Origin of the sequence: Gracilimonas amylolytica (assembly GCF_002911695.1) — a bacterium.
Taxonomy (GTDB): Bacteria; Bacteroidota; Rhodothermia; order Balneolales; family Balneolaceae; genus Gracilimonas; species Gracilimonas amylolytica.
This window is the reverse complement of sequence record NZ_PQBS01000011.1, coordinates 1-57,671: the sequence shown is the minus strand read 5'-3', so window position 1 is coordinate 57,671 and position 57,671 is coordinate 1. Positions and strand designations below refer to the sequence as shown.

At 43.2% G+C, this 57,671-nt stretch carries 51 protein-coding genes and 1 riboswitch (1 of these 52 running past the window's edge); of the genes, 22 read left to right on the top strand and 29 right to left on the bottom strand.

Annotated elements, in window-relative coordinates; all coding sequences use genetic code 11:
- The 8 genes from C3B73_RS04085 to C3B73_RS04050 all read right to left on the bottom strand — a co-directional run.
- A protein-coding gene (locus tag C3B73_RS04085; RefSeq protein ID WP_103664368.1) for a type I restriction enzyme HsdR N-terminal domain-containing protein crosses the window boundary here: on the bottom strand, positions 1-637 show its 5' portion. It extends 269 nt beyond the left edge of the window; the window shows 637 of its 906 coding nt (coding positions 1-637); its start codon is at positions 635-637; the stop codon falls past the left edge of the window.
- 96 nt (positions 638-733) lie between these two features.
- Positions 734-2,539, bottom strand: coding sequence for a membrane protein insertase YidC (yidC, locus tag C3B73_RS04080; protein WP_103664367.1), 1,806 nt, complete (start codon positions 2,537-2,539; stop codon positions 734-736).
- Positions 2,540-2,550: 11 nt separating this feature from the next.
- The gene (locus C3B73_RS04075) at positions 2,551-2,982 is read right to left on the bottom strand and encodes a ribonuclease P protein component (protein WP_103664366.1); all 432 of its coding nucleotides are present in this window, start codon (positions 2,980-2,982) and stop codon (positions 2,551-2,553) included.
- Positions 2,960-3,118, bottom strand: coding sequence for a 50S ribosomal protein L34 (gene rpmH / locus C3B73_RS04070; RefSeq protein ID WP_103664365.1), 159 nt, complete (start codon positions 3,116-3,118; stop codon positions 2,960-2,962). The genes C3B73_RS04075 and rpmH overlap by 23 nt, the downstream gene beginning before the upstream one ends.
- Before the next feature lie 152 nt (positions 3,119-3,270).
- Entirely contained in the window at positions 3,271-5,547 is a 2,277-nt protein-coding gene (locus C3B73_RS04065) for a TonB-dependent receptor (RefSeq protein ID WP_103664364.1), read from the bottom strand.
- A 12-nt stretch (positions 5,548-5,559) separates the two neighbouring features.
- Positions 5,560-6,297, bottom strand: a complete 738-nt coding sequence (locus tag C3B73_RS04060) for a hypothetical protein (RefSeq protein ID WP_157939420.1) — start codon at positions 6,295-6,297, stop codon at positions 5,560-5,562.
- 197 nt (positions 6,298-6,494) lie between these two features.
- Complete coding sequence (locus C3B73_RS04055) at positions 6,495-6,932, bottom strand: hypothetical protein (RefSeq protein WP_103664362.1); 438 nt, start codon at positions 6,930-6,932, stop codon at positions 6,495-6,497.
- A gap of 531 nt (positions 6,933-7,463) precedes the next feature.
- The gene (locus tag C3B73_RS04050) at positions 7,464-8,921 is read right to left on the bottom strand and encodes a glycine--tRNA ligase (protein WP_103664361.1); all 1,458 of its coding nucleotides are present in this window, start codon (positions 8,919-8,921) and stop codon (positions 7,464-7,466) included.
- A 250-nt stretch (positions 8,922-9,171) separates the two neighbouring features.
- Here C3B73_RS04050 and nth point away from each other — a divergent pair, with 250 nt between their 5' ends.
- Positions 9,172-9,876, top strand: coding sequence for an endonuclease III (nth, locus tag C3B73_RS04045; protein ID WP_103664360.1), 705 nt, complete (start codon positions 9,172-9,174; stop codon positions 9,874-9,876).
- 42 nt (positions 9,877-9,918) lie between these two features.
- Here nth and C3B73_RS04040 read toward each other — a convergent pair whose 3' ends face one another.
- Positions 9,919-10,479, bottom strand: coding sequence for a transposase (locus C3B73_RS04040; RefSeq protein WP_103664359.1), 561 nt, complete (start codon positions 10,477-10,479; stop codon positions 9,919-9,921).
- A gap of 123 nt (positions 10,480-10,602) precedes the next feature.
- Here C3B73_RS04040 and amrB point away from each other — a divergent pair, with 123 nt between their 5' ends.
- Both amrB and C3B73_RS04030 read left to right on the top strand, forming a co-directional pair.
- A complete protein-coding gene (gene amrB / locus C3B73_RS04035) occupies positions 10,603-11,859 on the top strand; it encodes an AmmeMemoRadiSam system protein B (RefSeq protein ID WP_103664358.1) in 1,257 nt (418 codons plus the stop codon).
- 72 nt (positions 11,860-11,931) lie between these two features.
- Positions 11,932-13,275, top strand: a complete 1,344-nt coding sequence (locus tag C3B73_RS04030) for a YfcC family protein (protein WP_103664357.1) — start codon at positions 11,932-11,934, stop codon at positions 13,273-13,275.
- Positions 13,276-13,324: 49 nt separating this feature from the next.
- Here the strand turns inward: C3B73_RS04030 and gldC are convergent, their stop codons facing one another.
- Positions 13,325-13,654, bottom strand: coding sequence for a gliding motility protein GldC (gene gldC / locus C3B73_RS04025; protein WP_103664356.1), 330 nt, complete (start codon positions 13,652-13,654; stop codon positions 13,325-13,327).
- A gap of 316 nt (positions 13,655-13,970) precedes the next feature.
- Between gldC and C3B73_RS04020 the strand changes: the two genes are divergently transcribed.
- Entirely contained in the window at positions 13,971-15,932 is a 1,962-nt protein-coding gene (locus C3B73_RS04020) for an ABC-F family ATP-binding cassette domain-containing protein (RefSeq protein ID WP_103664355.1), read from the top strand.
- 25 nt (positions 15,933-15,957) lie between these two features.
- Positions 15,958-16,497, top strand: coding sequence for a hypothetical protein (locus C3B73_RS04015; RefSeq protein ID WP_157939419.1), 540 nt, complete (start codon positions 15,958-15,960; stop codon positions 16,495-16,497).
- A 114-nt stretch (positions 16,498-16,611) separates the two neighbouring features.
- On the opposite strand, the gene C3B73_RS04010 is transcribed toward C3B73_RS04015, so the two are convergent.
- The gene (locus C3B73_RS04010; protein WP_103664353.1) at positions 16,612-17,034 is read right to left on the bottom strand and encodes a VOC family protein; all 423 of its coding nucleotides are present in this window, start codon (positions 17,032-17,034) and stop codon (positions 16,612-16,614) included.
- Between the two features lie 322 nt (positions 17,035-17,356).
- Here C3B73_RS04010 and C3B73_RS04005 point away from each other — a divergent pair, with 322 nt between their 5' ends.
- The 3 genes from C3B73_RS04005 to C3B73_RS03995 are packed head-to-tail and all read left to right on the top strand — an operon-like array spanning position 17,357 to position 20,136.
- Positions 17,357-18,283, top strand: a complete 927-nt coding sequence (locus C3B73_RS04005) for a bile acid:sodium symporter family protein (protein ID WP_103664352.1) — start codon at positions 17,357-17,359, stop codon at positions 18,281-18,283.
- Complete coding sequence (locus tag C3B73_RS04000; RefSeq protein ID WP_103664351.1) at positions 18,276-19,544, top strand: 1-acyl-sn-glycerol-3-phosphate acyltransferase; 1,269 nt, start codon at positions 18,276-18,278, stop codon at positions 19,542-19,544. Before C3B73_RS04005 ends, C3B73_RS04000 begins: the two co-directional genes overlap by 8 nt.
- A gap of 55 nt (positions 19,545-19,599) precedes the next feature.
- On the top strand, positions 19,600-20,136 hold the full coding sequence (locus tag C3B73_RS03995) for a superoxide dismutase family protein (protein ID WP_103664406.1): 537 nt from the start codon (positions 19,600-19,602) through the stop codon (positions 20,134-20,136).
- A gap of 13 nt (positions 20,137-20,149) precedes the next feature.
- Here the strand turns inward: C3B73_RS03995 and ptsP are convergent, their stop codons facing one another.
- Both ptsP and C3B73_RS03985 read right to left on the bottom strand, forming a co-directional pair.
- A complete protein-coding gene (gene ptsP, locus C3B73_RS03990) occupies positions 20,150-21,877 on the bottom strand; it encodes a phosphoenolpyruvate--protein phosphotransferase (RefSeq protein ID WP_103664350.1) in 1,728 nt (575 codons plus the stop codon).
- Positions 21,874-22,146, bottom strand: a complete 273-nt coding sequence (locus C3B73_RS03985; RefSeq protein WP_103664349.1) for an HPr family phosphocarrier protein — start codon at positions 22,144-22,146, stop codon at positions 21,874-21,876. Before C3B73_RS03985 ends, ptsP begins: the two co-directional genes overlap by 4 nt.
- Positions 22,147-22,333: 187 nt before the next feature.
- Between C3B73_RS03985 and gatC the strand changes: the two genes are divergently transcribed.
- The gene (gatC, locus tag C3B73_RS03980) at positions 22,334-22,621 is read left to right on the top strand and encodes an Asp-tRNA(Asn)/Glu-tRNA(Gln) amidotransferase subunit GatC (protein WP_103664348.1); all 288 of its coding nucleotides are present in this window, start codon (positions 22,334-22,336) and stop codon (positions 22,619-22,621) included.
- Between the two features lie 21 nt (positions 22,622-22,642).
- Entirely contained in the window at positions 22,643-25,099 is a 2,457-nt protein-coding gene (locus C3B73_RS03975) for a YfhO family protein (RefSeq protein ID WP_103664347.1), read from the top strand.
- Positions 25,100-25,106: 7 nt separating this feature from the next.
- Here the strand turns inward: C3B73_RS03975 and C3B73_RS03970 are convergent, their stop codons facing one another.
- The gene (locus C3B73_RS03970) at positions 25,107-25,937 is read right to left on the bottom strand and encodes a glycosyltransferase (RefSeq protein WP_103664346.1); all 831 of its coding nucleotides are present in this window, start codon (positions 25,935-25,937) and stop codon (positions 25,107-25,109) included.
- 45 nt (positions 25,938-25,982) lie between these two features.
- On the opposite strand from C3B73_RS03970, the gene C3B73_RS03965 reads away from it, so the two are divergent.
- On the top strand, positions 25,983-26,936 hold the full coding sequence (locus C3B73_RS03965; RefSeq protein WP_103664345.1) for a glycosyltransferase family 2 protein: 954 nt from the start codon (positions 25,983-25,985) through the stop codon (positions 26,934-26,936).
- 62 nt (positions 26,937-26,998) lie between these two features.
- On the opposite strand, the gene C3B73_RS03960 is transcribed toward C3B73_RS03965, so the two are convergent.
- Genes C3B73_RS03960 through C3B73_RS03950 form a run of 3 tightly spaced genes read right to left on the bottom strand, consistent with a single transcriptional unit; the run spans position 26,999 to position 30,530 of the window.
- On the bottom strand, positions 26,999-28,132 hold the full coding sequence (locus C3B73_RS03960) for a polysaccharide pyruvyl transferase family protein (protein ID WP_157939417.1): 1,134 nt from the start codon (positions 28,130-28,132) through the stop codon (positions 26,999-27,001).
- A 9-nt stretch (positions 28,133-28,141) separates the two neighbouring features.
- Positions 28,142-29,200 (bottom strand): nitroreductase family protein, encoded by a 1,059-nt coding sequence (locus tag C3B73_RS03955; protein WP_103664343.1) that lies wholly within the window; start codon positions 29,198-29,200, stop codon positions 28,142-28,144.
- Between the two features lies 1 nt (position 29,201).
- Positions 29,202-30,530 (bottom strand): flippase, encoded by a 1,329-nt coding sequence (locus tag C3B73_RS03950; protein ID WP_198597269.1) that lies wholly within the window; start codon positions 30,528-30,530, stop codon positions 29,202-29,204.
- A gap of 374 nt (positions 30,531-30,904) precedes the next feature.
- Between C3B73_RS03950 and hisS the strand changes: the two genes are divergently transcribed.
- The 4 genes from hisS (at position 30,905) to C3B73_RS03930 (ending at position 34,304) form a co-directional block, all read left to right on the top strand.
- Positions 30,905-32,161, top strand: coding sequence for a histidine--tRNA ligase (gene hisS, locus C3B73_RS03945; protein ID WP_103664342.1), 1,257 nt, complete (start codon positions 30,905-30,907; stop codon positions 32,159-32,161).
- A gap of 213 nt (positions 32,162-32,374) precedes the next feature.
- Complete coding sequence (locus C3B73_RS03940; RefSeq protein ID WP_103664341.1) at positions 32,375-33,220, top strand: ABC transporter ATP-binding protein; 846 nt, start codon at positions 32,375-32,377, stop codon at positions 33,218-33,220.
- Positions 33,217-33,945, top strand: a complete 729-nt coding sequence (locus C3B73_RS03935; protein ID WP_103664340.1) for a hypothetical protein — start codon at positions 33,217-33,219, stop codon at positions 33,943-33,945. The genes C3B73_RS03940 and C3B73_RS03935 overlap by 4 nt, the downstream gene beginning before the upstream one ends.
- Positions 33,945-34,304 (top strand): GntR family transcriptional regulator, encoded by a 360-nt coding sequence (locus C3B73_RS03930; RefSeq protein ID WP_103664339.1) that lies wholly within the window; start codon positions 33,945-33,947, stop codon positions 34,302-34,304. The genes C3B73_RS03935 and C3B73_RS03930 overlap by 1 nt, the downstream gene beginning before the upstream one ends.
- Positions 34,305-34,325: 21 nt before the next feature.
- Here C3B73_RS03930 and C3B73_RS03925 read toward each other — a convergent pair whose 3' ends face one another.
- The 3 genes from C3B73_RS03925 to C3B73_RS03915 form a co-directional block, all read right to left on the bottom strand.
- Positions 34,326-36,425, bottom strand: coding sequence for an amino acid permease (locus C3B73_RS03925; RefSeq protein WP_103664338.1), 2,100 nt, complete (start codon positions 36,423-36,425; stop codon positions 34,326-34,328).
- A 268-nt stretch (positions 36,426-36,693) separates the two neighbouring features.
- Entirely contained in the window at positions 36,694-39,171 is a 2,478-nt protein-coding gene (locus tag C3B73_RS03920) for a cation:proton antiporter domain-containing protein (protein ID WP_103664337.1), read from the bottom strand.
- Positions 39,172-39,232: 61 nt separating this feature from the next.
- Positions 39,233-39,895 (bottom strand): beta/alpha barrel domain-containing protein, encoded by a 663-nt coding sequence (locus tag C3B73_RS03915; protein WP_103664336.1) that lies wholly within the window; start codon positions 39,893-39,895, stop codon positions 39,233-39,235.
- A 57-nt stretch (positions 39,896-39,952) separates the two neighbouring features.
- Positions 39,953-40,084, bottom strand: a riboswitch (cyclic di-AMP (ydaO/yuaA leader).
- Positions 40,085-40,229: 145 nt separating this feature from the next.
- Here C3B73_RS03915 and lysA point away from each other — a divergent pair.
- Entirely contained in the window at positions 40,230-41,384 is a 1,155-nt protein-coding gene (gene lysA, locus C3B73_RS03910; RefSeq protein ID WP_103664335.1) for a diaminopimelate decarboxylase, read from the top strand.
- On the opposite strand, the gene C3B73_RS03905 is transcribed toward lysA, so the two are convergent.
- Genes C3B73_RS03905 through C3B73_RS03895 form a run of 3 tightly spaced genes read right to left on the bottom strand, consistent with a single transcriptional unit; the run spans position 41,381 to position 43,215 of the window.
- Positions 41,381-41,716: a type II toxin-antitoxin system PemK/MazF family toxin gene (locus C3B73_RS03905; protein ID WP_103664334.1), complete on the bottom strand. Its 336-nt coding sequence runs from the start codon at positions 41,714-41,716 to the stop codon at positions 41,381-41,383. The genes lysA and C3B73_RS03905 overlap by 4 nt on opposite strands.
- Positions 41,706-41,939, bottom strand: a complete 234-nt coding sequence (locus C3B73_RS03900) for a CopG family ribbon-helix-helix protein (RefSeq protein WP_232802984.1) — start codon at positions 41,937-41,939, stop codon at positions 41,706-41,708. The genes C3B73_RS03905 and C3B73_RS03900 overlap by 11 nt, the downstream gene beginning before the upstream one ends.
- Before the next feature lie 52 nt (positions 41,940-41,991).
- Positions 41,992-43,215, bottom strand: coding sequence for a BaiN/RdsA family NAD(P)/FAD-dependent oxidoreductase (locus tag C3B73_RS03895; RefSeq protein ID WP_103664332.1), 1,224 nt, complete (start codon positions 43,213-43,215; stop codon positions 41,992-41,994).
- Positions 43,216-43,446: 231 nt separating this feature from the next.
- Here C3B73_RS03895 and C3B73_RS03890 point away from each other — a divergent pair, with 231 nt between their 5' ends.
- Entirely contained in the window at positions 43,447-44,811 is a 1,365-nt protein-coding gene (locus C3B73_RS03890) for an aspartate kinase (protein WP_103664331.1), read from the top strand.
- On the opposite strand, the gene C3B73_RS03885 is transcribed toward C3B73_RS03890, so the two are convergent.
- Entirely contained in the window at positions 44,800-45,894 is a 1,095-nt protein-coding gene (locus tag C3B73_RS03885; protein WP_103664330.1) for a CNNM domain-containing protein, read from the bottom strand. The two genes, C3B73_RS03890 and C3B73_RS03885, sit on opposite strands and share 12 nt — an antisense overlap.
- Positions 45,895-45,950: 56 nt before the next feature.
- A complete protein-coding gene (locus C3B73_RS03880; protein WP_198597268.1) occupies positions 45,951-46,967 on the bottom strand; it encodes an RluA family pseudouridine synthase in 1,017 nt (338 codons plus the stop codon).
- 123 nt (positions 46,968-47,090) lie between these two features.
- On the opposite strand from C3B73_RS03880, the gene C3B73_RS03875 reads away from it, so the two are divergent.
- Complete coding sequence (locus tag C3B73_RS03875) at positions 47,091-47,441, top strand: four helix bundle protein (RefSeq protein WP_103664329.1); 351 nt, start codon at positions 47,091-47,093, stop codon at positions 47,439-47,441.
- Between the two features lie 34 nt (positions 47,442-47,475).
- On the top strand, positions 47,476-49,182 hold the full coding sequence (recN, locus tag C3B73_RS03870) for a DNA repair protein RecN (RefSeq protein ID WP_103664328.1): 1,707 nt from the start codon (positions 47,476-47,478) through the stop codon (positions 49,180-49,182).
- A 97-nt stretch (positions 49,183-49,279) separates the two neighbouring features.
- On the opposite strand, the gene C3B73_RS03865 is transcribed toward recN, so the two are convergent.
- From C3B73_RS03865 to lhgO, 3 genes are read right to left on the bottom strand one after another with little or no spacing between them, the layout of a single operon-like run.
- Positions 49,280-50,164 (bottom strand): hypothetical protein, encoded by an 885-nt coding sequence (locus C3B73_RS03865; RefSeq protein WP_103664327.1) that lies wholly within the window; start codon positions 50,162-50,164, stop codon positions 49,280-49,282.
- A gap of 2 nt (positions 50,165-50,166) precedes the next feature.
- Positions 50,167-53,022 (bottom strand): FAD-binding and (Fe-S)-binding domain-containing protein, encoded by a 2,856-nt coding sequence (locus tag C3B73_RS03860; protein WP_232802983.1) that lies wholly within the window; start codon positions 53,020-53,022, stop codon positions 50,167-50,169.
- Position 53,023: 1 nt separating this feature from the next.
- On the bottom strand, positions 53,024-54,232 hold the full coding sequence (lhgO, locus tag C3B73_RS03855) for an L-2-hydroxyglutarate oxidase (RefSeq protein WP_103664326.1): 1,209 nt from the start codon (positions 54,230-54,232) through the stop codon (positions 53,024-53,026).
- A gap of 156 nt (positions 54,233-54,388) precedes the next feature.
- Here lhgO and C3B73_RS03850 point away from each other — a divergent pair, with 156 nt between their 5' ends.
- Positions 54,389-54,916 carry a TlpA family protein disulfide reductase gene (locus C3B73_RS03850; RefSeq protein ID WP_103664325.1) on the top strand — a complete coding sequence of 176 codons (528 nt, stop codon included), beginning with the start codon at positions 54,389-54,391 and terminating at the stop codon, positions 54,914-54,916.
- Between the two features lie 5 nt (positions 54,917-54,921).
- Entirely contained in the window at positions 54,922-56,235 is a 1,314-nt protein-coding gene (gene ahcY, locus C3B73_RS03845; protein WP_103664324.1) for an adenosylhomocysteinase, read from the top strand.
- Between the two features lie 103 nt (positions 56,236-56,338).
- Here the strand turns inward: ahcY and C3B73_RS03840 are convergent, their stop codons facing one another.
- Positions 56,339-56,680 (bottom strand): STAS domain-containing protein, encoded by a 342-nt coding sequence (locus C3B73_RS03840; protein WP_103664323.1) that lies wholly within the window; start codon positions 56,678-56,680, stop codon positions 56,339-56,341.
- Positions 56,681-56,997: 317 nt separating this feature from the next.
- Here C3B73_RS03840 and C3B73_RS03835 point away from each other — a divergent pair, with 317 nt between their 5' ends.
- On the top strand, positions 56,998-57,651 hold the full coding sequence (locus C3B73_RS03835) for an IS1595 family transposase (RefSeq protein WP_103663931.1): 654 nt from the start codon (positions 56,998-57,000) through the stop codon (positions 57,649-57,651).
- Positions 57,652-57,671: the final 20 nt, after the last annotated feature.

The window sequence follows — 57,671 nt, the reverse complement described above, 5'->3', positions numbered from 1 at the left end:
AGATCCTGTAAAAATGATTCAGGGCATACGCCTCAGGATACCCCTCAAAATCCAGGTATTTGATGGGTTGAACCGGATCGCTGAATAATTCCTCGTTATATATTGTCAATATTTGCTTCGTCTCCTGATCCGTTTTCTCCCCAATGAACCCTCTACGCTCCCAATATTCCATATCCCTGGATGTTAGGTTATGTTGTTCGTAGGTGTCCGGCAACCAGGCCAATGTTTTAACGCCATCGGCTCCATTCTTAAACCAATGATCGACCAACCCATTACTGATCAAAAGATATCGAGCATTCACTTTCTCATTATATCGTGCGATCTGTATAGAAGCTTTTTCTGTCAGCTTCACACTCGGTGCTTTGCACTCGATCAGTAGCTCAGGTTTAAAATCCTGATCATAGTATATAAGATCTGTCCTGGATCGAGTTTTATCTGCCTGAAGTTTTACGGGACTCTCACATGAAATGCGTGATGATGAAAAGCCCAGATCTCCGGTTAGATATTCTACTAAAGCTAAACGAACCCGTTCCTCAGGAAGGTCAGCGAAGGTTTTTTTCTGAATAGGATTCCAAAGGCGTTTCTCGCCGCTTTTAAATCTATATTCAGGATATTTTCCGAGAGCTTTACTGAGCAATGACTATTGGTATTTTAGGGGGTTAGAGGAATAAGTAGATAAGGAATAAAGGTTTTAATTGTACCTATTTCCTTATCTGTTTATTCCCAGCTGCTATCAGGCTGCAGCTGCCTCTCCTTCTTTCTCACCGTGCAGTTTTCTTTTGATAAGAACCTGCTGAATGATCGACAGTACGTTGAAGATCAGGTAATACAAACTCAAACCGGCTGCAAAATTGTTGAAGATGAACAGAAGCATCACCGGGAATACATATTGAAGCATTTTCATTTGTCCGGCCATTGGGCTGCTTCCGCCACCGCCACTCATACCACCGGTCAGCTTACTTTGAACCATCATGGCTGCCGTCATCAGTAGTACAAATCCGGCAATTTGGTCGCCGAGGAAAGGGATCTCAAATGGCAGGCTCAAAATGTAATCAGGTGCTGAAAGGTCAGCCGCCCACAGGAATTCTTCCTGACGGATCAGAATGGAATTCTGGAAATATCTCCAAAGCGTGATCAGGATCGGGAACTGAAGCAGGTTAGGTAAACAACCGCCAAGCGGGTTTACTTTGTTTTTACGATACAGATCCATCGTTGCTTTTTGCTGCTTCTGCGGATTGTCTTTGTACTTCTCCTGTATCTCCTTCATCTGAGGCTGAAGCTCACTCATGGCAGCCATACTCTTATAACTCTTGTAAGTCAGCGGCGACAGTACCAGTTTAACGAGTGAAGCAAATACGATGATGATCACCCCAAAGTTCGAAATAAAACCATTCAGGAATTCGAAGAACGGGATAACCAGCCAGCGAACAAACGGATCAGAGAACCATCTGAGCCAGCTCCAACCCACATCAACCATATCATAGGCATGTTCATCAACCTGAACGATCTCACGATATTTCATAGGCCCTACATACAAACGGTAAGAAGCAGCACCCTCCTGATCCAGGTCAGAGCGAATAGATGATGTGTATCGGTGTTCCGTATTTTGATTATCTGCCTCACCGGTTACCTCTGCTGTCATCACAGCGGCATCAGTTGGGGTAAGTGGCTTAATAAGCTGAGTAAAAAATTTCGTTTTGGTAGCCACCCAGTCAATATTACCGTTTATGGTAGATTCTTCCCTGCCTGGTTCATCCAGCTTGAACTGTTCAAGTTCGCCACCGGCATAGGTGTAAGCAGAAGTGGCAAGGGCATCCTGAGTATGATCTTTTTCTGTAAATCTAAGGGGAGATGTCCAACCGAAATCAACACTTTGCCCGATCACATAATCCGTCAAACCAATAAACTGGATATCCACATCCACTTCATAACTGTTACCATTTAACAGATAGGTGAGTGCTAATTTTCTTCCTTCTCCCAGATCCATTTCGTAGCGAATCTCACGCTGTTCTCCTTCCCCAACGTTTATGGAATTTCCAGGGGTTACCTGTTCAAATAACAGGTTCTGTGTCTCAACGTTGTAATTTTCAGTGGAAAGGAACCCGATATTATAGGCTGAACGCAGGGTATCGGCGATCAACTGCACTGGGCGACCATCCCAGGTGTCATATTCTTTCAGGATAAATGAATTAGGTCCGGCTCCCCTGTTTGTGAAGGTTGCCGTGTAAAGCGGGGTACTAACTTTTATTTCAGATTCTTCCGTTACGGGACTTGTAGAAAATAAACCCTGTACCTGTTCAACCTCATCAGTTTCTTCACTGATAGAAGGCTCAGGGCGGGTTTGTCTCTCCTGCTCCTGTGTTGTTTCAGTCTCACCAACCGTATCTTGCATGGTTTGTTCTATCTGTGCAAGACTATCCTGAACAGCTTGTTCTCTGCGTTGCTGAGCTAGTTCTTCCTCGCTTGGCATGGTAAAATAGAACCACCCGAGCATAAGCAAGAAAATTAAAAAAAATCCGGTTGCTGTATTCTTATCCAAAAGTATAGGGTTTAGAATGTTGTATGAGTTGACAAGATCCGTTCACGGAGTTTTTCCAATCCGGAAATTACATCTTTCTGAACAGATTCGAAGGTGAGATCAGAGTGTCGGGCAAGAAAAGCGAATTTCAGCCGCAGTTCAGACAACTCCGGTAAGTCTCTAATGATGTATTGATTCAATCGGTAGGCTTCTCTCATAAAACGTTTTGCTCTGTTTCGTTCTACCGCATTACCGATCTTTTTTGGGGATATAAATCCGACATAGTAATGGTTGTCGGCGCCGGGGGAGACTGAATAACGAATACTCACCGCCGGGTTGGAGATGAATGAGGAACCGCTAAAGAGTTCCTCAAAATTTCGCCTGCCACTAAGAATTTGAGATTTAGGCAGCGTAAATCTGTGACCAGGAGAATATGTAACCTTACTTGGCTCCTTTTCTCTCATCACTTACAGTCAGCTTATGACGACCTTTCTTGCGACGACTCGCAATGGTCTTACGGCCATTCTTGCTTGACATTCTTTCGCGAAAACCGTGCTTGTTCTTGCGCTTCTTGTTACTTGGTTGGTACGTGCGTTTCATGAATCAGGATATTTTATGCGTTCAATTTCTTATCCGAAAAAGGCTATAAATATAAACAGAATCTCAGAAAAAACAGAACTATTATTTGTATTAAAACCCTATTCTTTAAAATACCTTACAAACTGTGCTCTATCTTCATATTTGTATGTTGGTTACATACGACTAAGCTTCACAGACAGATATGGGAATAATGGTGTTTGATCTACCCGCTGAAGTGTATTGATGTCGAGATTGTAGACATTTTTTCTGTTGTATGTGTTTATAACCCCCGTTTCAGTTTGTAATCCCCAGCTTCTGCCAACCATAAACTCTCTTCCAATTGAAAAATCCAACCGATGGTAATAGGGAAGTCGTTCTCCAAATGGCCGACTGTATAATGTGCGTGCCGTACCGGGATCAACTTCAGGATTTTCTCTTGGAACGTCAACGGCAAAGTCATACCCAAATATCTGCGTATAGGGTTTACCAGTGCCAAACTCCCATCGTACATTTGTCTCGAAACCAAAAAACTCATACCCGAGTACAGCATTTAATTTATGGCGTTGATCATGGGCAGGTGAAAATTCAAAGACCGGTTCCACGATCCAGGCACCCAGATCCCCGGAAGTTGCTTCATAACTTATGGTCGACCAGCCATACCCTACTGAACTAATGAATCCACCCCTTTGAACCTGAAAACGCCCATCAAACCCATATGCCAAACCCTTAGCATTAGCTGTTTCAATACTTATTCTTGCTTCAGGTGTCCATTTTGAAACAGGTACATTTTCATACGTTTTGGCATAAGCTTCAACATTTATCTGTATGGAATTTCCTAATCTCTGCTCGTAACTCATTATTCCGTGATAAGAATATGGAATTTTATCTGCCAGCTTAATGGGCTGAAGCACAGTAAACACAGCTCCAATATCCCTTTGATCACTTATGCCGGAAAACATTTGCACATACTTGCCGGCCGCAATACTGAGTTCCTGCTGCCCGGTACCATCGGGTTTCCATGCCATCCTGAGGCGGGGCTCTAATCCTCCTGCATGGTCCAAAGAAACCTGAGTTGATAATCCCGGTTGGACCTCAAATTTTTCGCTGACCTCCCAGTTTCCTGAAAAGTACAAATTCAGGATCGGGATGATCCGATTTACCGATCTGATTTCAGCAAATTTTTCACTCAGCAACACATCATAAAACCTGAAATTCACTCCAAACCCATAGTTGATAGAAACGTCACCAATCTGTTCTCTCAATCCCGCATTCAAATAAAACTGATCTAAACTTGAGTACCGTTCTTGTTCAATGTCAGATCGCTCTGAATTGTTATAACCGGAGTAACCCGCCCAAATCTCAATTGGATACTTCAACCCGGTATCGTACGCCAGGCATCTCGCACCGAAAACAGTATTGTTCCACTCACTGCGGATCTGTCGTGTTGGTACAACTTCTCCGCTGTCTTTTGTATATAATCCGGTTACGTTGCAGCTAATGTTATCAAGCTGTATTGTGTAACGTGCTATAAAATCACCGAAATTAAGGGGAACCTCCTCGTTGATAAGGGTTGGGGCTACACTTTCAATTGTTGATCGCCTGCCCATCACTAAAAATGACTGTCGGTCTCTTACAATCGGACCTTCAGCATGAAAGCTCATCAGATAAGGACTTATGGCACCGCTTGCGGCATACTGTCGCAAATTTCCAGGCCTGAGGCTGATATCTATCACCGCAGACATTGCATTGGATAATTCAGCACCATAACCACCGGCATAAACATCTGCGTTTTGAATGACCTCTTCTGAAAATGCAGAGAACAGATTTGAAACATGGAAGGGCTTAACTACGGGAAGGTTATCCACCAGAACAAGATTTTGATCCGGTCTTCCCCCTCTGATGTATAGATCTCCGCCACGATCCCCAGTGGTAACTATTCCCGGTTCAGTTTGCAGAAATGAAACCAGATCACCATCCACGCCCGGTGTTGGAATTCGCGCAATATCATCAAAACTAACCCTCTGCACGCCAGCTCTTCCCGTGGTAACCAAACGACCTCCGATCACAACTGCCTCATCTTTTAAAGTGGCTACCTCCGTCGTAAGCTCTATTCGAATCGTTCTTCTTTCGTTTGGTTCCAGAAAAAATTGTTCAGCATAATCGACAAATCCAACATAGGATATCTGAAGTTCTAACTCGGTATTCGGTGTGATGTCACGGATTTCGCAAAAACCGGTGGGATTGGTCACGCAATTGTAAAGCAGTTCATTCTCGTCTTCGGGGTGATAGATGAGGACATTGGCACCCACCATCGGGCTGCCGTCTTCTTCAGAAAGGACTACAATGCGGAGCAGGCCATCCTGGGCGGTGGCCTGGAAAAAACTTCCAAAGGCCAGCGTAATTACGCCAATGAAAAAGCTTAGATATTGAACCGGTACTGGTTTTTTCATGAGGAGTAAAGGTTAAAAACAATCCGGTGTACATACTTCTGAGGTATCCACCGGGATGGCAACGGTATCTGAATAGAGAGCTCCTAAGCGTTGCGTACTTCCAAAAATATCGAAGGAATCCACTAAGGTTTGCTCATAAAAACCAGGGCTGTAATGTTCATAACTAATGTATATTGCTCCTTTGAATAGATAATCCCAGCAATAACGAGTGGGGTTATTGGCGATAAAAGCGTCATTTACCTGTTCATGCGGAATAAAAGTAAACGTAATCTTTTGGGATGAAGAATCATTCTCTGGTTCTAAAACATGTGTACTGCTCCATCTCCATTCATAGTCTTCCCAAGTTACACTATCATCGTAATCCTCTCGGGGAAAACCTACACGTAAGGCAATGGTACTTCCTTTTACCGGTTCTAACTCAAAGTCGATGGGAATAAAACAATTTTGATTTAGGGGCGAAACTTGCGGTGTTGGTTTAGTAGGCGTTGTTATTGGGATCTGTACAGCGGCGCCATCCGAGCGTTCAACTACAAGGCGGTAATCGGTATCCGGCTGAAGCGGCTGGTCCAATACAAAATTATACTGGTAGATACCCTCGTATTCTTGTTGAATTCCTTCCAAAGTTTCTATCATACCGGTTTCTAAATTCTCAAAAAAAACGGTAGCATCAATAGTTTCGGTGGCTTCGGCGGTAAAGGGAGCGTTCAAATCCCGAATGCGGATGTAGTTTACATCTTTGTTCAGATCCATCGCACCGTACACTGAGTAGATGCCGGTGTCGGTGTCCAATGGTTCTACGGAATTGTCACAGGAGTATATTACAAGAATGGCTAATAAAATTTTATATTTTATAAAAAAATTTACCATGATTTAAAACTAAATATATTCAGAGTCAGTAGAATAAATCTTAGTGACTCTGAATTTAATTAATGAAAAATAAAATATAATTAAGGTTCTCTACATAAACCTGTCTCAAATACTTCTGAATTTGGTGTTGTAATAAAATCAATAGTGTTGCTTGTTTCTATTAATGTTTCATTTTCGTCTAAAGCAGAGACTCTGTATCGTATTCTACAGAAACCACCTGTTTGTTCAGTAACTTCGACATCTTGATCAATAAAATTAGTTGTCGATATAACTTCAAATGAATCATCATAATATCCAGTTGCAGATACTGGATATCTATTTACAACATACTCGTCAGCGTTTGGCACCGAGTTCCATGAAAGGTCAGGGCTTCCATTTGTTATTGATCCACTGAGTGTAAATGTAGATATTTTGATATTTGTCTCGCTGTTATATTCATTGTAGATAGAGGAACCAAGCGATACTAAAACAATGAATGTACTTAATAAAATAGGTGATAGTTTATTTAGTGTTTTCATTTTTTTGAATTTAGTTGTGGTTTAAATACACTGAATTGATATACCTCTCTCTTAATCTATAGAACTGAGGGTCTCGATTATAATATGTTACATAAAAGCATATGTTTTTATTGAAAATTATACATCTGCACGTCCGCGTCCACAGTTAGGTGGCTCGTTATGTTAAGTGTTTTACTTATTCCGGTTTCTAAATTCTCATGGTTCAAAACTAAATTAAACTCAGGGCCAATACGACAAAACTTTCTAACTCTGAGTTTTTTTGGTGAAGGTGAAATTTATTTATCGATAGAATTAACTGTTGCAATTACTGTTTCGTTTTCATCTTTCTTGTATCTAACTAATATTAATTTACACTGATCATTTACCCCTCTTTTCAGTATAACCTATAAAAAAAGAATTTGCAGAATTTGAGATGAGATGGACAGTAAAAATAAATTCCATTTTGTTTGGTTAAATACCGCAAATTTTAAACTATAAAAAAAGGCAGACCGTGGTGGCCTGCCTTGAATACCTTTAAATAAAGCTCAAAAGCTACTCAGGCTTCCAGTTCTTCATTCCGTCCCTGATCACATTCGCGATCTTAGACACCGGAATTCTTTCCTGACTCATATCATCACGGTAGCGAATGGTCACCGTATCCTCCCCTTCTGATTCCACTCCGTCAAAGTCTACAGTCACGCAAAATGGAGTACCTGCTTCATCTAATCTACGGTATCGTTTACCGATTGATCCGGATTCATCATACATCACCGAAAATTCCTCTCGCAGATCGGCTTCAATTTTGTGTGCCAGATCCTGCAGCTTGTCTTTTTTGATGAGCGGGAAGATACCAACCTGGACGGGAGCCAGTTTCGGATTCATTTTCAGAACGGTACGGGTATCGCCATCTACTTCTTCCTCACGGTAGGCATCACAAAGAACCATCAGGGTAAGTCGATCAAGACCTACTGAAGTTTCGATCACATAAGGCACAAAACGTTCCTGATTCTTCTGATCATAGTAGTCCAGTTTTTTCCCGGAGAATTCAGCGTGCTGAGTCAGGTCAAAATCTGTTCGGTTGTGGATACCTTCCACTTCCTGCCAGCCGATGGGATATTTGTACTGAATATCGGCAGCAGCTCGTGCATAGTGAGCCAGTTTGTCCTCAGGATGTGGAGCCGTTCGTAAGTTCTCCTCACGGATCCCCATCATTTTATGCCACTCAAGACGTTTTTCCAGCCACTTCTCATACTCGGCTTCATCCGTTCCGGGCTTCACAAAATATTGCATTTCCATTTGCTCAAATTCCCGCATTCGGAATACAAACTGTCGAGCCACTACTTCATTACGAAAGGCTTTACCGGTTTGAGCGATCCCAAAAGGAACCTGAACACGAGCGGTATCAAGCACGTTCTTATAATTCACAAAAATACCCTGAGCCGTTTCAGGTCGCAAATAAACACCGTCTTCTTCGGTAGAAGTAGAGCCAAATTGTGTCTTGAACATCAGGTTGAACTGTCGCACTTCGGTCCAGTCAAAAGCACCGGATTCAGGGGCACGGATCTCATTTTCCATGATGATCTCATACAGATCTTCTGTCAGACTTTTACGTGAACCGCAGGTATCCAGCTTTTCCTGAATAGCGTTTGCTTCTTCATGCTTCTCATCTTTACGCAGCTTTTCAATATGCTGCTCGATGATCATATCCGCACGGTAGCGTTTTTTGGACTGCTTGTCATCGATCATCGGATCGTTAAATCCACCTACGTGACCACTGGCTTCCCATACTTTCGGATGCATGAAAATAGCCGCGTCGATCCCGACTATATTATCGTGGCGGCGGGTCATCTCTTTCCACCAGGCATCACGGATATTTCGTTTGAGCTCTACACCGAGGGGTCCGTAATCGTACACGGCACTAAGTCCGCCATAGATCTCTGATGATTGAAAGATGAAACCCCGCGCTTTAGCCAGCGATACAATTTTATCCAGATTGTCCAAATTCGACATGTGTGTGATTTTACAGTTTCAAAAATTCGTTGAGCGCCAAAGATACGGAAATGAATATTGAATATTCAGTGTATGCCCAGGTTAATCTGCCACAACTTCTCTTTAATTTTAAGTGAGGTAGTTTTACATGTTAAATGAGTGGTGAGTGGTTTAATATTTAAAATCGAACCATAAACCAATATGCGTATCTACTCACAAAATCATACCTTCAAACCTACTGATAACTGTTTCCTGCTAACTGATCACTGAAATGCCAAAAGACAAAAATAAACTCCCAAAGCTTCCAAGAAAAACCAAAGCCCAAAAAGAGCGGGCACTTGAGATCCTGAGTGAGCTTTATAAGTATTACCCCAACCCACATTGTGAGCTTGATCACCGAAACCCTTTTGAGCTTTTGATCGCTACTATTTTGAGTGCACAGTGCACGGATGTGAGAGTCAACAAAACCACTCCGGCTCTCTTCGAAACCTACCCCACCCCTGAGCTAATGAAGGATGCTCCCCTGGAGGAGTTGGAAGAATTGGTAAGATCCACCGGCTTTTATCGCAACAAAGCGAAATCTCTAAAAGAAACCTCCCAAATTTTGGTAGAGGAATTTGACGGGAAAGTCCCACAGAATATGAACGACCTGCTGAAACTTCGTGGAGCCGCCCGCAAAACCGCTAACGTGGTCCTGGGAAATGCATTTGGAATTAATGTAGGCGTAGTCGTAGATACGCACGTCAAGAGATTTTCAAATCGCTTCGGCCTCACCAAAGAAAAAAAGAACACCAATAAAATTGAAAAGGACCTGATGGCCTTATTCCCCCGCGAAAGCTGGACAGATCTGTCACACCTGATGATCCACCACGGACGTGGTCCCTGCAAAGCCCGGATTTCAGAAGCACCGGATCATCCTTTGTGCAAAAATTATGGCATTAATTGTGAATGCCAGAAAATGCGGGAAGATGAATGACCAGTTCACGTAGGGGAAATTCATGAATTACCCCTACGTGAACTAATGAAAATACTTATCCTTTTCCCATAATTTCGGATTCATTTCAATGTATTCCGTGATCTTATTTAAAGATCTTTGATCTCGAATGATATGTTCATGGTAATTTCGTTGCCAGCAATTTTTACCAATTGAACCTCTCCTACTATTAATCTCTCTTGATACATTCATTTTATACCACCCAATTATTTTAGGTAAATACATTAATCGTCTTTTTTTTCTGTAGGTCTCCTGGTCCATATAACCCAGCCGTAGGGGCAATTCATGAATTGCCCCTACGGCTGGGTTATGATTTTTCATTATCTGTATAATTCCGTGAACATGATTTGGCATTATTACATATGCCTTTATGCGAATGTAATCATAGTTTATTGGCATCCTCAACCAATACTTATTAGCTATTTTTCCAAATTCATTCAATACCATTCTACCATCGTCTATTTCACCAAAAATAGATTCCCTATTTATTGTGCATATTGTTACGAAATAATAGCCCGGCGATGAATAATCATAACATTGAAGACGAATTGATTTTCGGTTATTCTTTGGCTTATATGTTCCCATGATTTCTGGCTTAAGCTATATCTTTATACGTAGGGGGAATTCATGAATTACCCCTACGTATAAAGATTTCACCCCATTAGTTAGAGCCTCCAAAAATCAACTCCTTACAAATTATTTTCTACTGTGACTGATAAACCTGATTCCATTTTTTCATCTTACACCGATCCTATTCCGCCCATTCGGTTTGATGTGCAGATCATACCCATCAAACAAGACGGGGAGACCTTTCTCTATTTTCAGGATCAGTATGGATATGCACCGGATGATTTCGCTGTTCCGCATTCTGCACGGAATATATTTTCGTTGTTTGATGGTCAGCGCAGTATTGAAGACCTGATGGAATACACGGGCAATGGGGTTACCAAAGAACAGATCCTGGAGTATGTTCAATTCCTTGATGGGAATGCCCTGCTCCATTCACCTTACTTCAGAGAATTTGCGGAGAAAACCGAGTTAGATTATGAGAGATCGGATGTGCATGAATCCATCACAGCCGGTCTGGCCTACCCGGATGATGCTGAAGAGATGACCCATTTCCTGAATGAAGCGTTTGACAAATTACCGACCGCGGATCCGGTTCAAACCGCAAAAGCCCTTTATGCACCTCACATCGATATTCGGGTGGGCATGAACAGCTATGTCAAAGCTTTTTCAGCCATTAAAGACTTGAAACCAAAACGCGTGGTTATGCTGGCTACCTCGCATTATTCCGGTATGTATCCGGACGTTTATGAAGAGCGACCTTTCGTGATTTCCGGCAAAGATTTCAAAATGGTTAACGGCACGGTTAAGACCGATCGGGAAACTATTGAACAGATCTCAAACCTGATCAGCGGTGATGAAGAATCATTTGGGGTTACCTTCCGGGATCGTGCGCACCGGGTTGAACACAGTATTGAACAGCATCTGATCTTCCTCAAGCATCTGTGGGATCATGATTTTTCGATGATCCCAATCCTTGTTGGCGGACTGGATGAACTCTTTTATAAAGCTGATGGATTTCAGGGGCAACAGGTGGAGAACTTCACCGGGTTACTGGCTGATCTGTTTGCAGAAGATGATGACACCTTTTTCCTGATCAGTGGCGACCTGGCCCATGTAGGTAAAAAATTCGGGGATGATAAACCGGCTAAAGAGATGTTTGAAGACATCCGAAACTTTGATGACTCATTTCTAAGCCATGGGGCTTCCGGTTCACACCAACAATTACTGGATCTGATGAGTGAAAAATATGATCCTTATCGTATTTGCGGATATCCTCCCCTTTACGCCTTTCTTAAAATAAAACCTGAGCTAAAAGGTGACGTTCTGACCTACGATTTCTGGGATGAATCGGAACGGGAAAGCGGGGTGAGTTTTGGTTCTATTATATATCGCTGATCCGCAGCTCAAAATTCTAATTTAATTCACCAACTGAATATTAGATATTCTGAGCCAACCTACCTACGGACTATGAAAAAATTCAATTTTCCGCATCCTTTAACGATCCTGTTATTCTTTATCGGCCTTTCTGCCGTTCTGACTCACCTCATACCGGCAGGGAGTTACGACCGTGTGACCGACCCTGAGACCGGCCGTGAGGTTGTGGTCAGTAACAGCTACAAGCAGGTTGAGGCTGAACCGATCGGGGTCTTTGATGCCGTTATCAAGGTACCGGAAGGAATCATTTTTGGCGCTGACCTGGTGGTATTGATCCTCATTATTGGTGGGGCTTTCATCGTGGTAGATAAAACCGGAGCCTTTAATGATGGCATTTCGGCTTTGATCCGAAAGTTTGAACACGCCAAATCCCGCGTCATGATCCTGGTCGGAATCGTATTCGCAACCGCCGGGGCTTTGAATCATACCTTCGAGGAGATCATTGCGATGATCCCGTTCCTGGTTGCCATGGCCGGTCGGCTCGGCTATACCAAGATCTCTGCCATAGCGATCAGTGCCGGGTGTGCCTCTATCGGGGCTGCTTTCAGCCCGATCAATCCGTTTGGAGTCTTGATCGCTCAGAAGATCTCAGAAGTCACCCCTTTCAGCGGCTCATGGTTCAGGATCATCGTCCTGCTGATAGTCCTTACTTTCTGGATCTGGTGGGTGCTCCGTAATGGCAAGGATGAACATTCAGAATATGAGGTCAAAACTGGGGACGATTCATCTGAAAAACTACCAACCCGTTCTGCCATCATCCTTTATCTGATCCTTTTTACCTTCGCATTTATGGTGTATGGTATCATGACCTGGGACTGGGGCTACAATGAAATGTCGGCCCTATTTCTGGTAACCGGGTTTGCGGCGGGACTGATCGGACAGCTTGGCCTTAACGAAACATCCAAAGCCTATGCCTTTGGTATCAATGAGATGGCTTTTGCAGCCATTATTGTTGGGCTTGCCCGAAGTATTTACCTGGTGCTTCAGGATGGGATGATCATAGATACCATCGTTTATGGGTTATTCAATCCACTGCAGGACCTACCGGTTTATTTATCTGCCGTAGGAATGATGATCTCCCATCTTCTCATTCACATCCCTATACCAAGCAGCTCAGGTCACGCGGTGCTTACCATGCCACTTCTTACCCCTTTATCGGATCTTATTGGTATGTCTCGGCAAGTGATGATCCTGTGTTATCAGTACGGTGGTATTATCATGGATATGATCACGCCAACCAATGGAGCTTTACTGGCCATTCTAACAGCAGCCGGGGTTTCCTACAAAGACTGGCTTCTTTACTGCTGGAGGCCATTCGGCATCATTCTGGGCATCTCTCTAACTTCAATCACGATCGCCATTTTTATAGGACTATAGATGGGAAAGCAATTTACCTGCAATTTTACTTGCTGGATGTTCGAGCCCTTTACTCTTTGATCTCCATCTTCTCGGCAAAGTAGTGGCAGAAATCACGCATGTCGCCGGCAATGCGTTCGTCATCGATGGAACTTTCAAGGGTATTCGCCATGGTAACCAGCGTTTGATGGAAGAAGATCTTCATTTCGTCAACGGTCATGTCGCGTGTCCACAGATCCAGTTTAAGCGTGTCCTTGTTCTTGGCATCCCAGAAGGAAAGCAGCATGGCACGGCAATTTACAGCATCCACGTTAGGCATGTCATCGGCCTTGAAGGCAATATTGGATGCGATGTTCTGATCGTCTAATTCTACGGTAATGTTGATTTCTTTTTTTGGCATGAGATCGGTTGTGTTGAATTTCTTTGCAAATTAAGGCTTTCTGAACTGAATTTGTGAAGGAATTGGGATTCATTAATGATCTTTTAGATTCCCGCCTTCGCGGGAATGACCAGGGGGGGTTGAAGTGATAATGTTAGACTAAAAGTTAACTAACCACCCACTGCCCCGTCATCCCCGTGAAAACGGGGATCTTATGGGTACCCGTACCATCGTTGCATAAAAGAGGTAAACAGCCATAGGATTAATTTCATACCGCAGCAATTAATCCATATTTTCAGCCCTCACTTTTACTATTCATTCAGATAGTCATCACACTTTGTTAGCACTCGAAAACATCACATTACACCTGGGCGACCGTGAACTGCTCGACGGCGTCAGTACTTTCATCAACCCCGGTGAGCGGATCGGGTTAGTGGGCCCAAATGGGGCGGGTAAATCCACTTTGCTTAAAATCATCATGGGGATACAGGAATCGGATGAAGGAACGGTCTCGCTGGCAAATGAAGAAACCCTTGGTTACCTCCCGCAGGATGGCGTTGACCCTGATTTCACACTGACGGTTCTGGAGGAAGTGGAAACGGCCTTTGCAGAACTCTTCGAGCTTGAAATGAAAGTGAAAGGTATTCAGGAAAAACTCTCACAGGTAGACCATCAAAGTGATGAGTACGAAAAACTGATGGAGCGTTACGGCCTCCTGCAAACGGAACTTGAATCGTCCGGCCTCTATGAGTTGCGTTCTCAGGTTGAAAAAGTTTTGATGGGACTTGGGTTCACTGAGGAAGACTTTCACCGAAACACCTCCGAATTCAGCGGAGGCTGGCTGATGCGTATTGCCCTGGCCAAACTGTTACTCCGCCGCCCCACCTATCTCCTTCTGGATGAGCCTACCAACCACCTGGATATTGAATCATTACAGTGGATGGAAAACTTCCTGAACAGTTATGAAGGGGCCGTGGTGGTAGTTTCTCACGATAAGGCCTTTCTGGATACCATTACCAACAGAACCCTGGCTCTCAGAAGCGGGGATATTTCAGACTATGCCGGTAACTACTCCTTTTATGAAAAGAAGTGGGAAGAAGAGCGGGAATTGCTCCTGAATGCCAAAAAGAATCAGGAAAAGCAGATCAAGGAAACCCAGGAGTTCATTGATCGCTTCCGTTACAAGGCTTCGAAAGCCCGGCAGGTTCAAAGTCGTGTGAAGCAGCTGGAGAAAATGGAACAGATCGAGCTCGAGGATGAGCAAAGTAAGGTCTCATTTCGTTTTCCGGAACCTGAACGAAGTGGTCAGGTGGTGATGAAGCTGGAGAACCTCCATAAAAGCTATGATGAAAACGTGGTGTTTGATGGGATCGATTACGAGATCGAACGAGGCGATAAGATCGCGGTAGTAGGCCCCAATGGAGCCGGAAAATCCACATTGATCCGTATCCTGGCCGGCAACGAACCTTATCAGAATGGCGAACGCATTGTGGGCCATAACGTGACCGTCAATTATTTTGCACAGCATCAGGCAGAAGAACTGGATCCAAAAAAAGACGCACTCGAATCCATGCACGACGCCGGGTCTGGTGCGAAAGAGAGTAAATTAAGGACCATTCTGGGATGCTTCCTGTTTCAGGGCGATGATGTTTTTAAGAAAGTGAAGGTCCTCTCAGGCGGAGAGAAAAGCAGGCTGGCACTGGCAAAGATGCTGCTATCACCTGCTAATCTGCTGATCTTTGATGAGCCTACCAACCACCTGGATATGAGCAGTAAGAACATCCTGCAGCAAGCCATTCAGCAATATGAAGGCACCTGCCTCATCGTATCTCACGATCGTGATTTCCTGGACCCCATTGTCAACAAAGTTCTGGATGTGCAGCCCGGTTATATCAAAACCTATTTGGGTAACGTCTCCTATTATCTCGACAAAAAGAAAGAAGAAGCAGAACAGGACGCTGCCTCAGAAACGGTTCAGCAATCAGAAGAAGAAAACTCACAACTTTCCAGAAAAGAACAGCGACGGATAGAAGCAGAGCAACGCAATGAACGGAATCGCAGGACCAAACCGATACGTGACAACATTCAATCGGTTGAGAAAGAGATCGAACAGATGGAAACCCGCAAAGGTGAGATCGAGGAGACCATGGCTCAGCCTGATTTCTATGATGATGCCGACAAGGTGAAGGAATTCTCATTGGAATATGATCAGCTCAAAGCCGACCTTACAGACCGATATTCGAAATGGGAAGAATATCAGCAACGCCTTGAAGCGATCGAACAAGAGTTTGATGACTGAGCCCACATCTCTTAAGTACACCTTTATGAAATCATATTTAGCGCCAATTATCATCCTATTCTCACTGGTTATCACAATAGCCGGTTGTTCGTCAACTAAGCAAACGAATGATCCAGTATCTACGGCTCAAACCGATGATACAGCAGAGGAGTGGATCAAGGTGAATATAAATGAGGCGATCTATTTCCATTTTGAGAAGGAGGATTCTGTGTGGGCAGGTACCTTCAGGACCTATACGCTGAATGATGAAAATGAGAAAGTGGTAAATCAACAGTATGTGTCAGCCAATGACAGCAGCTGGTCTGATTTTCAGCAGTTCGTAGACTTTTTGAATATTTACGAGATCGGCCCACAGTATGAGATCGAAGAGTGGGTTCCCGATTCAGGTACCCTGCCCCGTCGGGTGTATAATTTTGAAGTGTTTGATGGGGAAAACACTCACTCATTCTCTTATCAGGACCCCATTAATGGGATTCGCGATTACTGGCAGGCTCAGAACCTGTTAACTTTCATGACCCTTGTTGAAAGCGACCTTCAATGGGTAGAATCCACCAGTGAACCTTAAACTTCGCTCCAACGCAGAACGTGTGGAGCGAGTCAGGTTAAATTAATATCCATTTCTTTGCATCACTTCCATCCTCGTTCCTACGCTCTGCGTCGGAACGGGTCGCCACCGGCTCTACTTTGCGAAGATCTGACTCTTATCACCAAAGGCTTTGAACTCCAGGGCGTTTCCACTTGGATCGAGGAAGAACATGGTCGCTTGCTCTCCCGGTTCCCCCTTAAAACGAATATAAGGCTCGATCACAAACTCGATGCCCTCCTTCTCCAGTTTTTCCGCAAGAGCTTTCCACTCTTCCATCTCAAGGATCACCCCAAAATGACGAACCGGCACCCCTTTTCCATCCACAGCATTCATGGCCGATTCCTTGGCCTCATCCGGACTCAAATGCGCTACCACCTGATGGCCCCACATATTAAAGTCTATCCAAGAATCTGAACTTCGACCGGTCTCGCAACCCAACAGGTCGTGATAGAATTTATAAGCTTCATCAAGGTCTTTTACAGGAAATGCAAGATGAAATGGATTGATATCGCTCATGGTGTTTAGTTTGTGTTGGGTTGAAATTTCACTCAAAAGTAATGGATGTGGGGATTAGAAACCACATACCGACGTTAGTTAGTAGTACAGATTTGGGTCCTGGAAAGTATCATTTTTGTGCCAATCTCTTGCCATTCCATATTTTTAGATTCCCGCCTTCGCGGGAATGACTTTTAAGTAAAGGAAGGATCCTCTCATGAGCGTGCCTTATTTCAACATTGGGCCTTCAGAAAATCTCCCATTCGAGTATCTAAAAGATTTTGTATCCTTGAGCACACCTGGAAAAATATCATACACAGTCACTTACTTCATTAACTGAACTATGGGCGAATCGATAGATACGCTACAATTGAATCTTGACAGCGGCGGACTTCATATCATGAATGTCTCGCTGGCTATTATCATGTTTGGTGTGGCCCTGGAGCTGACCGTTGATGATTTCAGGAAAGTGGCTAAAAATCCAAAAAGTACGCTGATCGGACTGGCTTCTCAGTTCTTTATGCTGCCCGCTTTAACCTATGTGATGGTGATCATCATGGAACCCCATCCAAGTTTCGCTCTTGGCATGATGATGGTGGCCGCCTGTCCGGGTGGAAATATTTCAAACTTTTTTTCCCTGTTAGCAAAAGGTAATGCCGCACTTTCGGTGAGTATGACGGCCTTTGCCACCTTGTTATCGATCTTTATGACTCCCTTCAATTTTGCCTTCTGGGCAAGTTTGTATGGTCCAACCAATGCCATCCTCACTGAGATTCACCTCGACCTGTTTGAAGTCTTTCGAATCATAGTGCTTATACTTGGGATACCTCTGATCCTGGGCATGACCATGAGGCATTTTAAGGATAAACTGTCACAAACCATTTCACCTTACATCAAGAATTTTGGGATCATATTTTTTGCCGGTTTTGTGATCGTGGCTTTCAGCATGAACTTCGAGAATTTTATAAGCTATGTGCACCTGGTTATCGTGCTGGTTTTCATACACAATGCCATCGCACTCACAAGCGGATACTCATTGGGAGTGATTTTCAAGCTTCCCAGAAAAGACCGAAAATCTATAGCCATCGAGACCGGTATCCAGAATTCCGGATTGGGATTACTCCTAATTTTCAATTTCTTTGACGGCCTGGGAGGCATGGCACTGGTTGCGGCCTGGTGGGGCATCTGGCATATTGTAGCCGGCTTAAGCATTGGGTGGTATTGGTCAGTAGGAAAATCAACTTTACACCGCGTTTTCAGCAATGCGTAGAAACAATTATTTGTGGTATCAATTCTGGAGGCATGCAATAGTTGGCAATGGACTCCGATTCTTTTATAAAAAGATCAAAGCGGTTGGGAAAGAGAACCTGCCAAAAGACAAACCCATTCTTTACATCCCCAACCATCAGAATTCATTCATGGATGCCCTTCATGTGGCCATAACCACCAAACCGGTCATCTATTTTCTGACCCGGGCACAGGCTTTTAACCCCGACATCGTCGGTAAGTTCTTATGGTCTATAAATATGTTACCGGTCTATCGGGTCAGGGATGGTTTCAGCTCCATTCAAAAGAATAACGAGATCTTTGAGAAATGTATCAGATACCTCAAGAATAAGGAAACCGTTATGATCTTTGCTGAAGCCAATCACAACCTAAAACGCAGGATCCGTCCATTGAGTAAAGGTTTTACACGGATCGCATTTGGAGCCGAAGAAACCTATGATTGGGATCTGGACCTTCAGATCGTACCGGTAGGCATCAATTATGCAAGGCACCGAAAGGCGGGCAACACGGTTCAGGTTAATTACGGAGAGCCGATTCCTGTCAAAAAATACATGGATCTCTTTCTGAAAGATGAGCGTGAAGGCGTAGAAGCCATGAAAGACGATGTATCTGAGGCTATGAAGAAGCTGGTCTTCCATGTGGGTGATCTGAATGAATACCATGTTCAGAAAATACTCTGGGACGATCTTGAACCGGATGAAATGAAAACCGTTGATCCGGATATTGCCAATGCCCGCATTGCCAAGACCAAACCCCATGTGTCGGAAGCGATCATTGAAAAAGCCAAGGCACTTAACAAAAAGGCAGAAAAAGCAGGGGTAGAGTTAAAAGACCTCGCTGATCAGGAGAAGCTAAGCATCAAGCATATTTTACTGTCTCCCATCTATTTGTTTTCGTTTATCAATAACCTCATTCCGTATCAGCCGGTGAGGCATTTGATCGATCATGTGATCAAGGATCATGCCTTCGACGCATCCATCAAGTTTTTACTTTCTCTGATCGCTTTCCCAATTTTCTATGGCATTGTATCGATCGTTCTTACCCTGACGGGAGCAGGCTGGCCATTTATCCTGGGCTACCTCTTATTAAGTCTCATCACAGCTCCTATATTTGTGCAGGCCAAGGATCTTTTCACCGGTTCACCAAAAAAGAAACTTTTGAAGCAGGATCCTGTTTTATATAAAGAGCTTCAGGAAGAGTTAAAGATATTCCGTGATCTGCGCGAAACCATTTTAAGTGAATGAAGCTCAGACATTTACTGTTTTGAACCTGAAATCAATCATAAACCTAAACATACCTATGAAACTAACTAGTCTTTTTACTGCACTACTTTTAATTACCGTTGGATGCACTCAAACGGTAGAAAAAGAAGTTGAGATCACAAACTTTGACCATGATGAACTTGTAGCCACCGTCATGCCGGTTGGCGATAGCGGTGTTGCGGGTTCAGTAACTTTTACTGAATCTGATAACGGCGTCAGTGTTGAAGGAGAATTTTCAGGCCTTGAGTCAGGAAATCACGGCTTTCACATTCATGAGTTCGGAGACTGCCGGGCGGCCGATGGCACCAGCGCAGGCGGGCACTTTAATCCTGCCGGAAATGACCACGGTGCTCCAACCGACGAAATGCGTCACATGGGCGACATGGGTAACATTGAAGCCAACGAAGAAGGCGTAGCTGCTGTCAGCTATGTTGACGAAACGATCTCTCTTGAGGAGATCCTTGGCCGCGGTATCATCATTCACGCCGGCGAAGATGACCTGACCTCTCAGCCTACCGGAGCAGCAGGTGGACGTATTGCCTGTGGAGTGATCGGTATTGCCCAGACTCAGTAATTAAGAAAAGCCATTAAGCCGTTTGATCTTTCCATTCTCTGAAGAGCTGCTCAAGTTCTTCGGAGGATGACAGATCAACTGCTTTTTCAGCAAGCTCATCAAAATCTTTTTTGTTCCTGCTGCTTAACAGATCATAAATTGCAGGCAACGAATTGGGGACCATACTTAACTCATTGATCCCAAAACCCATCAGGCAAGCGGCTCCTATCTCATCTCCCGCAAGCTCTCCGCAAACACTCACATTGGTTCCGGCTTTTTCTGCCCCTTTAACCGTCATCTTAATCAGTTTCAATACAGCGGGATGATAGTGCTGAAACAGGGTGTGTATCTTTTCATTTCCGCGATCAACCGCCAGCGTGTACTGCGTCAGGTCATTGGATCCGATACTCAGGAAATCCACTTTTTTTGCAAAATGAAAAGCTGACAACGCCACACTCGGTACTTCAACCATGATTCCGATTGGCAGATCTTCATCAATTGGTGTTCCGGATGATAACAAAGCGCCCTGCATTTTCTCGATCTCATCACGGATCTGATCGATCTCGTCGACCACAGAGATCATAGGGATCAGCAATTTTACCCTCCCCGTATATTTACCGGCAATGGTCAAAATGGCTTTTAGTTGAGACCGAAGCAATTTTTTTTCATCCAGTAACAAGCGGATTCCCCGCCATCCCAAAAATGGATTGGCTTCTTTATAAGGCCGACGGGCATTTTTATCTCCCCCAATATCAAATAACCGAATAGTTACCGGCCCCTCTGAATTTTCCAGCATTGCAGTGTAAAATGCTTCCTGATCTTCCACATCCTTTCGGAGCTTTTTACCAAACAAAAGACTCTCGGTTCTGAGCAAACCAATGCCCTGTGACTTCATTTCTGAAACGCGCGGGAGTTCTGCTTCAAACTCTACATTGGCCATCAATTTAAATGGAAACCCATCCTTTGTTTCAAAGCCGGCGGCACGATCGGCTTTTACAGAAACCTGCGCTCCTTTCAGCTTTTCAGCATATTCCTTAAGGACTTCATCAGATGGATCCAGGATCAGCCCCCCTTTGTCGGCATCCAGGATTACCATTTCGTTTGAGGATACTACCTTGGTTGCTTTATCCGCATTGATCAAACAGGGAATACCCAGTGATTTGGCTATAATAACGGCATGTGAGGTGATCCCTCCTTTTTCAAGAACCAATCCACCCGCTCCCTCTTCGTAATAATTCACCAGTTCGGTAGGGCTGATCTTACTGGCTACCAGAATTGCCCCTTCGGGAACCTTTAGCTCGGTTGCATGATCACAAACTTTTGAAACATATCGATCTCTGATGTCCTCAAGGTCTATGATCCGTTGCCGAAACAATTCCGACCCACTTTCCTTTAGCTGCTCTATAAAAGAACTGAAGGTTTCATACACTGCAAAATCGACGCTCAGAAGTTTCTTTTCAACGATCTCAAATACGGTTCTCTTAATCTCCGGATCTTCTATGATCTGCTGCTGTGCTTCTATGATCTCTGCCGTACTTTTATCCTGAAGTCCCCCCGACATTTTCTCTAATTCCTGAACCAGTGAAGCCCTTGCTGAACAAAATTTCTCTTTGTGGGCCTCGATCTCACTTTCCGTGATAGCAGTTGGACTGATCTTTTGTGAACCTGCTTTGATCACCAAAGCAGGGCCAATGGAGATCCCAGAAGCCGCACTCCGGGCTTTTATAGTCGTCTCAGTATTCTCATCGAATGAAAAACTCATTCCTCATCCATCCCGAATTTATTTTCAATCGCCTCTTTAATGGCTTTCAGAGCTTCCTCCTCGTCCGGTCCCTCAAGTTCAAGCTCAAGCTCAGCTCCACTCTCTGCCGCCAGGGTCATCACCCCTAAAATACTTTTCCCGTTAACCCTGTATCCATAGCTATGGATATAGAAATCCGATTTGAACTTACTGGCTAACTTAACCAGCTGTGCAGAGGGACGAGCATGGAGTCCCGCAGAATTTTTTATGGTTACTTTTTCTTTGATCATAGCAAAAATTTAGTCTCTTAAAATGAAAATAATATTACCAACATGCCAAGTTTTTGAACCTTAAATATTTGCGCATAATTCTTGCTCCCTGCAGGAACAGTAATTTTTAAATAAGATTAATCTTTCACTTAATGTTTCTTAAATTCAGGCAGTCAAAAATAAATCACTATTTATTTAAATAAATAATATGTCAGTTACCGAGAAAGAAGTTCAATACATCGCAAATTTAGCAAGACTTCAGCTTAACGGCGAAGAAGTAAAATCCTTTGCTGATGACATGAATAAGATCTTAGGATACATGGAGCTTCTCAATGAAGTGGATACCGATGACGTTGAACCGCTTGAACACGTGATAGACCTTGAAAGTCGCCTTCGTAAGGATGAAGCCAAAGAACCTCTTTCTCATGAAGACGCCCTGAAAAACGCACCCGATGCCGATAGCGACTACTTCCGTGTACCAAAAGTGATCGAATAACCTCCGTTCTAACCCTCCTACATGACAGACCCAAAGAACGACATTTCACAGGATCTCTTTACCCGCCTTTCTGATTCCAGGCAGCATCTTATTACGCTGTTTATCCTGTTTATCATACCATTCTTTTTATTCACCGCTACAACCATTGGTGGAAAAGAATTTCAGCGGCATGATACCACCCAGTGGCGAGCCGCTACAGAATCTGTTTTCGAATACCGTGAGGCATACGATAAGGAACCTCTATGGGTCAATAATATGTTTGGAGGGATGCCGTCCTATGTTGTTTCACTGGCCAAACAAACGCCCCATCTCGATGATCTTCGCAAATTATTCGACGGGATCTTTCCGGCATTTCAGTTCTGGGTATTGTTCAGTGGCATGTACTTTTTACTTGTGTTGATGAAGTTCAGGCCCTTATCAGCCACCTTTGGCAGTTTGATGTTTGGCCTGTCCACCTACATTCCGATCATTATTGCAGCAGGTCATAACACTAAATTCATAACCTTGACCTTCATTCCCTGGGTGATCGCCGGTTACTGGCTTTTGACCCGCAACAAGGACAATCGCCTTCCGGGCCTGCTTCTATTTACCGTAGCTTTGGTACTGAATCTCAGAGCGAACCATCCTCAGATCACCTATTATTTCATTTACCTGCTTGGGTTTCTCTGGATCTTTGATACCTGGTCTTCTTACAAAAAAGAAGAGATCGTTGAATGGGCCAAAACTACCGGATTGCTGGCATTGGCCGGTGTGATTGCACTGATGGGACATGCAGAAACCTTCCTCCCATTACAGGAATACTCCAATTACAGTCTCCGTGGCGGTTCGGCTTTAGATAACTCTTCCGGTTTGACAGAGGGGTATGCCTTTGCGTGGTCGCAGGGCATTAAGGAAACCTGGACCCTGCTGGTCCCAAATTATTTTGGAGGAGCTTCACCTGATTACTGGGGACCCAAGTCCTTTACATCCGGCCCTCACTATCTTGGAGCGCTAGCCCTGCCCTTTATACTCATGGCCTTGATCCGTGAGCGTTCCAGGATCATGTATGCCTTCTTTGCCGCCGGAACACTTGGAATACTATTCGCCTGGGGAGGCAATTTCAGATTATTGAATGAATTTGCTTTCGATCATATCCCCCTCTTCGACAAGTTCCGGGCTCCTGAGACCTGGCTTACACTGACTGCATTTTGCTACACCGTTGTAGCAGTGTACGGACTTGATTGGCTCATTAAATTTGTAAGATCAAAAAATGCGCAACTGAAACAGCTTTATCTTCCGATTGGTGCAGCAGCCACTGTAATTATCTTGTTGTTTATTCAGCTCAATTCAACCGATTTCAAACGTCCGGGTGAAGTAGCCAACATTGCCAATCAGATCGCTCAGCAAAATCAGGTTAGCCCCAATAATCCACAGGTTCAGCAGCGGGCTGAGCAGTATGTGAATGCACAGATGGTCCCTCAGCGTGAAGAAAAGGCAAAAAGCGATCTTTTAAGACTATCCATAATCTTTGTATTGGGAACCGGACTGATCTACCTCGCTTTCTCCAATAAAATTCCGATATCTGTCGCCCTCTTCGGGTTTATTCTGATAACAGCCTATGATATGATCAGCGTGGATAAACGCTACATCCCTGAAGATGTTATCGTTGATGCAAACAGAAATACCGAGCGATTGTTAGAGTCTCAGCGAACGGACCTTACCAATTACATTGTAGAAAATAATTCTACCGATAGCAGTTATCCTTACCGAACATTTCCGTTACTGGATAATCCTTACAGTAATGCGATCCCGTCCTATTTTTACCCACAGATCGGAGGGTACACCGGTGCCAAACTCAGTGTGATTCAGGACGTGATGTATAACGGCGGGCCACTCGATGTTCAAAGCAACACATTCAATCCTCAATTGCTGGATCTCTTTAATGTAAAATACCTGACCTACACAGAAGGTTTGCCTCTTCCCGGTTTCGAGCCGGTCTTTGAAGGAGAAAGGGGCGTGGTGTATGAAAACCAAAACGTACTGCCCAAAGCCTTTTTTGTGGATTCGGTAATCACGACAAATTCACCCCAACAGGCATTCAACTATATTCAACCTCAGCAGATCAACCTTGCTGAAACCGCTGTTGTTGAAACTTCAGATGAGATAATCACCTCACCCGATTCGACTTCCACTGTTGAGGTAACAACCTACACCGGACCTGAGATCACCCTTGAAGTAACACGCAGTGAACCGGGATTTCTTGTACTGAGTGAAGTCTATTACCCGGCAGGTTGGTCAGCCACTTTGAACGGGGAGGAAATCCCGATCTATAAAACAAATTACTTTCTGAGAGGATTGCAGATACCGGCCGGAGAGCATCAAGTCGAGCTGAAGTTTGAGCCGACCTCCTATTCCCTCGGTACAACCTTAGCCTGGATATCATTGGCATTTCAGGTATTATTGGCAAGTTTTTTAGCCTTCAGATTCTTCAAAAATTAATCCTGAATTACCCAAGCTTCCTCAGCAGAAAGACCTTCAATTCTTTCCAGAGAAATTTAGCCGGTACCCAGTTGATCAGGTCTGACAGGCGGTTTGCTTTACCGGTTGCCTTTCGGATCGTATACAGCTGATACCTTCTTTGGTCTCTATTCATCAAATGCTTGTGCTTGTTGTAGAACTGTAGATATCCCTTCAACTGATTTCTTGGTGTGGTGATCTGTTCCCCATCATGATCAAGATTTATTTTTTGAAGTGGCTCCTGAACATTCCGGATCGGTCCATACCTTTCACTTAACCGTACCCAAAGGTCATAATCCTGAGCGGAACTTAGCGATTCATCAAATCCCCCTATCTCTAACAACCGTTCTTTTTTGATCAACCCCTGATTCCCGACCTGATTTGAGTATAAAAGTCTTTCAAGGGTTATAACCGCATCCTTTTTCCAAACCAGTTTTCTGTTTGGATATATGTGCAACACGTCTGAGGTCACAAAAGCATATTCATCCCTGTAAGCATCCATCATTTTTTGAATTCTACCCGGCATCCATTCGTCATCATCATCAAGTCCGGCAATGTACTCCCCATTAGACAGTTCGATTCCTTTATTACGTGCAGCACAGGCTCCCTTTGCCTTTTCATTTCTATGATAGAGCACCCTGCCTACAGATCTTTCATACTCAGAAACGATCGATTCTACCGACTCCGTTGATCCATCATCTACCACCACAAGCTCCAGTTTCTGATAGGTTTGTGCCTTAACAGAATCGAGGGCTCGCTTCAGCAAGTCTTTACGGTTATGAGTAGTGACCACAGCCGAAACCAGAGGATAATCAGACATGATCTTCCTCCCTCACATTACCGTTAGCATGTTTCTTCATAAAAAATGTATTTTCAAAGCCATAAATCATCAGAACCTCGTATGGATCCATCCCCAAATATAACTTTTATTATCTGTACTTATAACCGTGCGGAATATCTTGATGATACGCTGCATTCATTGTTGCAGCAACCAGTTGAGAATATAGTGACAGAGCTCCTGGTCGTAAATAACAATTCGACAGACAACACGCCTGAGGTTGTAGCCAAACATCGTGAACAGGCCGATCCCTCTGCTTTTCGGATCAGTTATTTTGAAGAAGCTGAACAGGGCTTGTCATTTGCCCGAAACCGTGGAATCAGGGAAGCTGCCTCAGAGCATATTGTTTTTGTGGATGATGACATCCGGGCTGAACAACATTTTATAGAAAACTGGATAAATTTCTTTGAGACCTATCCGAACTACCATGCTGCCGGTGGGCAGATCAGGGTTCAGTTTGACGATCATAAACCCAAATGGGCTTCTCACTATTTACTGTCTCTTTTTGGGTATCATAATCTTGGAAAAAAAGTCAGAGAATATCCCGGAAACAAATATCCGTTTGGCGGAAACATGGGATTCAGGAAAGAGCTCTTTGAAGAGACCGGCTTATTTGACACGGATCTCGGCCGAAAAGGAGATCAGCTCACCGCCAATGAGGAGAAAGACCTATTCAACAGAGTCAAGTCTTTGGGAGAACCCATACTCTATCTTCCAAAAGCTTTGTTGTACCACCGCATAGGACCTGAACGAGCGACACAAGATTATATCCGAAAACAAGCTGAAGGGATGGGTAAGAGTGTAGCAAGGCAAACTAAGGGATCCTTTAAGCTCAAGCTCACACATGTGTTTAAAGAGATCTTTAAAACAGCTGTGAGTTTGGGTCTGTTTTTGATCTATCTGATCGGTTTTACACCGGCCAAAGGTATCATGCTGCTAAAATTCAGGTACTGGATACTGAGAGGTTATCTAACCACTTGATGTTATTCTGCACCAATATTCAATGCGACTTATATCTGTAATCACCCTGATATTCGTCATTCTTATTTCTCATCCAAAATTGCTACTACTCTTTCCCACATCTCATCAACCTTTTTTTTATGGATTTCTGATTTTAAAAGAAGGTGTTTTTTTATTTTTTCGTAGTCACTTATAATCCTCTCTATTCTTTCTTCTGTCTTGTCAAAATTATCCAGGTCATTAATTAAGCCCATATCTTTAAAATCGTACTCTTCAAGTACCCTTTCGTACTTATGTGACCAACTAGTTGATATTGAGGGTACTCCTTGAGATAACCCATTGATAAGACCGTGAAACCTCGATGTAATTAAAAAATATGAGCTTTTAATTATTTGCTTTGTAAGGATAGGATCTTCATGCCAGATTATATTTATGTTCGATTTATTTATCTCATTTATCTGATTAGCAATTTGAAAATCGGTATTCCCAGCATGAACAAGAAAACTAAAATTCAGGTCTTTTCTTTGTAAGTATTTTATCAGGTTTAATAAGTAAGAAATATACCTCCCATCCTCCTTTATCATTTTAGAATTCGGAATAATCAGTATTTGATTTTTGTATTCATCAAGCTTCTCACCTACAGAGATAGATGTAGTGAAATCAGGATATTGAAATAGTTTTTTCTTCTTAACATCCGTTCTTAATTCATTTAAATAGGAGAATGAATCTTTATCTCTTGCAGCTACAAAATCAGCATATTTCAATATTTTCTTTGCTTGCTTCCTCGTGCCTTTCATTTGAAAAGGTCCAAAAGCCTGGGGTAAATAAATTATCTTTACGTTCTTATTCTTCCATTTTTTTAAATATTTGGTACTCCCTTTTACCATTTCTGATTTACCCCAAAAATCTCCATATCTAAAACCGGAAACATCTATAACAACATCTATACTATCCTGTGATATTATTCCGAAATCCCTTTTTATTTTATCAGGAAGAAATCTTGAAAATACCCCAAAATTTATACCAAATAAGTGGTATCTAGGTGTAGCTTTAATATCGTATTTAACCCTTTTGGAATAAGAGAAATTTATTTGTGGTTCAACCGTAAAAATGATGTTTCGGTGTTCAAATCTTAAGGAAAGCTCTTTAATTACTGAAAGCAGCATTAGTTCAGCTCCTTTATTTACTGTTTGAGCACCTCTGATTTCTACGAACATAGAATTCATTTATAAATTGTAAGACCTAATTTCATTTAAACTTCTCTTTTCAGAGCAAGCGATCATTCCTTCAGGATCAGGGTACCCCACCGCTAAACACATTATTGGTCTTTGATGCAATTTAAGACCAAGAAGTCTATCCATTTTCTTTTCACGTTTTTCTATGTCAGGCCAATTGATTGGGCAACTGCTTAACCCTAAAGTTTCCAATGCTAACATTAAGTTCATATTTGCTAATGAAGCATCAATATAAATTAAATGCCTATCCCTTTCACTATAGTAAGCATCCAAATTACCCACAACTACGATGAATGTTTTAATATTATGTGAATAACCAACAGTTCCCATTGGAAGTTTTACAAGCTTACTCAGAATTTCAGGATCATCAATGATCTTGTAATGAAATGGTTGCCTGTTGCAGGCACTGGGAGCTTGTGAAGCTGCGAGAATTGCTTTATCAATAAGTTCCCTAGGAACCCTTTTATCGAGAAACCATCTTACAGACCTTCGTTTGCGCGTTAAATCAAAAAACTCGTCATAAGTAATATCTATTTCTGTTCTTTTCTTATAGGGTATAGACTTTATAGACGTATCGGGTAACAGACTCTTCCTTTCCAAAACGGAATAAAAGATTTTTTTTTGAGCTTCAATCAATTTATCCTGCCCAGTTTCCACAAAGTATTTGTTCAGCACATCTCTAAACCAGTACAACTGTTTATTATCAATTTCAGAAGTGGTTAACCAAACTTTTTTAAAGCTTGCAACTGTTTCTTCAATATAATTTTTCCCAAAAATGGGTCTTCTTGGCTTCATTAATAACCCTTTTTCTAACCTGTGAACATTCCTGACAAGCAGGTAGTAGCTGGATCTGTCAGATTTTATATCATTTATGTATTTGGCCTTCCCCGCCAATACCGCTCGGTGCTCTCTGCTAAATCTTCTTGAAAATATTGCATAGTAAATATTCGACAATAGTCTGCTACGGTAAAAGATCCGAACAAAGAATGAATCGATCTCAAAAATTACCCGATCAACTATTCTTTTAACTTTTCTTAAAAACTGAATCATATTATTTCTTTAAAATTAAAAACGGAGAGAATATTGCTTTGGTCATCATCCAAAATACCGGCCTACTTTTTTTATAGAATAACAAGGCAATGTATGAAGCCATCGAGTATGAACAGATTGTAGCCACAGCAGCTCCAAAACCCTGGAAATATGGTATCAGAATAATGTTCAAAATAATATTGACCAGGGCCCCTAGTCCCTGAGTTATCAACGAAAAAGCCACTGCATCTTCTACCAATACCCATTTACTAAAAGCCGCTCTCATAAAAATAAATACACCTGCCCATATATGAATCGAAAGGATAATTGCTGCTTTTTGGTATTCCAGGCCATATAGCGTCTCTATTAACGGAGTAGATATAAATGAAATTAATATGGCTAAGCCTAATGCGATCAAAAATAGGAAATTAAAAAGCTGCTGAAGTCGACGATGAAATTTCTCTGGATTCTCCTTTTTTAATTCCAGTAATTTTGGGAAAATTGAACTGACAATTATTGTTGGTATAAAGTACCATGCCTCAGAAATTCTGGCAGCTACAGAATAAATTCCTACTTCGTCTGCCCCCACTATCCACCTTAACATAATCTGATCGATTTTCAGATACACCATTGCAAAAATGGCTCCAAGCATAAGCATCCAACCTTCACCAAGAAGCTCTTTGACTTTATTGATATTAAAGCTCCAGTTCCGAATTTGGATATCAGCTTTTTTAATGAAAAAATAGGTGAATAAAGTAATGACAATTACGGTTTGCACCACATAGGTCGCAGCAATTTCTAGCAAGCCTGCTGAAGTTATAACAAGGATAATTTTCAATATTGATACGGCAGTTATCGAAACTGACCTGACAATGGAAGAGTACTTTGCTTTAACTTTTGCCTGAAACCAATAATCAAATACCTCGAAGGGTTTTAGAAAAATTGTAACGGAAACTAAAATGAGTACCCAAAACTCAGTCGAGCTCTTATCGCTGAATAGATTTATAAAAACTAAATAGCCTGTAAAAGCAATCATTGCCCCAATGAATTTAACACCAAATATACTCCCCATGAGTTCTGGTGTTTCTTTTGGTTTATTGACCAATTCCCTGACCGCAAGGCCACTTAATCCCATATGAGTAGCAATTGCAAAAAGAGAGGATAATGATATTGCATAGGAAAGTATTCCAAATTTTTCCGGCCCTAGGTATCTCGCTACGATGATGCTAGTTACCATGGTCAAAGCAATGGCAAGAATTTTTTCCCCCATCATCCAAGAGGTATTTAGGGTGTACTTTCGTACCTCACTGGTTTCTAACAGGTCCTTAAATTTTCTAAATAACGTTTCCAATATTTACTCTTTTGCAAATGTTTTTGACAGCCAAAGAATACATTCAATCAACTAATTTTGAAGTTTACGATATTTAATAACCAAATAGATTCAAGTTCTTAATTAAATTAAGTTATTTAAACCTTCAAAGATACAATGAAATTACTGTTCTTTTGGGCAGCCTAAAAACGGAGACTTTATGTTACGTATCATGACTTTGTCGTGTGGTCCTTGGTAATCACACTTGTTTACAGTGCTAGTGTTAGATGCCTAAGTATTTCAGTAAAGGTTCACTCCGATCGGAAAGATCTCAGATCAAAATTCCTCTGAGACATTCTCCCCCACTCCCCTTATCTTTGGGGCTGTAGATATTTGACTTCAAACAAATTTAGATAATGGCAAAACCCAAGTACACCTCACACGTTGGAATGGTAGATATACTTCCTGATGAATCCCCAAAATGGAGGGCATTGGAAAACATCATCCATGAGGAAGCCGTCAGGTTCAACTTCGAGGAAATTCGCACCCCCATCATGGAGCAAACGGAGCTGATCGTTCGGGGTATTGGCCAACTGACCGATATTGTATCCAAAGAGATTTTTGCCTTCGAAAAAGGGGACAGCCATTATGTATTACGACCTGAGCTTACAGCTCCGGTTGTTCGTTCCTACGTTGAACACCACCTTGATCAGCGTGGTGGCTCACAAAAGCTTTATTACATCGGACCTATGTTTCGCGCTGAGAAGCCGCAAAAAGGTCGTCAGCGACAATTCCATCAGTTTGGGGTTGAGGTGATCGGGAGCGATGACCCGGTAGCTGATGTGGAAACCATTGCCTTCATGATGAGGATCTACGAACGGATCGGGATAAGGAATTTTGAATTGAAATTGAACTCGGTCGGTGATCCTGAAAGTCGCGAAGCTTACAAGGAAGCACTTCGTGAATATTTGAAGCCGAACCTTTCCAAACTGAGTGAAGTATCCCAAAAACGGTTTGAGAAGAACCCAATGCGAATCCTTGATTCCAAGGAAACGGAAGATCAGGAATTCATCAAGAATGCACCGGTCATACAGGATTACCTGAATGAGGAAACGGCTTCCCATTTTGAAAAAGTCACACAGTATCTCGATGATCTTGGGATCAGCTACACCATCGATCCTTACCTGGTGCGCGGCATGGATTATTACACACGCACGGCATTTGAGCTAACCTCACCGGACCTCGGCTCACAGGATGCCCTGGCCGGTGGTGGCCGCTACGATCTGCTGGTTGAGGAGATCGGAGGCCAGCCTACCCCTGCTGTTGGTTTTGCCGCAGGAATGGAGCGTTTATTGATCGCCTGTGAGGAATTGGGTATAGAGCTTGCAGAAGAAAAATCGGTGGATGTTTATTTCGTCACTCTTGGAGGTGCCGCCAGATCCTTTGCCATTAAACACCTTCCTAAACTTCGGGAAGCCGGTGTCTCTGCTACCATGGATTATATGAGCCGTTCCATGAAAGCACAGATGAAGGATGCCAATCGTGAAAATGCACGCTACACCATTATCATTGGTGATAATGAGCTGAACGAAGGCAAATTCACGCTCCGCAATATGAAAGAAAGTGAGGAAGATTCACTTTCCTTTAATGAGATCCTAACTAAACTGAGTTAAGTAAGCTGAGTGTTTACCAATACGCTCCGACACAGAGCGTCAGGATCGAGGTAGATCTTAGTTTAATGGATACTTCACCGCTCGCTTAGACGCCATACATCGGAGCGATATTTAAGTATTGATTTACTTTCCTTTTCTTAAAAATTGCGAAATCCATTTTGAAATTATTTACTGTATTACTATACTAATACAGTAAATCAAACAAGGGGTTCAATGCTTTCAATCAACGACTTATCATTTTCATATAAATCGAGTACTCCGCTGATCCAAAACTTAGATCTGAATGTCAAAGCAGGGGGAATCTATGGATTACTTGGGCTGAACGGAGCGGGAAAAAGTACCTTACTGAATATCATTTCAGGCATGCTTTTTCCCAAGAAGGGTACCTGTAGTCTACATGGGAATCTTACCAAAACAAGGTCCATTGAAACTTTAAGGGAACTTTATATTCTTCCTGAACAATTTGACCTGCCTAAAATAACCGGTGACACCTACACAAACATACATAGCCCTCTCTATCCCCGGTTTGACAGAAAGGTCATGAACGAAATCCTGAAGGTTTTTGAGGTTGACCCTTCTAAACAACTTAATTCCCAATCCTTTGGTCAGCGCAAAAAGTTTTTGATCGCATTTTCGATAGCTACCAATTCAAGTCTTCTGCTTTTTGATGAGCCAACCAATGGGCTTGATATCCCATCTAAAAGTCAGTTTCGTCGCATAGTTGCATCACTTGAGCTCCAGAATAGAGCTATTTTGATCTCGACACATCAGGTCCGTGATTTAGGCAGTATGATCGACCACATGATCGTTTTGAAGGATGGAAAGATCGTTTTTAACCGTTCAATGGATGAAATTGAAATGAAACTAGCATTTCAAACCATCGATCAAGACTCTCCGAAAAATTACTTATACGGTGAAGAGACCTTAGGAGGCATACAGGCAATTCTTCCCTCTTATGAAGAAAAAAGTCAGGAAGGCATAGATCTTGAACTGCTTTTTAATTCGATCATTCTGAAAACAGAAAAAATGAACGATCACTTTAACGGGGTATCCTCATGAGCAAAGAGATAACATCCAAAACATCTTTATACAGAATTAAGCTCTTGTTTCATCGAAATGTGATGATAAACAAACGGACTATACAGATCGGTCTAATTTCCCTTATTTGTGGTGTCGTTTTTATAAAAGGAACCGTTCTGTATTATGGTGGTATTTCGCCTATTGCGGCAGAATCCATAATTACATTTGGTTTTGTGATCTTTACCCTGGTTGGTTATGCCTTTACGAGTATCATGTTTTACGAGAAGAATTCAGCTAATTCTGCACCACTGTTTTTTACTCTACCTGCTACGGCGTTTGAAAAAATAATTTCTGCATGGTTACTTTCATCTTGCGCATATACAGTTGTTGGCCTTTTTCTCCTATATGTACTTAGCCTTTTGATCGGGTTACCGGCTGATTGGTTCTTCAGTATCCGGATCTTTAATGAAATATGGCCCTATATCATATATCAATCTATTTTCTTTTTTGGGGCTGTTCATTTCAGGTCCAATAATTTTCTGAGCACCTTAGTCGCAATGTTAGGTGTGCTAATTTTATTTGGACTTATCGCACTGTTGCTTGTTAATACCTTTACACCAGATGGCTTATTTCTTAAGATTCCAACAACACTGACAGCAACTTCAACTTTCAGGATTATTACCACCTGCACCCTAACCGTTGCGATTTCTGCCTTTTTTATATGGGTATCCTATATCAGACTAAAAAGAATGGAATTGGCATAATGCATTTCTCTGAGAACAAACCCATTTATTTACAGATCACGGATTACTTCTATGATCAGATCCTCACTAAAAAATGGGGCGATGGAGATAACATCCCATCTGTTCGGGAAGTAGCTGTTTTGATGGAGGTCAACCCTAATACAGCTTTGCGTGCATTCCACGAACTACAAAATAATGGCATAGTGTCGAACAAAAGAGGGGTTGGGTATTTTGTTACAGCTGATGCCTATGATAAAGTACTTGATCTCAAAAAAAAGGAGTTCTTCGATATTAAACTTCCTTCACTGTTCAAGTATATGAAGCTTCTACATATATCCATGGAGGAGTTAGAAGCTTTATACTACTCTGACAGTGATTGATCTTTGCCCCGAAACCAAGGTCTATTCCTTCAGCATCTTCTTAAGCTCATCGATATCCTCGACTTCACCGATAATAGATAACTCATCGCCTTCCTGAAGTACCGTTATACCATGAGGGATCTTGATATCACCACCACGACGAATGATCGTGATCAGACTTTGCCCCGGGAAGGAGATCTCCTTGATCATCTTACCGATATACTGCTGAGTGCTGTCGTCAGGATTGAGGGTTATCTTGATAAACCGTTCATCCCTGAGCAGGATCTCTCTCAACTCTTCTTCATTTTGGGCTTTACACCAGCGCTCAACGAAGTTTTTAGAACCCACCATCTCAGCAATATGAGCCAATATCCTTAAATGCTGACCGGTATTAGCCTCTGAACTGACAAAGAATATGATGCTGTGTAATTTCTGATCACTCTCAGCATCCTTTTTGAGCTTTCTCTTACTGTATCCTTCGCGAATTCGAACCAATACCAGTTCCGGTGAAATGTCTTCTTTGAGCCTGGCGTGATTTAAGGCTACACCTTCGGCAATCTGAATAGCAGAATTATCGGCTGAGTTCATAAATAACTTACGCAGCTCTTCGATCGTGATGTTCAATTTCTCGGCCAGACTCTCAGCTGCCTTATTAAAGATCGTATCATAATCTGTCTCCGGAGAGAAGTCGAGTACATCAGCCCGTGAAACCAATTCTTCGTATGGGTCTTCTTGTCTGAGCCCCTTCTCACGAAGTATACCGCGCATCTCATTTTCAAGTCCCTGATCCTTATTTTCACCTAATCGGGCATGCACATGGAAGATGGCTCCCTGCCGTTCTACCTTATCCTGAGCATAGTATTTGTACCATATAATGGATGCCACTGTAACCGCTACGGTAAACAGAATTGAAAGCACTCCCATCTCAAAGATCAAAATAATAGAAAGGATGATACCGGCTATCTGAACCCATGGATACCAGGGAGATTTAAATCCGGGATCATACTCCTGAATTCTACTCTCACGCATAACGATCACAGCCAGATTCAACAATCCAAACAACAACAACTGAAAGGCACTTGCAAGCTTTGCCACTTCGGCCACATTAAAAGCAAGTAGGAAGAAGAGCATGAGTGCCACCGTACCAACTACTGACCAATGTGGGGTACCAAGTTTACCAATGTTTGCGAAATTCTTGTTGATCAACTTGTCGCGAGCCATGGCCATTGGGTATCTGGAAGCAGACATAATTCCTGCATTCCCTGTGGAAGCAAAGGCCGCTACAGCAGCCACTACAACCAGGATCAAACCGCCGGGCTCAGGCAACCAATCAAGGAATACTTCACCGGCAGTGGCAACAGGAGTCAGGTCTTCACGAAAAGCATTAGGCTCAAGTAGTGCCACCATGATATACACACCTACAACATATACGATCACAGCGGTTCCAATGGCTAAGAACATCCCTAAAGGAATATTACGATCCGGATTTTTCACCTCCTCTGCAATACTCGCAACTTTAGTCAAACCGGCATAAGACACAAACACCATCCCAACGGTCGCAAAAAAGCCAAACACCCCATCTGTAAAAAATGGTTTGAATTGATTTTCAGTGATCACTCTGATATCCATTGAGAAGATCTCAAAAACCCCCTGCACGATATAAAAGAACATGATAGTAACAAGAGCGGCGACCAATATTTTTTGAAGCCATGTGGTCTCTTTAGCTCCGACAATATTCAGAATTCCGAAGACTATGGTCAGGAATACTGCTACAAATAATATATTCACATCATAAAATATGGCGATATATGCCCCCATACCGATAAGGGCAAAGGCACTTTTGAGAACTAAAGCCAGCCATGAACCGAACCCACCAATGGTACCCAGCATGGGGCCCAGACTTCGGTCTATGATATAATAAGTACCGCCGGAACGCGGTAAGGCTGTTGCAAGCTCAGCCACACTGAACATAGTGGGTAAAACAATGATACCGGAAACCAGGTAAGCCAAAACCACTGAGGGACCGGTTTCGGCTGCAGCTAAACCGGGTAGTAGGAAAAATCCGGAACTGAACATAGCCCCGGTTGCGATCGCATATACATCCGAAAGCCCTAATTCTTTCGCTAATTTCTTATGCTTCATTAAGTCTGATTGTATCTCCGCTAATCCGGAGCATGGTTATTTTTGGTTAGCAAAATATGATAGCATTGAATAACAACAAAATCTGATCTGCTAACGCCTGTTAAATGTTACACTATTTCATTTTTTTCAGATCAGAATTTCTGACCCACGTCTTTCAACGGACATGATTAATGTTTTTTGAACCTAATCAATTCCATTTTAAGTTAAAATATTCATACTCAAGTTCTTAGAGGCGAACGGGTTTTGACTTCTTCCCATTTACCATCTCTTATTGTTTGATCAAAATACTGTAAACCTCTTCAGGGCTTTGAGCTGAAATTAGTTTATTTACATTTTCGCCCGGCCTGATCAATCGGGCAGCCCGATTCACCCCTCTTAAATGCTCTTTAACCGGTAACTGTTTAGGACTTAACAACATCAGAACAACCCGGGCTTTATGGGCTGTTTTAGGGATCCGGATTCCTTCTTTAACTACTCCGATCAGCAACTGCTGTTCCTGTATCAATGAGGTGTGGGCATCGTAAAGCACCACGCCGGCCATCATTTCAGGGGAATAATCGGACGAGTTAGTTAAAAGCCGATGTATAAGTCGCTCTACATCTTTTTCATCAATGTTTTTATTGGCACTCAGCATCCGCACAAACTTATGTTCCAGGCTTTCTCCTGTTTCAGAGATCACGATATCAGTGGATTTCAGCAACTTCATTCCTGATTCCTGATCCCTGTTCTTACCATCCTGTTCAACTTCTGAGGGATATACCGTAATGAACCCAAGATCTGGATATCTCTGGGATATCACCCTCGGAAGGCGATCCAATGCAGGCCGCCATGAAAGAGAGCCTTCGCGGGCACTCAACAATACAAACAGATCATCTTTTAATGTATGCTTGTCCATCCATGCCGGTAATTCTCCCCAACCATCTATAGGTATAAACTCTGTTTCTATATCAGGTTTCACTTTCTTAATTCTTTTCTCCACATTTTTCATCCGTTCTTTTGGAGCCAGTATAGTCAGGGTACCTCCAACCTGATCAACCATCAGCTTCAGGGACCGAACAGCTCCTGAAAAACCCGGCTCGAGTGAGGCATATGGAGGAACCGCTATCACCACTCTTTTTACCGTATTGATCGGTTTATGGGTCTTGCAAACCATCACCATCTCGTCGATCTTTTGTAATAGCTGGTCCAGGATACTTCCAAAAATTCGTTGCGTGGCAGAAGTAGCTCCATTCCACCCGATCACTACCACAGAGGCCAGCTTTTCATTCACCGATCTGGCAATTCCATTTGCGATGTTCAGATCGATGGATGTCACCGGATTCACGGGCACTTCAGCTGCTGCCGCATGAACCACCGCATGGCTAAGCATCTTCTCTCCTCTTGCCACCTGTGCATCTACATCTTTGCCATCGCGGGCAACCGTTAATGGGAAAATGGGCTCCTCCGATTTTTCGTCACGGATCATGAAAGCAATATCCATAAGGGCATCCGATGTTTCCGGATTTGCCAGCGGAACAATGATCCTTTGTGGAGTTTGAGATGGTTCATAAGGTTTTTTCTCTTCCTGAAGAACTACATCCCTCCCAAATTTCTCAACCATCCAGGGTCCTACCAGACAGGTTAACAAGATCATGATCACGACTGCGTTTACAGCGGTTTGATCAAAAAAGCCAAGATCAAAACCAAGCAGTGTAACAGCAAGGGTTGCGGCAGATTGAGGAGTGGTCAACCCAAAGATCACAAAACCCTCGGCGTTTGAAAAGCCTTTGATCAGCCTTACAATACCGGAAGCCAGTGCTTTCCCGACAAATACCAGCATGGTAAAGATCAGGGCATAGATCCAGACTTCAAGGCTTCCAAGTACCTGCACATCCACCAGCATCCCAACTGAGATCAAAAAGAACGGAATGAATAACGCGTTGCCCACAAATTGAATACGGCTCATCAGGGTTCCGTTACCCGGCACCAATCGGTTCAGCAATAAACCGGCAATAAAGGCTCCAATAATGGATGCCAGTCCTGCCATCTCAGCGATAAATGCCGTGGCAAAAAGAACCGCCATCAGGAAAACGAAATCCACATCCGTCTCGTGCTTCATGGTGCGGAAAAACCATCTGCCAACGCGTGGTAACGTGAGAATAGCCGCTGCCAGAAACACGGCAATGGAAGTGGCGAAGACCGTCCAGTAACCCGGCCCCTGTTCATCACCAACAGTTCCTGCGATAATTGCCAATATACCCAGAGAAAGTGTGTCGGTTACCAAGGTTCCTCCCATCGACATGGTGACCGCGGTATTCTTTGTGATCCCTAACCTTTCAATGATCGGATAGGCAAGCAGTGTATGTGAACCGACGATTGCTCCAAGTAACAGAGAGCTTTCAAGAGAATAATTCAGCCAGTGTATTCCCGCAAAGTAGGCTCCTGCTGCCGGAAACAGATACGAGATCAGTCCAAAACCAATGCTCTGATTTCGCAGTTTTTCAAATCGGTTCAGGTCGATCGACAGGCCGGCCGTAAACATCAGATATAATAATCCCACGGTTCCAAGCAGTTCAATGGTGCTGTCACGCTCCAGAAGGTGTAGCACACTGGGGCCAATAAGCATCCCCGAAAGTATGATGCCTACTATTCCGGGAATCTTGATCTTTTTGGATAGAATGGGGGCAACAAGAATCACCACCATGACCAACGCAAAGATCAGAACAGGATTTGAAAATGGCAGCGACAGGTTCAGTATTTCATCCATATGGCATCAGGCTGTGAATTGCTTTTCAGGAACCGTCAACTTAAACATTGACGAAAATTTCTCACCGGTTATTATTTCTAAACCCTTCAAACACGGCACGCATCATTTCCGTTGCGGTTGGTGGATTGAAGACTATGGCATCTGCTCCTGCCCGAATGGTTTCACGTATCGTTGAGTTATGCGGGCCACCACTTGCCATGATAGGTATTTCCGGGAGCAAGTTACGTATATGACTTACAGATTCTGCCGTAAATTCACCGGTTGCCACATTAAAGATATCTACTCCGGCTTCTGCCAGATCTTTGACCGGTTCCGCCTCAAACATCACGGTATAGATCAGCGATCCATTGATCTGTGACTTTATATTACTGATGACCTCTGCCGGGGTTGGTTTGGAGATCACCACTGCGGATGCCCCAACATGCAGCGACCGCTTAGCTGCTTCCGTGGCCTCATGCTCATGCAATAAACCACCGCCTATATCGCAAAAAACGGGTTTGTCACTAAAATCAATGATCACCTCATCCATATGTGATGATTTATCAAACGGGTGCACCGCCATCACAGAATCAGCCTGCAAGCTGTTGATAAATGCAAGATCGGTCGTTAATAAAACAGAACGTATCAACTGTTCCCCTAAACGAATACCGGTACACTCTTCTATGGCATTCGGAATCTCATAATTGCTTGCAGAAAGCAAGTAATTTTTTTGATCTAAACTCATGTGTTTTACTCGGAATAAATGTTAAGGATGTGAAGACCGATCACACATGCAGCATGTTCCATCTTCTATCAATGCCTGCGAAGTTAGCTGACGGGCTGGAGCTGATAGATGCTCCTTTCCGGGTCTCAGAAATACGCCCCACTTCCGGGTCCTCCGCTCTCATATTATAAGATTAGGCAGATTCTATTTGTACGCTTACAATGATAACGGCTTTTTTGTGATTGGTCAAACCTTAAGTACAGATTCACCTGAAAAGATCTTGTAAAACCTGCCCTAAATTTGACTATCTTTATAGCCTCAAAAACTCACTCTCTCATATTTAAACCGACATTTAATGTTTCCTTCTGAAGTCACTGACTTTTTTAGAACCCAAAAAACGCCCTTCTATTACTACGACCTGGATGTGCTGAACGCCACACTGGAGGAAATTCAAAAACACGGTCTTTCCAAGGGGTTTCACGTTCATTTTGCCCTTAAAGCGAATAACCAGCCTAAGGTCCTGAAACTGATCAAAGAAGCGGGGCTTGGCGCAGATTGCGTGAGTGGAGGTGAGGTTCAGAGAGCCATTGATTCCGGTTTTTCTGCATGCGAAATCGCGTTTGCCGGCGTGGGTAAAAGTGACGAGGAGATAGAACTTGGATTGAAGCATGATATCTTTTGTTTCAACTGCGAATCTGTACAGGAACTGGAAGTCTTAAATGAACTGGCCGGAATGCAGGGAAAAACGGCCCGGATCGCCCTTCGGCTCAACCCAAATGTAGAAGCGGATACGCACCGGTACATCACGACCGGGTTAAATGAGAATAAATTCGGGATCAATGCCTCAGACCTGGATGAAGTACTTGATCGTCTTCCCGATCTGAATAATTTAAAATTGATCGGCATTCATTTTCACATCGGATCTCAGATCGAGAACTTTACGCCTTTCGAGGAACTTTGTGAACGGGCAAATATGCTTAATGAGCATATCGAGAACCGGGGGTTTGAGTTATCAGTGATCAACGTTGGCGGGGGATTTGGGATCAATTACACCCATCCAAACGATAATGCCATTCCTGATTTTGAACGCTTTTTCGGGTTGTTTGAAAGCAGAATAAAACTGAAAGAACATCAACAGCTACATTTTGAACTTGGTCGGTCTGTAGTTGGGCAGTGTGGAAGCCTGATAACGAGGGTTCTTTACACCAAATATGGTGAGACCAAGAATTTTGCGATTGTTGATGCCGGCATGACAGAACTCATTCGTCCTGCTCTGTATCAGGCAGCCCACCGCATCGATGTTTTAACGAGCTCAAAGCGTGATAAAAATTACGATGTGGTTGGTCCCATCTGCGAAAGCTCGGATACTTTCAGAACTGATATTTCTATACCGGAAGTAGTACGTGGAGATATTATCGCTATTCGAAGCGCCGGGGCCTATGGAGAAGTAATGCGAAGTGCCTATAATTTGAGGGAGGCTAATTCCTCGGTGTATTCGGATGAGGTTTAAATTCCAAAGAATTCCCTGATATTTTCTGCTAAAGCCTGTTGATCCTTCTTCGTCAGTCGGGCAATTTTCTTAACAACCAGGGTTTTATCGATGGTGGCAATTTTCATCCTGGTCATGGAAGGCTTAGGCAACCCTGCCTGCTTCCACTCTGTTAAAATATGATCACCTTGCTTTGGTTTTGTTTTCAGGTTACTGGTCACAAACATTACCAACACATCCGGTCCTGAATTGTAATCAATTGGAGAAAGTATAAGAGCCGGTCTTTTTTTGGTGGCTTTCAGGTCTGTAAAAGGAAATGGCAGCAAAACAATATCCCATCGCTTATAGGTCATTGTAAACCTCATCCTCCTCATTATCCCATTCAGAGAAAGAAGGTTCGCTTACGTTCATGATTTCTGCCAGATCATGCTCTTCCCCAAGCCTTTCCATAGCCTCATTCACATAGTCATCAATTAAATCACTGACCAAACTGCTCATTGATTTTCCTTCCAGTGAAGCGATAGCTTTGAGCTTCTTCCGCTTTTCATCCGGGATCCTGATACTCATTACGCTCATTTTATCTCCTTTTTGTAGTATAACCTACATGAAGGTAATTTATTTCAACAATTTAAGCTAATAGTCCCGCAATGTAGCCCGTCGTCCAGGCTGCCTGAAAGTTAAATCCACCGGTAACCCCATCTATATCCAGTACTTCACCGGCAAAGTATAAGTTTGGGGATTTACGGCTTTGCATGGTTTTCATGTCCACATCATGAAGACTGACCCCGCCACAGGTTACAAATTCTTCTTTGAATGTAGTTTTACCCTGAACCTGATATTCATCGTTTGTAATAAGGTGAACCAGCCGGTTGATATTTTTCTTTCCCATATTTTGCCAGATCATATCATCCCCAACTTCCAGTTTATCGATCAGAAAATTCCACAGCCTTCCCGGCAGTTGAAAGGGGTTAACGTTAGTGGTTTTCTTCATCCCGTGTCCTTCAACCACCGTTTTCAGGATGCCTCTTACCTCTTGCTCTGTTCGTTCTCCGGCCCAGTTAACTAATACTGTGAACCGGTAATCCTTATCACTTAGTTCTCTCGCACCAAAAGCTGAGAGTTTCAAGATCGCCGGTCCGCTCATACCCCAGTGGGTAATAAGTAACGGGCCACTGTTCTGAAGTTTCGACCCCATGATCTTCACCGAAACCGGATCGGCTACAACCCCCATCAGTTCCCTGATCGGTTCATCCGGCATGTTAAACGTGAACAGCGATGGAACCGGCTCCTCAATATCATGGTCCAGTTTTCTCAGCCAGTCAAATCCGGAAGAACGTGGGCTGCCACCTGTCGCCACGATCACCCTATCGGCTTCAACACGACCTCCCCGATGTAATCCTAGCTCATACCCGTGTTCAGTTTTCCTCAGCTTTTTGATGTTGGACTTTGTTTTGATCGCAATTCCAAGCTTTCGGGTTTCACTCATCAGACAATTGATGATAGTTGACGAATCATCCGTTACGGGAAACATCCTGCCATCAGATTCCGTCTTCAGTTCTACCCCACGCTTTTTGAACCACTCTATGGTATCGGTTGGTGAAAAGATCCCAAAGGCTTTTTTAAGCGGTCGCTCACCCCTTGGATAGTTCGTTACCAGTTCACGAATATCGAAACAATGGTGTGTGACATTACACCTTCCACCACCTGAGATCCGTACCTTGGAGAGGAGTTTATCCGATTTCTCGTAGATCGTGACTTTTGCATCAGGATGGTGCGTTTTGGCTGAAATAGCTGCAAAAAACCCGGCAGCACCGCCACCGATCACAGCAACTTGTAAGGGTTCATTCTTCATCTTTGAAAGATACCGTTTCTTTTGATGAGTCACGAAATGGAACGCGGATAAAGCGGATGGTCGCAGAAGTAAAAACCTTTCCTCATCTATACATTCACAGTCCGGAGCTTTGGGTTTATTTTTTCGGGATCATATATCACATTAAAAGCTCCGGAACATAATTCCGGATTTTGCATGGAATAGGATGAGATTCCCCTTATTTTCCACTGCAATTTTTAAGCAATCAACTCTATGCAGATCAACGTTCTGAAATTTGGCGGTACTTCCATGGCCGATCACAAAACATGGAAAAAGGTATTGGAGATCATTAAAAATTATGAGTGGCCAGTCGTGGTGGTTTCTGCCACAGCACGAACCACACGTCAGTTAGTGAAAGCTGCACAACTTGCCGCTTCAGGTGATCTTGAAGGGGCTTTTGAAATCTCCGAATCCATCAAGCAGCGTCATCAGGACATCGTTGATAATTTTCTGCAGGAAAATCCGCATGCCAAAAACGATTTGATCAGGGAAAGTTGCTTTAAAAATATGGATGCCAAGATCGGCAAGCTCAACAAGTTGCTGACCTATACTTCCCGGCAAGGAAAACTTTCACCTCAAATGAAAGATGCGATCTCAGCTATGGGGGAACAGATCTCATCCTACCTTCTGGCTCAATGTGGACTGTCGCTGGGTATGATGACGCAGCATATTGAAGCGCGCAGACTCATCAAAACCGACAATGAGTATGGCAAAGCAAATCCGAACAAAATGCTCATCAGTCAGCATTGTGGTTCTCTGGAAACTGTCCTCGAAAACGGGTTTACTCCGATCATCGGAGGTTTTTATGGTGAGGCACCTGACAAAACGATCACAACCCTTGGTTTTGAAGGATCCGATTATTCGGCGAGTTTGATCGGTGGGGCTGTTGGAGCTGAGACCATTGAGATTTGGACTGATGTGAGTGGGGTTTACACCGGCGATCCCCGGTTCATACCTGAAGCCAAACCACTGGCTGAGATCAGTTACTTTGACGCTACGGAAATGGCCTATTTTGGTGCAAAAGTCTTACATCCATCGACCCTGAAACCGGCTCAGGAAAGAAATATCCCGGTTTATGTTAAGAACATGTTCAAACCCGAGGACGCCGGTACAAAAATCGTGAGGGAGGCTGACCACGATCTGCCGGTATTGGCATTGTCATTCAAGCAAAACATGAGCCTTTTAACCGTGAGTGCCCACGAAACTCTGATGGGTTTTTCCTTTCTGCCAAAAGTTTTCAGTGTACTTGAGTCCTATCGGCTCCCTGTTGATGCGGTCAACACGACTGAAGCCTCCGTCACCATTGCCATTTCTGACGATGTTATCCTGGATCAGCTCTCAAAGGACTTTATTGAGATCGGTTCGGTATCCATAGAACGGGGTAAAGGGCTTCTCACCTTAATTGGTTGTTCTGTGCAAACGGCAAGCAATTTCCGAAACCTCTTGTTGGAACCGTTGTCGGATCTGAACATTGATATGATCTCTTTCACCAAAGAAAAAAGGATCTTTAATCTGGTGATCGATGACGAGGAATTGCTGCCAAGTGCTCAGAAAATTCACCGAACGTTATTCAGCTGATTTTTGCTGCTCGGTGGCATCCATTTCTTTCAATTTATCAGGGATCACAATACCCAATCGCTTAGCTCGCTCTCTCCATTTTTGGCGAGCCAGCTTCTGCATATCCTCGATCGCATCTATTTCATCTACGATCTCCATTCCGAGCAGAGTTTCAACAACGTCCTCCATGGTGACCACCCCGGCAAACCCACCGTATTCGTCGACCACAACGGCTATGTGTTCCTGTTTTTCCAGCAGGCGCTCAAACAGGGTTTTCAATGAAATGGTCTCCGGTAAGATCAGCACTTCCCGTTTGATATCTTTGAGCTGCTTCTCACCATTCCCTTCCGAAAGGTTAAAGTACAGATCATTCTTTAGAATATAGCCCGTAATGTCCTCTTCGTTCTCATCAAATACCGGCATTCGGGATACTCTTAGCTCTACTTTATGCTGAAGGATCTCCTGAATGGTTTGATCTTCCTGAAACTTTACGACCACAATTCTTGGAGTCATAATATCTTTTACCCTGAGTGACCGAAAACGGATCAGGTTTTTGAAAATATTGGATTCCCCTTCCTCAAATACCCCTTCCTCAAAGCCAAGTTCAGCCATCGCGCTAAATTCCTCACGGCTAACCGAAGGTTGTTTTTCTTCACTGGAAAGCCATTTTGTGATCCACTGGGAGAGTATGACAAGTGGATACGTAACAAAAATCAGCAAACGGGTGGTTCTTGCTGCAAATCCTGAAAGTTGTTTCCAATAGGTAGCTCCCAGTGTTTTGGGGATGATCTCGGAAAGCACCAGTATTGCCAGGGTTAGTATGGCAGACGTCAGGCTAACATAAGCATTACCGAATACCACCTGTGCCTGGGCACCCACCCCCGCCGCACCCACGGTATGGGCAATGGTATTTAAACTCAAAATGGCTGAAAGCGGACGGTCAATATCTTTTTTCAACTCCTTCAACAACTGTCCTGTTTGTGGATCATTTTTCTCCTTAACGGCAACAAACGATGGAGAAATAGACAGTAAAACGGCTTCCAGAATTGAGCATAGAAATGATACGCCAATAGCCAGAATCAAATAAAAAATCAGTAATCCCATGAACCTAATATACCATTATTGTTGATTTACAAAAGTGATGCCAATGAATAGCTGTTTTAGTATTCGGCTTTGCAGTTTTCTCTTAGCATGGTGAGCACATGCTGAAAGTCATCAGGTAACTCCGAATCAAATCTGACCATTTCACCGGTAGTAGGATGCTCAAACCCCAGGGTTTTGGCATGAAGTGCCTGCCGATCCAATCCTGTGATCAGATTATGGAACATGGATTTTCTTGATCCTGTGTTCGGACCATAACGCACAGAGGTTCCCCCGTATGTAGGATCCCCAAATACATGGTGACCAATATGTGCAAAATGAACTCGGATCTGATGAGTTCTTCCGGTTTCCAGCTTCACCTCCACCAGGCTCAGGTAATCAAAATATTCAAGGACCTTGTAGTGTGTTACAGCCGATTTTCCCTGCCCGGCCGGCTTCACGGTCATCAGTTTCCGGTCCCGCTTTGAGCGTCCGATATCGCCTTCAATCGTACCTTCCGGATCAGGTGTACCCCATACGATAGCCCAGTAAGTTCGTTCCACATCCTTTTCCTGAAATAAGGCACTTAGTTTGGCCAGAGTCTCATCATTCTTTGCCACCACAAGTAAACCACTCGTATCTTTATCCAAACGGTGAACGATACCGGGACGCAGGTTTTCATCTTCCTCCTCTCCTGCCAGCTCATCTACATGATACATGAGTCCGTTGACCATGGTGCCACTCCAGTTACCATATGCAGGGTGAACCACCATGCCCGCTTCTTTATTGACCATGATGATATCATCATCTTCATATATGATATTCAGATCCAGTTTTTCAGGTTTAGCTTCCGGTGGCGGTGGTTGTGGGAGTTCAATATAGATCTCATCCCCCGGCTGCATGATATATGACGCTTTTTCTTTTTTCCCGTTCACTGTCACATAACCATCCTTAATGGCTTTTTGAACCTTATTTCGGGAAGCATTCTCAACAAATGAAGTAATGTAAACATCCAGTCTAATATCCGAATTCTGTCCTTCGGGTACGGTATGTTCGTAGATCGTCGACTGTCGGTCTTTTCCGGCTTTCTTTTTCATAGCCTAAAGGTACGGAGATTGTGCATTCTTTTTAGACCCTTAAAAATTTTGTAAGGAATTCAATTCTAATTGCTCTAACTGAATAATTCAAAGTGAAAAATTAAAAATTAAAAATGGAGCTTCATGAAGGAAAACGTTATTCAAACAAAAAGTTTCGAGTTTGCACTGACAATTATATCATTATATAAATTATTGCAGGATGAAAGAGAATATGTCATTTCAAAACAACTTTTGCGTGCAGGCACAAGTATAGGGGCCAATGTTGAAGAAGCAATAGCAGGTCAATCAAAAAAAGACTTCCTTTCTAAAATATCTATCTCTTTAAAAGAAGCTCGTGAAACACGATATTGGCTTCGACTTTTAAAAGAAAGTGAGCTGACTAATCTTAAAGTTGATGATTATCTTTTAGATGCATTTGAATTGATCAGAATTCTATCTTCGATTGTTAAAACCACAAAACTAAACCTGAACTAATTTTTCATTTTGAATTTTAAATTTTGAATTTCCAATGATCAAATCTCTCTACATAAAAGATTTTGCCCTGATCGATGAACTTGAAGTGGGTTTCGGGGAAGGACTTAATATATTGACCGGACAGACCGGAGCGGGTAAATCGATCATTATTGGTGCCCTAAATATGATCCTCGGGGAACGTGCCGATACGGATGTGATACGCAGAGGAGCCGATAAGGCCATATCTGAAGCGACCATTCGCGTTGAGGATTCAGCTGAGCTGAAAGAATTACTGAAAGATAACGAAGTCGAATTCAGTGAATATTTGATCCTGCGCCGGGAGATCCGAAATACCGGAAGCCGGGCTTTCATCAATGATACGCCGGTTAACATCAGTGTGCTTAAAGCTGCCGGCGATCTTCTTGTAGATCTGCATGGGCAGCATGATCATCAGCTATTACTCAAAGAAGAAAATCATCTGGGTGTGATCGATGGTTTTGGGGAAGTGGAGCCTGTACTGAAGGCCTACAAAGCCGAATATCGAAATATGACTGAGCTCCAGAAAGAATTAAGGTCTTTGAAAAAGAGAGAAAACGAGCTGCAGGAAAAAACCGAACTCTATCGGTTTCAGGTGCAGGAACTTCAGGAAGCCCGGTTAGATGACATCGACCTCGAGCAGCTGGAAGCAGAGATGAATCTTCTTGACAATGCGGAAGTGCTTGACCAAAAAGCAGCGGCAATATCAGAAATGGCTGAATCGGATGATGGTAACATCATACAGTTACTGAATTTTCTTAAACTGAATCTTGAAGACCTGGCACGGATCGAACCGGAATTCAATAATTACCTGGAGGAGATCAATGCAGCACGGGTCAGTATCAATGAAGCCATTGCTTTTGCCGAACGTTACAGAAACAGTATTGAATTCAATCCAAACCGGCTGGAAGAACTTCGTCAGCGGCAATCTGAGCTGAACCGGCTCCAGAAAAAATATCAGCGTGACCTGCCTGAGTTGATCAAATACCTGCATGAGATCCAAAGAGAACTATCCCTGGCCGATAACTTTGACTTGGAAATCGAAAAGATCGAGCGATCCATTCAGAAGCAATCTGAAATCCTGAAAGAGCAAGCTATCACGCTTCATGAAAAACGGCATGAGATCGGGCAGAAACTTGGCGTTCAGATTCAGGAAGAACTCAGTAACGTTGGAATTCCACATTCCAAACTGGATGTGCGGGTCGATTGGTTGTTATCAGACAATGGATGGATCGAAATTGACGGCAAGACCATCGACTGTACAGAAAGGGGTTGCGATGATGTCAGAATGTTCATCTCTACCAATAAAGGAGAGGAACCAAAACCACTGGCTAAAATTGCATCCGGTGGTGAGATCAGCCGCGTGATGCTGGCTCTGAAATCCATTCTTGCTAAAGAACAAAGCCTGCCGGTTATGATCTTCGATGAGATCGATACGGGAATCAGCGGAGAGATCTCTGAAAAAGTGGGAGCTTCAATGCGTAAGCTGTCGGAGCACTGCCAGATCGTGGCTATCACCCACCAGCCACAAATTGCGAGTCAGGCACATAAGCACTATAAGGTCGCCAAAGTGGAGGAAAGTGAGCGAACGGTTACGCGCATCATTCCGCTTTCAGATGAAGAACACATTCACGAGATCGCCAGCCTGATGAGCGGTTCACAGATCACTGATTCTGCGCTGAACAGTGCACGTGAATTGATCGAAAAGAATACATTTAAGAATTGATCTAACTTAGTGTAGAGATACAAAATTTTATTTTACTACATTAACAAATCACAGTCATAAAATTGTACTGACAAGCAACGTCGCTAAATCTGATGCTCTAAAAGCTATTGGACTGATTCCATTCCTGAAACCATTCTTTATCATTCAGTTTATCCTTTTGACCCAATATTCCAATTTTGACCTCAGGTGTTATACCGTAGTACCATCCTTTTGCCACTGTAATATGAGCGGGGCCGGTTTTCCTTCTGTACATCATAAGAATATCAGTTGATGTAGGATATGGAGACACCGAATTTATACTTTTACTGATTTTGGTACGATTTAGAATATCTGGATAAAATACATCTACTCTTTTGTTAAGCATTTTCCATTTTATGATCTTCTTTTCCTTCACATCGATCACAAAATGAAACTCACCTCCAAGATAATAGGGCTCGCCTTCCTTCCATTTTGGCAAAAGATAAACAGAATACTCATTAAGTCGGTAGAAATTGACAATTACCTCATATTCAAATTTTGAGTCAGGCACATCTACTTCCTTTATTGCCAATCTTGCAGCAGTGGCCATTTCAAAAACTTTAGAAGTGTCAGTTCCGTTAGCTTCTATTTTTTGGATTGGTGATCTGTTCGTATCAAAAACAACTTCTGTATTATAATAAAAGTGATCTGATTTTAGCTCCCCAAAGTATACTTTCCAAGTCTCCCAATCCATTTCACCAGTTTCATCTTCCTCATAAACAGAAATACACGTCTTATATCCCTCAATGATGTTGATCTTACCTGTAAATGCTTCTGCTCTTTTACATGTACTATCATGGAGCATAAGACTCGATGCCTCGTTATGTAAATATTGAAGCCATTTTTCCTCTGGTTTATCTGCGCTTAGACGCTCAGGTACCCAAGTTTGAGCAAGTAACATTGATGAACTAAAATGCATTAGAACAATCAAAAATAACAGCTTTGTGATAAACCGGATTTTCATATTTAGGATTGTTTAGTAATCATTCTATGAATAAGTGTTACCGGATGCAAAGCCTTCCTATCCACACCATCTTTGATCTGATGTCGGCATGAAAATCCGGGGGCACACACCTCATCTTCCTCATTATTTCGTAATGCCGGAAACAGCACCAATTCCCCGATATCCTGAGAGACTTCATAATGTTCTTCTTCATAACCAAAACTTCCGGCCATTCCACAGCAACCTGTCTCAAGGACTTCTACCTCATATCCTGCTGACTCCAATGCCTCTATCGTAGGCTCATTTCCAACCAGTGCCTTGGCATGGCAATGTCCATGCAGCATAACCTTTTTAGCTTTATCTGTCTTTGGAAGACGTTGGGCATTTTTCGCTATGAACTCTTCAATGGTAAAGGACAGATCTGCAAGCTTATTCGCAAGAGGCAGTTGATCCTCTTCACATAATTCAAGGAATTCATCACGCAAGGTCAGTATCTCTGAAGGTTCGATACCGATCACGGGTAAGCCTTGTTCAACATATTCTTCAAATTCCGACAGCACCTTCAACGTTATGGCTTTGGCCTCGCCGAGAAATCCCTTTGAGAGTTGTGGCCGGCCGGTTTCCATGGCTTTCGGAATGATCACCTCATACCCCATTATTTCAAGCACATGCACGGCATCCATACCGATCTGTGGATCGTTGTAGTTCGTGAACAGATCGACAAACAGAACTACTTTTTCATCAGATCTAACTGCTCCATTTTTCTGATGCTTTTCGAAAAGAGAACGAAAAGACTTTTGGGCAAACTTCGGAAGATCCCGCCGGGAATCGATACCAAACACCGTTTCAAAGAACCATTTTCCCGGAGTGGATCCGGTAAAAAAGTTAGATAGTGATGGCGTCATTGAAGCAAGAGGAAATAGTTTACCGGCGTTTGCAAAGAATTTTTCCTTTAGCAGGGAGCCATTCTCCTTATGCCAGCCATTCATGAATTCGGCTTTCATTTTGCCCATGTCCACATTGGCCGGGCATTCACTTTTACAGGCCTTACAACTCAGGCACAGATCCAGTGCCTGACGTAATTCACTGGATGCAAATCCCTGGGGATCCTCACCTGCAAACACATGCCGAAAAACATTAGCCCTGCCACGGGTTGAATCCTTTTCATCTTTTGTGGCCATATAGGAGGGACACATCGTTCCTCCACTCTCAGCTAACTTGCGGCAAACACCGGCTCCGTTGCACAATTCCATGGCACTCCCAAAATCACCTTCCTTCCGCCATGCAAAGACGGTTTCAGGCTCCGGTTTTTTATAATCAGGTGAAAACCTGAGATCGGCATCAATGGGTTTGGGCTCAACGATCTTTCCGGGATTAAAAATGTACTGTGGATCCCAGATCTCTTTTACCTGCTTCAACACCGGCACCATCTCTTTCCCTAAGATCTTATGAATGTAGGGAGCCCGAACCCGTCCATCGCCATGTTCACCGGATAACGACCCGTTATATTTTTTCACCAGGTCTGCTATTTCCTCTGCCATGACTTTCATGGTCTGCAATCCCGACTCCGTATTGATATCGATCTGGGGACGCAGGTGTAACTCCCCTACAGAAGCATGGGCATAGAACACACAATTGGTGTTGTGTTTATCCAGAATGGCCCGAAATTCTTTCACATATTCAGGTAAGTCCTTCACCCGAACCGCGGTATCTTCGCAGAAAGAAGGAGAACGACCGTCTTCTCCCAAACCCATTAACAGACCTAATCCGGCTTTACGGAGATCCCAGACTCTCCTCATCTTGTCTGATTCCGTAATAACCGGATAGGCGTAACCCAATTCTTTCTGTTGCAACACATCGGTTAATTCCTCTGCCTTACTCTGAAGGGCAGCCGGATCATTCCCCTCAAATTGAGTGATCAATATGTAGCGTGGTTCATCCTCCAGAAAGAACCGGTTCTTACGCTGTTCAATATTGCCCTTGGTGGCGTCCATGATAATATGGTCAACCAGTTCTACAGCCGCAGGCTCAAAATTCACAATCTCAACGGCGGCTTTCATGGTTTCTTCGAGTGAATTGAACTGAGGAACCACCACCAGTTTATGCTTGTCTTTAGGAACCAGGTTCAATTTTGCTGAAGCCGTAAACGCAAGGGTTCCTTCACTCCCGCAAAGCAGTTCACACAGATTGAATTTTCTCCCTTCCTGGTCGAATGGTTGCATCTCCAGTAGTTTATCCAGCGCGTATCCGGTATTTCTGCGGATGATCTCTTTGTGAGGATAACTTTTTTCAATGAGCTCCCGGTTTTGCTCCAACAGTTTTAACATCGACCGGTAGATTTGGCCTTCCAGATCATTTTGTTGTTTTCTGGATTCCAGTTCCTCTGCGGTAAGGGGTTTAAACACCGCTCTTGAACCATCACTCAGAATAGCCTCGATCTCAAGGGTATGCTCACGCGTAGTTTGGTACTTGATGGAGAATGAACCGGATGAATTATTCCCAATCATCCCACCGATCATACAGCGATTGGTCGTTGCGGTATCAGGACCAAACAGCAGCTGATGGTTTCCGACTTCACGATTCAGGGTGTCTCGTATCACTCCCGGTTGCACATGTGCTGTCTTCGTTTCCGGATCCAGCTTCAATATATCTGTCATATAACGGGATACGTCCATAATGACCCCGCCGCCTGTTGTCTGTCCGGCCAGACTGGTTCCCGCACTTCTCGCCGTAATACTGAATTTTTCCTGAATGGCTTGTTTTACCAATGCCTGAATATCCTCAGGACTTTTTGGAAATGAGACCCCTTGTGGCATTTCCTGATAAAGGGAGGCATCCTGAGCGTATAACTGACGGGTAAGCAGGTCTTGTTGAATCATACTATTCTTTGAGATAAAAATTCTCTTCCACCTTTTTGACGATCTCATCGCCTATAGCCAATCCCGCTGTTGCGGCAGGGCTTGGGGCATTCAATACATGGATCTGCCGGTCGGCCACCTCAAAATAAAAATCATCGAGGATCTCTCCGTTTCTCTGAAGAGCCATGGCCCGGATTCCTGATGGTGATACTTTAAGATGCTCTTCCCGTACTTCCGGGATCAGCTTTTGAAGTCCTTTCACAAATGCTTTTTTTGAAAACGAGCGACGGTATTCATCCAGCCCCATCCGCCAGTGTTCCCTGGCCATTTTCCAGAATCCCGGAAAATTCAACGTTTCAATGGTATCCCTGAGGTCGAAGGAAAGTTTGTTATACCCTTCCCGCTTAAAGGCAAATACCGCATTGGGACCACATTCAATACCTCCCAAAGCCATGCGTGTAAAGTGTACTCCAAGAAACGGAAACTCTGGATTTGGCAGTGGATAGATCAGGTCATTGACCAGATATTCAGCATCCGGCTTCAATTCATAATATTCTCCCTTAAAGGGCACGATTTTAACCGGGGATCTTACCCCACCGCTTTTTGCCACATGATCTGAATACAGCCCTGCACAGTTGATCAGGTATGAGGAGGTCACATTTTCCTTACCTGCACGAATGCTTACTTCTTCACCCTGCCGGCTGATCTTCGTGACTTTTCGGTTGAACCTAACTTCGCCACCACTTTCCTCGATCAATTGTTGCAGAACCCGGCATACACCGGCATAATCCACAATTCCGGCGCAAGGCACGTGAATAGCGGCCACACCATTTACATGTGGTTCCAGTTCCTTGAGCCGTTCTTCATCAATGAGCTCAATACCTTCTATCTCATTTTGAAGTCCCCGTTCATAGATCTCTTTCAGCTTGGGTACTTCCGTTTCATCCGTGGCAACGATCACCTTGCCGCATACATCAATGGCTACATCATGTTTCTGGCAAAAATCTACCAGTTGATGCCGGCCATCCACACAATTTCTGGCTTTATAGCTTCCGGGTTTATAGTAGATACCGGAATGAATAACTCCGGAATTCTTTCCGGTCTGGTGAGCCGCTACCTTATCTTCTTTTTCAAGAACAAGGATCTTGGATTCAGGATATTTGAGTGAGAGTTTATATGCCGTTGAGAGGCCAACGATGCCGGCCCCTACAATTGTAAAATCGTACTTCATATCCTCAAAGATATGATTAATAAATCAAAAATTGATCCTTCTTTAAAGAAATAACCGAACAGCCCTTCAAAGGTTTTTGTTCTTAATTCACGAAACTAAACCTTATCTTTATAGGGTTATATATTTAACAAAGCTATTCAAACACCTTCAAATTTTATGAGAAAACTTATACTGCCGATCCTTGGATTGGTTTTTATTGGACTGCTAACTGCCTGCGATGCCCGCAAAAATCCCAGGGACCTGAGCAAGCAGGATACACATATTGATGAGGTGATCTGGAATGCGACCTTTTATGACCTTGAAGGAAACGAGGTTTCCATTCAGGATTATTCCGGTAAAGTGGTCATGGTCGATTTCTGGGAAACCTGGTGCAGTCCCTGCCTGCAGGTTTTTCCGGCCATGGATTCCCTCCAAAAAGAGTACAGCGATGATTTTGTGATGCTTGCTGTAAATCTTAATAATTCCGACACTCAGGAAGATGTAGAGAACTTCAAGAGTGATAACGACTACACCTTCAATTATGTATTGGATAAGAATCGTGTTGGAGCCGAGGTCATCACACTTGGAATTCCTTTTAAGGTATTTTTTGACCCTGAAGGATTCCTGATCAAATCTGAGCTGGGACTATCCGGTAATGATTATAACGACGCAAAAGAAATTATAGAACAACATAAAACATCATAGATAACATGCCTGAAGTAAAAGAAGAGAAACTACCTTATAAAGTAAAAGATATTTCCCTTGCCAAATGGGGTCGGCAGGAGATCGAATTAGCTGAAGCTGAAATGCCCGGCCTCATGGCCCTTCGTGAAGAATATGGTGAACAACAGCCATTGAAGGGGGCACGTATTGCCGGTTGTCTTCATATGACCATCCAAACGGCTGTATTGATCGAAACATTGATCGATCTTGGGGCTGATGTAACCTGGTCATCCTGTAATATCTATTCCACACAAGACCATGCTGCAGCTGCCATGGCAGAAGCCGGAGTTCCTGTGTATGCCTGGAAAGGTATGACTGAAGAGGAATTTGACTGGGCGATCGAACAAACCCTGTTCTTCCCGGACGGACAACCATTGAATATGATACTCGATGATGGAGGTGACCTGACCAACATGGTCCTCGATCGATATCCTGAACTGGTGGAAGGCATCAACGGTATTTCTGAAGAAACCACCACCGGTGTACTGAGATTGGTTGAACGTGAGCGAAAAGGAACCCTCACTCTACCTGCCATCAACGTGAATGATTCTGTAACCAAGTCAAAATTTGATAACAAATACGGCTGTAAGGAATCCGCTGCCGATGCCATTCGCCGTGCCACCGATGTAATGATGGCCGGAAAAGTTGCCGTTGTTGCCGGATACGGTGATGTAGGTAAAGGAACTGCCGCTTCTCTGCGTGGAGCCGGTGCACGTGTTATCGTTACTGAGATCGACCCGATCTGTGCGCTTCAGGCTGCTATGGACGGATTCGAAGTGAAGAAAATGGATGATGCTGCTGAGGAAGGTGATATCTTTGTTACGGCCACCGGAAACAAGGACATTATCAAAGACCGTCATTTCAAGAAAATGAAGGATAAAGCCATTGTAGGTAATATTGGTCACTTTGATAACGAGATCGATGTAGCCTGGCTGAAAAAGAATTCCAAAGAAGAGAACATCAAACCACAGGTAGATATTTTCACGCTGAACGACAGTGGTAAACAAGTGGTACTGCTTTCTCAGGGAAGATTGATGAACCTCGGTAACGCGACCGGTCACCCATCGTTTGTGATGAGTAACAGTTTCACCAACCAAACCCTGGCTCAGATCGCGCTCTGGAACCGGCCGGAAGAGTTCGAAGCCGGTGTTCACGTTCTGCCGAAATCACTGGATGAGAAGGTAGCCCGACTGCATTTATCCAAGATCGGAGTGGAACTTGAAACTTTGACTGAAGATCAGGCGGAGTATATTGGTGTACCGATCACAGGTCCGTATAAGTCTGATCAGTATCGTTATTAAGATTCAGACAAAAAACCGTTCGTGATCTAAACAAACGGTTTGGTCATTAAAAAAATTGATCCTGCATGGTTCATTCGGTGCAGGATCTTTTTATATCTGTTGGTTATTTATCGAAATGAGCAATGGCTTCTTCAAGTGTTCTGTAGTGATCGAACACCTTGATCAACTGTGTGACCATAAGTAAACTTTCGATCTTTTTATCAGCCTGACAGATCACTAATTCCCCATCGGCATTTTTCATGGTAGTCAGCCCACCGATCAGAATTCCAAGTCCTGAAGAATTCATAAACTTCACTTTACCCAGGTCTACCACTACTTTCTTTTTACCTTTCTCAATGAGTTTATGGAGTTCATCCCGGAAAATCTCAGCATCAGGTCCTCCCATAACATTACCTTTCAGTTCGATAATGACACAATTATATTTTTCCGAAACATTATAATTCATACTAATCCTCTTTATTTATTAAATGATAAAAGCTAAAAGCTGCATTAATTTCTACCTTCAGCCAATGCTTTCCGTCTCGATAATACAAAAAATCTGTTAGTTAATGGAGTCAAATAGAATTTGAAAATAAGGCAGATCAGGCGGATGAAATTACGACTATCTCTCAGCTAAAATAGCTAAATATTATTGGAGTTAAATTAGTCTTGTATTTACATTTTCTCGATAATCTTCTCTAACGCTATTCTAAAATCACGACGTTATTATTAATTTTGGGGCTGAAGTAGCTAAGACTTGAATAAGGTGCTAAATTAGTTACTATGTATGAACGCAAAAGTCGATTAACCCCACACCAACAAAGCCGGCTGATAGAACATTTTGTAGCAGGTACTACGGCCCGTGCAGCCTCGGAATTGATTGGTGTTCAAGCTAACACCGCTATACGGTTTTTTATGAGACTACGTCAACTCATTGCAAGTAAACTACCCAGTTATGAATTATCTGGGGAAGTGGAAGCCGATGAAAGCTATTTTGGAGGCAAGCGTAAAGGTAAGCGTGGCCGTGGATCTACCGGCAAAGTAGCTGTATTTGGATTACTTAAGCGTGGAGGTAAAGTGTACACGGCTATTATTCCGAATGCTAAAACAGAAACCTTGCTACCAATTATTCAACAGAATGTGCAGCCGGATAGTATTGTTTATACCGATACTTTTCGCTCCTACAATGCCCTGGATATCTCTGAGTTCCACCACATGCGAATTAACCACAGTGAACTCTTTGCAGATCAACTGAATCACATAAATGGAATAGAGAATTTCTGGAATCAAGCCAAGCGTCATATGCGCAAATTTAACGGCATCAAAGCAGATAATTTTTACTGGTTTTTAAAGGAATGTGAGTGGCGCTTCAACGGAGGCAATCATGCAGAGCTCTTAAAGCAATTAAAATCATGGTATAAGCAAACCAAACATTAACCCTTAGCTACTTCAGCCCC

Excerpts from the sequence above, each read along its gene's own strand:
- C3B73_RS03925 (WP_103664338.1), bottom strand. The coding sequence starts at position 36,425 with ATGAAGCATAAGAAATTAGCGAAAGAATTAGGGCTTTCGGATGTATAT.
- C3B73_RS03965 (WP_103664345.1), top strand. The coding sequence starts at position 25,983 with ATGTATTTTCAAAGCCATAAATCATCAGAACCTCGTATGGATCCATCC.
- C3B73_RS04015 (WP_157939419.1), top strand. The coding sequence starts at position 15,958 with ATGAAATCATATTTAGCGCCAATTATCATCCTATTCTCACTGGTTATC.
- C3B73_RS03905 (WP_103664334.1), bottom strand. The coding sequence starts at position 41,716 with ATGACCTATAAGCGATGGGATATTGTTTTGCTGCCATTTCCTTTTACA.
- ahcY (WP_103664324.1), top strand. The coding sequence starts at position 54,922 with ATGCCTGAAGTAAAAGAAGAGAAACTACCTTATAAAGTAAAAGATATT.
- C3B73_RS03930 (WP_103664339.1), top strand. The coding sequence starts at position 33,945 with ATGCATTTCTCTGAGAACAAACCCATTTATTTACAGATCACGGATTAC.
- C3B73_RS03865 (WP_103664327.1), bottom strand. The coding sequence starts at position 50,164 with ATGAAAATCCGGTTTATCACAAAGCTGTTATTTTTGATTGTTCTAATG.
- C3B73_RS04060 (WP_157939420.1), bottom strand. The coding sequence starts at position 6,297 with ATGGATCTGAACAAAGATGTAAACTACATCCGCATTCGGGATTTGAAC.
- C3B73_RS03995 (WP_103664406.1), top strand. The coding sequence starts at position 19,600 with ATGAAACTAACTAGTCTTTTTACTGCACTACTTTTAATTACCGTTGGA.
- C3B73_RS03935 (WP_103664340.1), top strand. The coding sequence starts at position 33,217 with ATGAGCAAAGAGATAACATCCAAAACATCTTTATACAGAATTAAGCTC.
- lysA (WP_103664335.1), top strand. The coding sequence starts at position 40,230 with ATGTTTCCTTCTGAAGTCACTGACTTTTTTAGAACCCAAAAAACGCCC.
- ptsP (WP_103664350.1), bottom strand. The coding sequence starts at position 21,877 with ATGAGTTTTTCATTCGATGAGAATACTGAGACGACTATAAAAGCCCGG.
- rpmH (WP_103664365.1), bottom strand. The coding sequence starts at position 3,118 with ATGAAACGCACGTACCAACCAAGTAACAAGAAGCGCAAGAACAAGCAC.
- C3B73_RS03850 (WP_103664325.1), top strand. The coding sequence starts at position 54,389 with ATGAGAAAACTTATACTGCCGATCCTTGGATTGGTTTTTATTGGACTG.
- gatC (WP_103664348.1), top strand. The coding sequence starts at position 22,334 with ATGTCAGTTACCGAGAAAGAAGTTCAATACATCGCAAATTTAGCAAGA.
- gldC (WP_103664356.1), bottom strand. The coding sequence starts at position 13,654 with ATGCCAAAAAAAGAAATCAACATTACCGTAGAATTAGACGATCAGAAC.
- C3B73_RS03885 (WP_103664330.1), bottom strand. The coding sequence starts at position 45,894 with ATGGGATTACTGATTTTTTATTTGATTCTGGCTATTGGCGTATCATTT.
- C3B73_RS03900 (WP_232802984.1), bottom strand. The coding sequence starts at position 41,939 with ATGAGCGTAATGAGTATCAGGATCCCGGATGAAAAGCGGAAGAAGCTC.
- C3B73_RS04005 (WP_103664352.1), top strand. The coding sequence starts at position 17,357 with ATGGGCGAATCGATAGATACGCTACAATTGAATCTTGACAGCGGCGGA.
- C3B73_RS04010 (WP_103664353.1), bottom strand. The coding sequence starts at position 17,034 with ATGAGCGATATCAATCCATTTCATCTTGCATTTCCTGTAAAAGACCTT.
- C3B73_RS04055 (WP_103664362.1), bottom strand. The coding sequence starts at position 6,932 with ATGAAAACACTAAATAAACTATCACCTATTTTATTAAGTACATTCATT.
- C3B73_RS03860 (WP_232802983.1), bottom strand. The coding sequence starts at position 53,022 with ATGATTCAACAAGACCTGCTTACCCGTCAGTTATACGCTCAGGATGCC.
- C3B73_RS03960 (WP_157939417.1), bottom strand. The coding sequence starts at position 28,132 with ATGTTCGTAGAAATCAGAGGTGCTCAAACAGTAAATAAAGGAGCTGAA.
- C3B73_RS04000 (WP_103664351.1), top strand. The coding sequence starts at position 18,276 with ATGCGTAGAAACAATTATTTGTGGTATCAATTCTGGAGGCATGCAATA.
- C3B73_RS03920 (WP_103664337.1), bottom strand. The coding sequence starts at position 39,171 with ATGGATGAAATACTGAACCTGTCGCTGCCATTTTCAAATCCTGTTCTG.
- nth (WP_103664360.1), top strand. The coding sequence starts at position 9,172 with ATGCCAAAAGACAAAAATAAACTCCCAAAGCTTCCAAGAAAAACCAAA.
- recN (WP_103664328.1), top strand. The coding sequence starts at position 47,476 with ATGATCAAATCTCTCTACATAAAAGATTTTGCCCTGATCGATGAACTT.
- C3B73_RS03955 (WP_103664343.1), bottom strand. The coding sequence starts at position 29,200 with ATGATTCAGTTTTTAAGAAAAGTTAAAAGAATAGTTGATCGGGTAATT.
- C3B73_RS03985 (WP_103664349.1), bottom strand. The coding sequence starts at position 22,146 with ATGATCAAAGAAAAAGTAACCATAAAAAATTCTGCGGGACTCCATGCT.
- lhgO (WP_103664326.1), bottom strand. The coding sequence starts at position 54,232 with ATGAAGTACGATTTTACAATTGTAGGGGCCGGCATCGTTGGCCTCTCA.
- C3B73_RS03840 (WP_103664323.1), bottom strand. The coding sequence starts at position 56,680 with ATGAATTATAATGTTTCGGAAAAATATAATTGTGTCATTATCGAACTG.
- C3B73_RS03970 (WP_103664346.1), bottom strand. The coding sequence starts at position 25,937 with ATGTCTGATTATCCTCTGGTTTCGGCTGTGGTCACTACTCATAACCGT.
- C3B73_RS03875 (WP_103664329.1), top strand. The coding sequence starts at position 47,091 with ATGAAGGAAAACGTTATTCAAACAAAAAGTTTCGAGTTTGCACTGACA.
- C3B73_RS03835 (WP_103663931.1), top strand. The coding sequence starts at position 56,998 with ATGTATGAACGCAAAAGTCGATTAACCCCACACCAACAAAGCCGGCTG.
- C3B73_RS03880 (WP_198597268.1), bottom strand. The coding sequence starts at position 46,967 with ATGAAAAAGAAAGCCGGAAAAGACCGACAGTCGACGATCTACGAACAT.
- C3B73_RS04040 (WP_103664359.1), bottom strand. The coding sequence starts at position 10,479 with ATGGGAACATATAAGCCAAAGAATAACCGAAAATCAATTCGTCTTCAA.
- C3B73_RS04030 (WP_103664357.1), top strand. The coding sequence starts at position 11,932 with ATGAAAAAATTCAATTTTCCGCATCCTTTAACGATCCTGTTATTCTTT.
- C3B73_RS03890 (WP_103664331.1), top strand. The coding sequence starts at position 43,447 with ATGCAGATCAACGTTCTGAAATTTGGCGGTACTTCCATGGCCGATCAC.
- hisS (WP_103664342.1), top strand. The coding sequence starts at position 30,905 with ATGGCAAAACCCAAGTACACCTCACACGTTGGAATGGTAGATATACTT.
- C3B73_RS03915 (WP_103664336.1), bottom strand. The coding sequence starts at position 39,895 with ATGAGTTTAGATCAAAAAAATTACTTGCTTTCTGCAAGCAATTATGAG.
- C3B73_RS03895 (WP_103664332.1), bottom strand. The coding sequence starts at position 43,215 with ATGAAGAATGAACCCTTACAAGTTGCTGTGATCGGTGGCGGTGCTGCC.
- C3B73_RS03975 (WP_103664347.1), top strand. The coding sequence starts at position 22,643 with ATGACAGACCCAAAGAACGACATTTCACAGGATCTCTTTACCCGCCTT.
- C3B73_RS04050 (WP_103664361.1), bottom strand. The coding sequence starts at position 8,921 with ATGTCGAATTTGGACAATCTGGATAAAATTGTATCGCTGGCTAAAGCG.
- C3B73_RS04065 (WP_103664364.1), bottom strand. The coding sequence starts at position 5,547 with ATGAAAAAACCAGTACCGGTTCAATATCTAAGCTTTTTCATTGGCGTA.
- C3B73_RS04075 (WP_103664366.1), bottom strand. The coding sequence starts at position 2,982 with ATGAGAGAAAAGGAGCCAAGTAAGGTTACATATTCTCCTGGTCACAGA.
- C3B73_RS03940 (WP_103664341.1), top strand. The coding sequence starts at position 32,375 with ATGCTTTCAATCAACGACTTATCATTTTCATATAAATCGAGTACTCCG.